This window comes from Brevibacillus sp. LEMMJ03, assembly GCF_007197875.1.
Lineage (GTDB): Bacteria > Bacillota > Bacilli > Brevibacillales > Brevibacillaceae > Brevibacillus > Brevibacillus thermoruber.
The window spans coordinates 53,856-103,808 of sequence record NZ_VKJN01000014.1; the positions used below are offsets into that span (position 1 = coordinate 53,856).

Consider the following 49,953-nt stretch of genomic DNA (forward strand, 5'->3'; position numbering starts at 1 on the left):
ACAGGAAAAACAGGTCGTTGGCCATTTCCTTCCCCCTTACTTCCATACGAGATTGGGCTTGTGGGTGAGATTGTGCAGCGCGCGGATAAAACGGATGGTCTTGGTCTGGGCGCGCATCACGATGGAGTGGGTCTCCACCATGTCGTCGCCGAGGTAGCGGACGCCCTGCAGCAGTTCGCCGTCCGAGACGCCGGTGGCGGCGAAGATCGCGTCGTCTCCTTTGACGAGATCGTTCAGGGTCAGCAGCTGCTCCGGATCGGCCAGCCCCATCCGGATGCAGCGCTGCCGTTCCGCGTCGTTTTGCGGCCGGAGCCGGGCCTGCATGTCGCCGCCGAGGCATTTGATCGCCGCCGCGCTGATCACTCCTTCCGGCGCACCGCCTGTGCCGAGAAACAGGTCAATCCCCGTATGCGGCATGCAGGCGGCGATGGCCGCGCCCACGTCGCCGTCGCCAAACAGCTTGACGCGCGCCCCTTTTTCCCGGACCGCATCGATGATCGCCTGATGGCGCTCCCGTTCCTGGATGATCACGGTGACGTCCTGGATGCGCTTGTTGTTCGCTTCCGCCACCACTTCGATCATCTTTTCCACCGGGTCGTCCAGCCCGATCTTGCCGGCGGCCCGCCTGCCCACCGCCATTTTGCTCATGTACATGTCGGGGGCGTGCAGCAGCGTCCCCTTGTCGCCGATGGCCACCACCGACATGGCGTTGTTGTGTCCTTTGGCGACAATCGTGGTGCCTTCCAACGGATCGACGGCCACGTCCACCTCCGGACCGGTCGCGTCCGGATGGCCCAGCCTTTCGCCGATGTAGAGCATCGGCGCCTCGTCCAGCTCGCCCTCGCCGATCACGACCGTTCCGCGCATGTTGATCGTCTCAAACATGGCGCGCATCGCGCTCGTCGCCGCTTCGTCGGCCTCGTTTTTCCTGCCTCGCCCCAACCAGTGGGAAGAGGCCAGCGCCGCCATTTCCGTTACACGCACCACTTCCAGTGCCAGTTCGCGTTCCACAGTTGCGTATCCTCCCCTTGTGCCGCCAAAAACTCACCCCTCATTGTAACACAAATGAGAGGGGGATTCGTGACAGTCCAGACAATTTTGGTATACTGATGGATGAAAAGAGGTGAAGGCGATGAACGATTCCTACCTGAGGCAAGGGGAATTGGTTCTTCTGGTGCTGGTGCTGACGTTTGTCATTACCGTATTCTACGCAAAATGGGCAGCGAAAAAGCGAAAATGATAAAGGGGATCTCTCGATGTACGACGTAAATACGAAAAAGATCGACGAAGTGTTGACTCACCTGTCCCGGATGCTCGACCTGCTGAACAAGCTGGCGGCCCGGGGAGCGGAAAACGTTCTCGCCGACGACGTGGCCGAGGCGGCGATGGAGAGGGCGCTGCATCTGTCCATCGAGGCGGTGATCGACGTGGGCAACGCGCTGATTGACGGCTTTATCATGCGCGATCCCGGCAGCTATTCCGACATCGTGGAAATTTTGCGGGACGAGCGGGTGATCAGCGACGAGCAGGCGCGGGTGCTGACAGACGTGGTGGAGTTCCGCCGTCATCTGGTCAACCAGTATACCCGCGTACCGGCGGCGGAGATGGTGGCGCTGGTGCAAAACAGCCTGCCGACGCTTCGCCAGTTCGAACCCGCTGTCCGCACGTATCTGCAAAACGAACTGTTTTGACGCGTGAATCGCGGATTTTTTATACAAAACGTTTTCTTTTGTTTACTAAAGAGGCCCGATTCGCTACAATAGAGAGAAAGGGCGGTGATTACGATGGCCAACGAAGGAACTTCCACCCGCGACCAGATCCTCAACATGCTCAAGGTAAAAGGCTCGCTGTCCGTCAGCGACATGGCCGTCGAGCTGGGGATCACGGAGATGGCCGTGCGGCGCCATCTGAATACGCTGGAGCGGGACAATCTGATCAAATCGACGCTGGTACGCCAAGCGATGGGACGCCCGACCAATGTCTACTCGCTGTCGGAGGAGGCAGATGAGCTGTTTCCGCGCAACTACTCTCATCTGACGCTCGACTTTTTGCGCGATTTGGAAGCCATGGACGGAACCGGGAAAGTGGAAATGCTGTTCCGCCGCCGGGAGAACCGGTTGGAAGAAGCATACCGCAAGCAGATACAGCAGGAGGCCCTGGAAGAGCGGGTCGCCAAGCTGGCCGAACTGCAAAACGAGAAGGGCTACATGGTGGAGTGGGAAAAGGACGAACAGAGCGGCTGCTACCGCATCCGCGAGTACAACTGTCCCATCTCCCAGGTGGCGCGCGAATTCAACCAGGCGTGCAACTGCGAGCTCTCCCTGTTCCGCCGCGTGCTGAAAGCCGACGTGGTACAGACCTCCTGCATGGCCAAGGGCGGAGACAAATGCGTGTTTGAAATCAAGGAAGCGCGGCAGGCCTAAACGAATGACAACGTGCGTAAATCCACTCGTCGCCGGGTGGATTTTGTTGTGAACGGGGAAAGGATGACGTAGCATGAAGAAGTACAAGGGGTATTTGCTGGATCTGGACGGAACCATTTATCGCGGCAGGGAGGCAATTCCGGGAGCCGCCCGGTTTGTCCGGCATTTGCGCGAACAGGGCATTCCGTACCTGTATCTGACCAACAATGCGTCCGCTTCGCCGGAGCAGGTGGCGGCGCGCTTGACCGGGCTGGGCATCGACGCGAAGCCGGAAGAGGTCTACACCTCCGCAATGGCGACCGCCCAGTTTCTCAGGGAGCAGGCTCCGGCCGGCACGCCGGTGTACGTCATCGGCGAGGAGGGACTGATCGCGCAGTTGACGGCCAGCGGCTTTGTAATGAGCGAGGAGAGCCCCCGGTACGTGGTGGTGGGGATTGACCGTTCCTTCCATTACGACAAATTGACGGCGGCCGCCCGGGCGATCCGGCAGGGGGCCACACTGGTCGCCACCAACGCCGATGCCGCCCTGCCGACGGAACAGGGACTGTTTCCCGGCAACGGTTCGCTGGTGGCGGCCGTCTCCACGGCGTCCGGGGTCAAGCCGGTGGTCGTCGGCAAGCCGGAGCGCATCATCGTTGACTACGCGCTGGCGCGGCTGGGCACGTCCGCCGGGGAGACGCTGATCGTCGGGGACAACCTGGATACCGACATAGCCGCGGGAAACCGCTCGGGCATGGACAGCCTGCTGGTCCTGACCGGTTACTCCACGAGGGAGGACGTGGACACGCACCCCTGCCGGCCTACGCACATCGCATCCGATCTAGCGGACTGGCTGCGAAGAATCGGAGGGTAGGCAGTCTTCCTCCGCCTGCTTCTGGCGGTGGGCGATGCGGCTGGACGCCGCGGCGGCTATGGCCCCGACCAGATCGTCCAGAAACGTGTGGACGCCAAAGCGCTTGTCGTTTAGCTCCCGCAGCTTGCCGTACTTGACCTTGTCCACGTACCCGTAGTTGGTGAACCCGATGCTGCCGTACAGGTTCACGACGGCCAGCGCCAGCACTTCGTCCACTCCGTAGAGCGGTTCATCCGACGCGATGATGTCCTGAAGCGGGGGGAGCAGCTTCTTTTCTTCGGCCAGCATGTCGAGCTGAATGCCGGTGAAAAGGGCGTTCTGCACTTCCCGCTTCTTCAATACGGCCCGTACGCTTTCGCGGCACGTGTCCATGGAGAGGTCGGAAATGTAGTCTTTTTGCAGAAACATGACAATCTCGGCAATGTGGTCGATGTGGACGCCGCGCTGCTCCATCAGCGTGACGACGGCGTCGTAACACGTGTAGCTGTTGAGCGGATTGTTGTGGTTCACCGCTGTCCTCCTCTCGCCACGGCTTTCCTGGGTACCCGCCTGCGGCGATTGCCGGTCAGGCTGGTAGGTGCTGCTGTATGTGCACGTGGGTAGTATCTGCAGCGAGATAGGCACCTATCCCGCCGGCGCTACATACCATGCTCCATGAGAAGGTGTGTGGGGAGGTTGTTCTCATGGAGTACAAAGCCTTGCTGGAAGAAGCATACGGATTTTCCCTGCACGGCTGCCGAACCGCCGGGGCGGGAACCGTGCTGGAGACGGATCAGGGGCTGTTTTACCTGTATACCGCGCCGGCAGGATCCAAATACAAAAGCAGGTTCATCGAGCGGGTGAAAAAACAACTGGCGCAGCAGCAGGAAGTGAACATGCTGTCGCTGGTCAAGACGAAAGAGGGATACCCGCACGTCGTCAGCGACGACCAGATCTACTACCTGTACCGGGGCGTGCGGGAAGGGGTCCCGGACGATCCGGCGTTTGCCGCAGGGCAGGCGCTGGCCCAGTTTCATCAGGCGACCCGTTCGTTCAAGAGCGACAAGCTGTTTTTGCCTTACTCCACGCTCGGCCGTTGGCCCGGCATGTGGCGGAAAAAACTGCGCGAGTACAACGGCTACCGGGAGGACATGGACGAAGCGGACGGCGAGATATTCCCGTTTGACGAGTATCTCCTGACCAGCTACACCTATGTTCACCAGTTGGGGGAGACGGCGGTGCAGTACCTGTACCATGCCGGTTACGACAGCGTGGTGAAGGAAACGGCCCACTGCGGCAAAGTTGCCTACCAAAATTTTGATCAGGGGTATATCTTATGGAATGAAGAGGCCGTTCGCTACGTCTGCGGCGAATGGAACTGGGTGCTCGACATGCGGGCGCGCGATATCGGCCAGTGGATCAAGGCGGAAGTGCGCCGGAACGGCTGGCAGGAAGACGTGGTGACCTGTTTCCTGGACGGGTACAACAGCGTCTGCCCGCTGTTGGAAAGCGAATACGCCGTGGTTTACGGCCTGATGCTGTACCCCGGGCGCTTTCTCAAGCTGGTGGAGACGTACCGCGCATTGCCGTGGGAAGAGCGGCAGGAAGTGGACGGCGCGGCGTGGAAAGAACACTTGGAGGAAGAACTGATACACATGGAAGAGGCGCTTCGCCGCTATCCGCAGACGATTGCGCAGCGATACGGGGCGCCGGTTCCGCACATTGACTGGTTGTGGAGGCCTGCCGATGACAAAACCGATGGTGTACGTGACGAGGCAAGTGGCGGATGAAGCCATCGCCATGCTGGAGGCGGTGGCGGACGTGGAAGTTTGGGCGGAGGATCGTCCCATCCCCCGAGAGGTATTTCTGCAAAAGGCGGAAGAAGCCAGCGCCCTCTTGACCATGCTGACGGAACGGATTGACGAAGAACTGCTGATGCGGGCGAAACGGCTGCGCATCGTCGCCAACATGGCCGTCGGCTACGACAATATCGACGTGGCGGCGGCCAAACGGCATGGCGTGATCGTGACCAACACGCCGGACGTGCTGACGGAGGCGACCGCCGATTTGGCCTTTGCCCTGCTGATGGCGGCGGGCCGGCGGCTGGTGGAGGCCAACCGCTTTTTGTTGGCCGGCGGGTGGACATCCTGGAACCCTCACCTGATGGTCGGCCAAAACATCTGCGGAGCGACGCTCGGCATCGTCGGCATGGGCCGCATCGGACAGGCGGTAGCCCGGCGGGCAGCGGGCTTCGGCATGCGGATTCTCTATTACAACCGCAGCCGTCGGCCGGAAGCGGAGCGAACGACAGGAGCGCAGTACGCGCCGTTTGACGAACTGCTCCGGGAATCGGACTACGTCGTGCTGCTGACGCCGCTGACGGCGGAGACGCGCCATCTGATGGGCGAGCGGGAGTTTTCCCTGATGAAGCCGACCGCCGTGTTCGTCAACGTGTCGCGCGGCGGCACGGTGGACGAAGCGGCGCTCTACCGGGCGCTGGTCGACAAACGAATCTGGGCCGCCGGTCTGGACGTGTTCCAGCAGGAGCCCGTGCCTCTCGACAACCCGCTCTTGTCGCTGCCCAACGTCGTGGCCCTGCCGCACATCGGCAGCGCGACGCATCAGACGCGACTGGAAATGGCCCGGCTGGCTGCGGCCAACATCGCTGCCGTGCTGAGCGGAAAGGAGCCCGTAACCCCCGTATGAACTGGATGATTGCGACGGTGGCCGGTCTGGTGCTGGCAGCGGCATGCATGGCGGCCGTGGCGCTGCGCGTGGCCTGGAAATTGACGCACCCGCGCCGCAGGCCGGTGGACATGGAGCCGTCCCGCTTCGGCATCGGTCACGTGGAAGCCGTCACCTTTCCCAGCCGGGAGGACGGCATCACCCTGAGCGGCTGGTACATACCGGCGGAAGCCAACGGACACGACGGTAACGGCTGTACGCTGATCTTTGCCCACGGCTACGGGCAAAACCGGCTGGAGCCGCATCTGCCCGCCCTGTCGCTGGCCGCACGGGTGCTGGCCGCCGGCTACGACGTGCTGATGTTTGACTTTCGCAATGCGGGAGAGTCAACCCCCGCGCTGACGACGATCGGTCTTCGGGAGCAGCAGGACCTGCGGGGCGCGATCGATTACGTGGAACAAAGCCGTCCCGGGCAAAAGATCGGTCTGATCGGGTTTTCCATGGGTGCCGCCACCTCGCTTCTGGTCGGCGGGACAGACGAGCGTGTGCAGGCCGTGGTGGCCGACTCGCCGTTTTATTCGCTGCGCGAGTATTTGGAGGAAAACCTGCCGCAGTGGACAGGCCTGCCGCGGGTGCCGTTCAACTGGTTGATTCTGACGCTCAGCCCGGTCATGCTGCGGGCCAATCCGTCGGAGGTCAGGCCGTACATGGCGGTGAAGCGGGCCGACAAGCCGATCCTGTTCATCCACGGCACCGGCGACGAAACCGTGCCGTGCGGCAACAGCGAACAGCTTCGGGCGCTCTCCGCTCACCCGGATTCCGCGCTCTGGCTGGTGCCGCAGGCGGGCCATGTGCGCAGCTACGCCATGATGCCCGACGAGTACGGAGAGAGGGTGGCCGCTTTTTTCCACAAGACGCTGCTGAAAACGGAAAAGCCCTTGCCGGCCAGAAACCGGTAAGGGCTTTCGCTTGCATTAGAATACTTGCTGTACTTCTTTGATCCCCGGCACTTCTTCCAGCAGCGCGCGCTCGATCCCTGCTTTCAGCGTGATCGTGGAAGAAGGGCAGCTTCCGCAGGCGCCCATCAGGCGCAGTTTGACGACGCCGTCCTCTACATCGACGAGCTGCACGTCGCCGCCGTCGCGCTGCAGGTACGGACGCAGTTTATCGAGTACTTCCTGTACTTGATCGAACATGTCCATGGGAATTTCACTCCTTTCCATCCTCCCTCTATTATAATCTCCCGGAGCCGATAAATCCATGACCGATACGCCCGAAGCGGCACTTTGCCGCGGATCGTGTTCCCGGCGGGCGTGCCGCATGGACTTTTTCGCACGGCCTCATGTTATAATAGAGGGGCGAAAAGGAACAACAAGATAAGGGGTCGGTGTCGTGAACGTATACCGTAACGTGAAGGAATTGATCGGCAACACGCCGATTGTCGAGCTGACACAGTTTGATGTGCCGGAAGGCGTTCGACTGTTTGCAAAACTGGAGTTTTTCAACCCGGGCGGCAGCGTCAAGGACCGCTTGGGACTGGAGCTGATCCGCGCCGCCGAAGAGAGCGGGCAGTTGAAGCCGGGCGGAACGATTATCGAGCCGACGGCGGGGAACACGGGAATCGGCCTGGCGCTGGCCGCGATCGGAACCGGCTATCGCGTGATCTTCTGCGTGCCGGCCAAGTTTTCCGAAGAGAAGCAGGAACTGATGCGCGCACTGGGAGCGGAAGTGGTGAACACGCCGACCGAGCTGGGCATGAAAGGGGCGATCGCCAAGGCGCAGGAACTGGCGGCGTCCATTCCCGGCGCGTACGTACCCCAGCAGTTTGCCAATCCGGCCAACCCGGCGGCTCATTACAAAACGACAGGACCGGAAATCTGGAAGCAGATGGAGGGCAACGTGGACGTGTTTGTGGCGGGGGCCGGTTCCGGCGGCACCTTCATGGGGGTAGCCCGCTACCTGAAAGAACAGAAGCCGTCCATTAAAACCGTAATTGTCGAACCGGAGGGCTCCATTCTGAACGGCGGCGAACCCGGTCCGCACAAGACGGAAGGAATCGGGATGGAGTTTTTGCCGCCGTTTATGGACACGAGCTACTTTGACGCCATCCACACCATCCTGGATGTGGACGCCTTTGAGATGGTCAGACAGTTGGCCGCCAAAGAGGGACTGCTGGTGGGCAGTTCGGCGGGCGCGGCGATGGCGGCGGCACTGCGGGAAGCGCGGGCAGCCAAGCCGGGGGCCAACATCGTCACCTTGTTTGCCGACAGCAGCGAGCGTTATTTGAGCAAAAAAATCTACCAAGGAGGAGTATAAGATGCGGATCAAAACACGCCTGATCCACGGAGGGATTGAGGGAGATCCCCATACGGGAGCCGTATCCGTTCCGATTTATCAAGTCAGCACATACAAGCAGGAAGCAGTCGGCAAGCACAAGGGCTATGAATACTCCCGCACGGGCAACCCGACCCGCCACGCGCTGGAAACCTACATTGCCGAGCTGGAGGGAGGAGCGCGCGGCCTGGCGTTCGGCTCCGGCATGGCCGCGCTGTCCACGGTTCTCTCCCTGTTCTCCAAAGGAGACCATCTCGTGGTGGGCGACGACGTGTACGGCGGCACGTACCGGGTGATTACCCGCGTCTTTTCCCGCCTGGGACTGGATGCCACCTACGTGGATACGAGCAATCCGGCTGCGGTGGAAGCGGCCATTCGCCCGGAAACCAAGGCGATCATCATGGAAACACCGACCAACCCGCTGTTAAAAGTAAGCGACATTGCCGCCCTGTCCGCGATCGCCAAAGCGAAAGGGATCATGCTGATGGTGGACAACACGTTCATGACCCCGTACTGGCAAAATCCGCTTGAACTGGGCGCCGACATCGTCTACCACAGCGCGACCAAGTACCTGGGCGGACACAGCGACGTGGTGGCCGGCCTGGTCGTGGCCAAAGACGCCAAGGTGGGCGAAGAGCTGCACTTCCTGCAAAACGCGATCGGCGGCATCCTCGGGCCGCAGGATTCCTGGCTGCTGCTGCGCGGGATGAAGACGCTGGGCGTACGCATGGAAGAGCACGAGCAAAACGCGCGGATACTGGCCAACTGGCTGGCGGAGCGGAACGACATCAAACGCGTCATCTACCCCGGCCTGCCCAGCCACCCCAACCACGAGTTGGCGAAAAAACAGGCGCGCGGCTTCGGCGGCATGATCTCCTTTGACGTCGGCAGCGCCGAACGTGCCGACGAAGTGCTGGCCAAGGTGAAATACTTTACGTTGGCGGAATCGCTGGGTGCGGTGGAGAGCCTGATCAGCGTCCCGGCCCGCATGACCCATGCCTCCATTCCGGCCGAGCGGCGGGCGGAATTGGGCATCACGGACGGATTGATCCGCATCTCGGTAGGGATTGAAGATGTGCAGGATCTGATTGACGACCTGGAACAAGCCCTTTCCTGAGAGACAGGAAAGAGGAGCAGGGGGCGGAGCAGATGAGCGTGGAAATCAAGGTCTACGGCACCGAGCAGTTGTGCGCGAGCTGCGTCAACCTGCCGTCGGCCAGGGAGACGGCCGACTGGCTGCAGGCGGCTGTCTCCCGCAAATTCGGAAACGACAGCGTCCGCATCGTGTACAAGGACTTTCAGCAGCCCGAGACAGAAGATGACAAAAGCTGGGCCAAACGCATTGTAGAAGAAGATTTGTGGTATCCGCTTGTCGTAATTTCCGGGGAAATTGTCGGCGAGGGAAATCCGAAACTGAAAGATATATACGCCAAGCTGGAAGAGCTGGGGGTAACCCCGCTCGACGCGGCGAAATAGGAGCGAGCGGGAGCAATCCCGCTCGTTTTCGTGTGCAGACAACGCTGCAGCCGGAGGGAAAGCATGTTTTTGCATAGGCTCCGGCTTTTTTTCATGGAACAAACCAACGTTTGAGTTCTGCTGGCCTGCAGGGTGATGCCGACTGGCCGATTGGCACCGATTTTCAGGTGATCTCTAAAACATTCCGCTGCATCGTTCAATGTTTAGGGTTTTTCCATATTGTGGAATTTGATCGGCATGCGATAAAATACTGTCAGGTCAAACATCCCATCACATATTCGTATCGGAGAGGGAGGAAACCCGAATGAATGATCGTAAAGAGGATACATGTCCCAAATGTTTCTCCACAGAGATTGGGCAAGGGGTTTTAAAAGGGCCTGCTAGTCTTTTCATAAGGGAAAATCGTTCGGTGGTTCCGCTATTCTTTCTCTGATCTGCACCAAATGCGGGTACATCATCTCCAGTTACGTTCAAAAACCTGAAAAATTCAAGAACTTCTGGAATTCAACCCCTCGGCAGAACGTTGTCTGCACATGGAGGGCTGTGTTTTTCCAAACGCTGCAGTTCTCCCTCTTTCGCTCCGAAAAAGTTCTGCGTATCCCGCCCGATTCATATACATCCAGAGAAAAGCGGAATCGAGGAGGGCGCCCTGCATGGAACAGCAGTTGGCTCGCTATTACGAGCTGAAAGAGGCACAAAAGAAAATCGAGGAAGAGCTGAACGACCTGAGGCAGAAACTGTTGGCGGACTTTGCGGAGACCGGGGAGGCGGAGGCAGGGGCGTACAAGCTGACCATCCACTATCAGGAGCGGCGGGAGTACCACGACGAGCGGGTTTACAACGCCCTGCCCGATCCATCGCTGTGGCGGCTGATGTCCCGGGCGGACGCCGGAAAAATCGCCAGTCTTCTCAAGCTGAACGTGATTCACGACGGCATCCTGGAGGGAACATACGAACTGAAACACATTCCCGTCCTGCGGGTGCAAAAGCGATAGCGGGACTCGGGGAAACCATAAGTCAAAAGCCTTTCGGTGAGGAACCGAAAGGCTTTTTTACGTGTAATCGCTTCACCGGGTGGAATTGACCGGACCTAACATAAACATTACGAAACACATAAAAAAGCTTCCGCTGACAAAGAACCACCTTCTTCGAAAGGTTTCGTCTTTCTTGCTAGAGAAAATACCCATATTTTTCGATTAGAATTAACAGGATAAATTGCTTATTCCGAATATATCACTTTGAAATTAGCCTGATAAATAATCCATAAGAACCAAACAAAGACGACTTGCCCAGTGGCAAAATGGCATATCGCGACGTAACCTTTTATTTTCATTAATTCCGTTTTGCAGTATGGGGAGTTTATATCATTTAGTAAAATGTACCTATTTAAAAAATAGGATATATTGGTAAAATAAGTATTGGAAAATATTGTCAATTGGCTATTTTACGTCGATTACCCAAAATTCTATCGAAAGGAAGGAGAACTATGGTAAAAAAGACTAATAGGAGGGTCATTCCGCTTTCACTTACCTTGGCGACGGCTGTTTTCTTCACAGGAGCAAGTTCTCTATTTGCCGCCAACGATCAAGTAACCCGGATTCCAGACAGGATGAAGGCTGGGACGATCATCGAATTCGACAAAGACAATAAGATGAAAATCATTGTTGAAGGGGAACCACTTGCCAAGAAGAGGGCAATCATAAAAAAAGCGCTTTCACCAGAAGAGCAGAAACAGCTTGAGGAAGAAGAAAAGATGGTTCAAAAAATTCGGGAAGAAGCGAAGGATTTGCCGGTGTACAACATTGAAAACCCTGAACCTCAGCCCGGTATGAGAGTAATTTATGACGGGGAAGGTTATATAAAAGAGATCATGTATCCGCAGGATGTTTCCACTTATGCGTATAATCCGCTTCCCAGAGGAACGAGGAAACCTCCGGGGACATACACATACGGTAACAATAACAATACAATTACAATTACCGGAACCACATCGGGTTCTGTACTTGGAGAAGGTCGCTTTACCAACTTTACAGATACAATCGGGGAGAATGACAATACGCTGAAAAAAGGCGATTGTGCGACAAAAGGCGATATTGACAATCCAAAATTTGGGACAAAACTTGCTTCAAGAAATCTTGAGAACGACGTTTTTGCATATGTATATAAGAGAGACAATGGTGCTCTCCCAGATGCAGTCCTTGACATTTGGAAAACGGGCGTCGAGTTATACGGTTTGACTTGGTCGTCAACGTTGTCATTCAAAGGCAGATATTATTACGAATTTTCATCACAATAACTGGCAGCCAGGATCAGCCATAACGATGATCCTGGCTGCAGTGAAATGAGGCAACAATGATGCGACGATTATACAAAACGGGCACAGGCATTGCAGCCGCACTGCTTTTCTGTGGTGTGCTTCAAGGGTGTGAGCTTGTCCCCGACCGAACTGCTGATGCAAATCGGCCGACAGCAAGTACTCCAACGTCACCCCACCCTGCGTCGACGTCGGGTGATTACCTGACGATTACGAATACCGAGTACGTGAATGGCAAAAGTCCCGAGGGCGGTATGGTGATGCGGGTGTACACCTACGATCTAGCCTCCGGGGAATTGGCGAAGGTCAATGATGTCCCGTATACGTCCCAATACCCACTGACGGTTGTGTCGAAGGCGGATCACAAGCTGTACTACTCTGCAGATGTGGATGATAAGGGCGATCAATTGTTTGCGTATGATTTGCTCGACCGAAAAACCGAACAGCTATCCAACGATCTATTTGCCATCAATCACATCATTCCGACGACTCCTGAAGGGCCGTTGATTGTTGTCGCGGCCAAAAAAGGGAAGCGCGTGCTGCAAACGGCCTTTTACGAGAAACAAACGAAAAGGCTCGAATTTATCGACGAGCAGGACACGGACACGAACACGTGGACCGCAGGCTACAATCCGGATTCGAACAAGACGTATCTTGTGCAGTATTCAGATAAAGAGGATTATGAAAAACTGATGTACGCCAACAAGACACAGACCCCGATGGTGCCGGCCAACCACACCGTGATCGAAATTGACAACGCCACCAGGCAGAAGCGGAAGATCATCGAGCTTGAAAACGAGCAAATTATGGGGATTTCGGCCAGAGGCGGGCAGCTGCTGCTGGTCACTTCGCCAAAGATCAACCAGCCGCCGGTCGAATTCAGTCTGGTGGACATCGATACGGGGACGAGACGGAAACTTGACTTGCCCATCACTACCGGAAGCAATACCTACCTGTCCAAAGACGGGAAGGGTATTTATCTTCTTGGTGGCAGCACCGACCCCACCCGCAACAAGGAAAGGGGAATCTACTATTACAATTTACAGACGGGAGAATTGAAGGAGATTTTCCTCCAGAAGGAGGGCGGGTTTATTAACAATTTCATGTATATTGCGAGTATGGAATCGCTAAGTAAGTGATGCATTTACAAAAAGCGTGAATGGTGGAGGCCGCTCGTCCTGCGGGTGCAGAAGCGATAGCGGCACTCGGGGAAACATAAGTCAAAAGCCTTTCGGCGAGGAACCGAAAGGCTTTGTTCATCTTGATCCGCACTATCCGAGATGCTTCTTGTACATCCACAGCACGCCGCTCTTCATCACGCGGGGCATTTGGCCGACCAGGGAGACTTTGCCCATTACGCCAAAGCCTTCCTTTTTGCCCAGCGAGCCGAGGAATCCCTTGTGCTTGATGTCCGGCAGGGAAGCGGGGTATTCTTCGCCCTTGATGTCCTTCTTCAGCATCAGGGCGATCTGTTCACCCTGCAGTTCCGCCGATTGGGCACTCGGGGCGATGGGCAGGCTGGCACAGTCGCCCACCACGTACACGTTGGGATACTCGGGAATCTGGTGATACTGGTTCAGCTTGGCCCGGCCGATGTTGTCCTTCTCGATCGGCAGAGCGCGCACGATGCGGCTGGCCTGGATTCCGGCCGTCCAGACGGTGACGTCGGTTTCCACCGGCTCGTTGTGGTTGTAGACCACGCCCGGCTCGACGCGGTTGACGCTGGCCATGGAGACCAACTGCACATCGTGTTCGATAAACCACTGGGAGGCGTACTGCTGCAGTTTTTTCGGGAACGGGCTGAGAATGCTCGGGCCGCGGTCCAGAATGCGAATGTTCAGGTCCGGGCGGCTTTCCCGCAGTTCGGAGGCCAGCTCCACGCCGCTCAAACCTCCGCCGACGATCGTCACTGTACCGTACGGGTCCAGGTTGTTGATGGCTGCGTAGGTGTTGCGGGTCGCGTTCATGGTTTGAATCGAGTGGGTATATTGTTCCGCTCCCGGGATGTCATGATAACGGTCTTCACATCCGAGCGCGATAACCAGCCAGTCGTAGGAGAGGGTGTCACCGTTTGCGAACGTGACGATCCGCTCGTCCATATTTACGCCGGTTACCTCCCCGAATTTTGTCGTCAAACGAGGATCGCTTGGAAACGGGACGCGCACGGCTTTTTCCGGTTCCGTTCCCGCCGCGAGGGCGTAATACTCCGTTTTCAAGCCGTGAAACGGCATCCGGTCCACAAGCGTCACAAAGACGTTGTCAGGCAAATCCGGGGACAGGACCCGCTCGATAATCCGCAGACCCCCGTACCCTCCGCCAAGGATCACAAGTCGTTTCATAGAAGGTCTAGTCCTTTCTTCTGTCCGTTATTTTACAGCACCCATTCTATTGTTAGTCTGTTTTGCGCAAATTGCAAGCAGAATCTTTTTCCCGTTCATTCGCGGATCACTGCACCTGCCAGGGGGGAAACCAGTTGCGATCAGGCCTCAGTTTGCTATGATAGGGGGAGGGTCTGGAGGGCTCGCACGAAACCGGGAATGCCGGCGCTGACGACGCATTCCGCGTGCGGGTTCGCCGGAAAAATCCCCTGTGACCGCAGCGTTTGCCATGACGCGGTACACGATGAGGAGAACAGTCCATGTTGACGGCAGGTGAAAATGGATGAAGCCATTAGTTGAATTTTGCGCGAGCAACGTCTCTTCCTATACAAAATCCGTGATGGAGGCGCTGGAAAACGATCCCGAGCTGGATGTGGACGTGCTGGAGTACGGCTGTCTCGGCCATTGCGGCGAATGCTACATGCAGCCGTTTGCGCTGGTGAACGGCGACCTGGTCCAGGCGGCCACTGCGGAGGAGCTTCTGGCGAACATCAAGAAAAAGCTGCGGGAAGACGAGGAGGATGACGGATTCCCGTTTTAAAGACAGGTGGATGAAAAAGGCACGGCCGAATGCTTCGGCGTGCCTTTTTTTGGTGGAACCTAATGCGGACGACGTCTGAATGTCATCCGCTGAACCCTCTGGGGAAGCAGTCCGACACGGGGGCGAAACAAAACAAGCCGACGCCCATAAGAGAGGCGCCAGCTTGCGATGAAGGTATGGCGGCATGTCGTGTCGCGGGTCCGGTTCTCAGTGTTCCTTGATGACGTTGTAGAACGTATCCCGTTCCAGCGCGCGTTTGCCGGCTCCTTTGATCAGCCAGACCAGTTCGTCGACGGTGAGGGCCTGTTGGGTCAGCGCACCGGCGGAGTGGCTGATGCGCTCTTCGATCAGCGTGCCGTGCACGTCGGACATGCCCATGGTCAGGGACACCTGCGTCAACTGCGTGCCGATGTTGATAAAGTACGCCTTGATATGCTGGAAATTGTCCATCATCAGGCGGCTGATGGCCATCGTCTTCAGGTCGTCGATCGCCGAGTTGCGCCGCTTGATGCCGGCCGACGCCTTGATCGGCTGCACCGCCAGCGGGATGAACACCAGAAAGCCGTTGGTCTCGTCCTGCAGTTCGCGCAGGCGGATCATGTGAATCAGGCGCTCCTCCAGCGTCTCGATGGAGCCGTACAGCATCGTGGTGTGGGTCTTCAGGCCGAGCTGATGAGCCGTGCGGTGCACCTGCAGGTACATGTCCGTGCTGGCCTTTTCCGGGCTCATCTTCATGCGGTACCGCTCCGTCAGGATTTCCGCGCCGCCCCCGGTCAGGCTTTCCAGCCCGGCTTTCATCAGCTCCTGCAGCACTTCCTTGATGGACAGGCCGGAGATGCGCGTGAAGAATTCGATCTCCGCGCCGGTGTACGCTTTGATCGTTACGTGCGGATACGCCTTTTTCAGGGTGCGGATCGTGTCCACGTAATAGTCAAACGGCACGTGCGGATTGTGTCCGCCGACGATGTGGAACTCGCGGATGCCTTCGCGATACCGCGAGCCGACGTAGTGCAGCAGTTCGTCCATGCTCATCGTGTAAGCGCCGTCTTCCCCGAGATCTCGACGGAAACCGCAGAACCTGCAGTGCGCCTCACAGACGTTGGTCGGGTTGATGTACATGTTTTGAATAAAATAGACGTTATTCCCGTTTTTTCGCTGGTTGACCAGGTTGGCCAGTTGGCCGATGGTCAACAGATCGTTCGAGTTGAACAGGGTGAGGCCGTCTTCCAGTGTAAGCCGCTCGCCGTGAATGACCTTTTCCGCCACGCCGGCCAGCGATTGGTCTTGGATGGTTAAGGTGTCAAGCGCCATCCGAACACTTCCCTTCTCAGATTTCGTCCGGTCGGTTGCCCTGATGCGGGTGGTCAGGGCTGATCCGTCAATCGTTCACAAAAGCATCTATAATTATAAACCTCTTGGGAAGGTGGAACAATATCAGAAGTTTAGCAGCGTCCCACCTGTAAAAATCTTGCAAATATCGCCAAAAACCCGGTATTTTCATGGTTATATAAGGAAATTTTGATTGCTTTATGGCTGCAGTTCCTGTAAAATGTAAATGAAATGAAGGTACGAACGCCTTATCTATCTTTAGGAGGAGCTTCAGCAATGCGAGATATGGTACTCGAAAAAATCGAACTCCTTCGACAGCGTATGGTGAAAATGGGGTTAGAGTTTGGGTTGGATCATCCGGATGTCCTGGAATACAGTAAGCAGATTGATCAACTTCACAACGAACTGAACCAATTGGATCATAGTCTGTCCAAGGTAGGCAAAAAGTCAAAACCGTATCGCTTTTACATGTTGGAAAACAAGGCGCATTTTGCGTGAGGAGGGCAACCCCTCTTTTTTTGTTTGGGCAGGCGTGTTCAGTGGGGGAAGGGGGCAGGCGCCCGAAGTGCAGGGCAGCCTTGTGAAAACGCGTCTTCCTTTTGTATACTGAAAGCAGAAAGCGGCACCCTGTAAAAAGGAACACGGCGTTTGCGTGGTGCCTCATGGAATGGAAACCGCCGGTGAAGGAGGGAAACGAGATGATCACATTGACGGAACAAGCCAGCCGGAAGGTAAAGGAGATGCTGGCTGCGGAAAACAATCCCAAGCTGTTCCTGCGCGTAGGCGTCCGTCCGGGCGGCTGCAGCGGCTTTACCTATGGGATGGGCTGGGATCAGGAAATGAAGGAAGGCGACCACACCTTCGAACAGGACGGAATCAAGATTGTTGTCGACAAGGACAGCTATCTATACATTGAAGGCACGCGAATCGACTACAAGGAATCGCTGATGGGCGGCGGCTTCTCCATCGACAACCCCAATGCGGTCGCCTCCTGCGGCTGCGGCGCGTCGTTTCGAACGGCGCTGGCCGAGGGCAAGCCGGAGAAGTGCGACGAGTAAGACGCATAACGAGAGGACACAACCTTCGTGGGCATTGCATGACGGTCATGCGATGCCGGCGAGGGTTTCTTTTTTGCCGGCGAAGACGTAGATGATCCTCGCTCGACGGAGGCGAACCTCGCTCCCCGTTGACATGCATAGGGGATATCGCCCCTTTTACGGGCTGGAAGGAGTTGGAGCAGGGGAGGAGGAATAGAGAAGCGGGAGGCGATTCGATGCGAACCGTGGAGGTTGTAGCGTACGACGACCGCTGGCCGGAGATGTTTCGGGAGGAAGCGGCGGCCTACCGTGACCTGAAGCGGCGTTTGGCGGAGCGGTTTCCCGCCGACATTGCTGCGTACGTCGCCGGCAAAGACGCGTTTGTCAAGGCGCTGGAACAGCGAGCGCTGGCATGGTGGAACGCCCGCAGGGACAGCGAGAAGTACGGCATCGATGAGAAGCGCGGGTAGGGAAGCGGCCGCCAGCGGCGTTCACCAATCGTTCGCCGGTTCGTCAAGATTCGTTCACAGGTTGGCAGATTCTGGACCGATTTCTTTCGCTACAATGAAATTGTAGAACGTGAAGACATTGCATGAAAGAAGGGTGTCTTATGAAAAAAATGTGGGGTCTCATGATGTCGGCAGCAGTCTTGTCCGTCATGCTGGCAGGCTGCGGCGGCGACAAACAGGAAGCGGCTCAAGGGAGCAGCCAACCCGCTCCGGCGGCGTCCGGCACGGCGATCAACATTGAGGCGAGCAACTGGAAGTTCAACCAGGATACATTTGAAGTAAAAGCGGGTGAGCCGTTTACGATCAACTTCAAGTCGACCGAAGGCTTCCACGGTATCGGCATTGAAGGGCTGGACGTGGACATCCAGAACGAGGGCAGCAAGACGCTGACCGTCGACAAGCCGGGCGAGTACAAAATCTTCTGCAACGTCGTCTGCGGTCCCGATCACGGCAAAATGGTCGCCACACTCGTGGTGAAATAAAGCAAACGAACAAAGAAGAGCACGACCTCTCAAAACACTTTGGCCTGCAGTGCGGGTCAGGGTGTTTTTTCCATTCTGCCGCAGGACATCCTACAGGGGTATCCTACACGCAGGAGGAGATCCCAGATGGTAAAGCACAACAACAAGGACAAACGGCCGACTGAGGCTGCGGCCGGCTCTCGCAGCACGCCTCCCCATACGGGGGAAAATACAGGGCACAATTTGCGCAAAGAAAACAAGTAGAGGAGCAGCAGCAGGAAAAGCGTGGCGGACAGAACGTGTGAACAGGTTCTTGACCGCCACGCTTTTGTTATGATGAAGCCCGTTTGTTACGTAGTGCAAACACCTGATTTACTCCAGGGTTCTCGACAAACGCGCGATACTATGGTTTCGTCTCCATTCCGTAAAGAGCCAGCTTGCCGGCATAGCGGATATAGGGCCATGCAGGTAATGGGGCGATTAAAATCCGATGGAATATTGCAAAGTGGCTACCGCAACATTGTATTGATACGCAGAATCAATGCTTTCGGCAATGCTGTCCAGCCATTTTTCCTTACGGTCGGCCAGCTCAGATGCGGATGCTTTTCCGTTCAGGTAGTCGATGTAGGTTTGACGGTAACGTTCTTCCGCCGATTTTTGACTTGCGCTGCTTTCCTCCATGGCTTGTTTCGTCTGAATCACTTTCTCGTAATTGGCCGCGATTTCCTGGTCAGCTTTCCGTTGGGCCGTTTGCCACAAAAGCTCGGCTTTTGTCAGCTCAATTTGTGCGATACGCCCAGGGTAGGTACTGAGGGAGGCGTACTGGCTGATGTAGTTTACTTTGGCTTGGTAAAATGCTTTTTCGGCGGAGGCTTTCACCAGATCGGGGCGTCTTTCGTAGGCGGTTTTTTTGTATTCGTCGACCGGGAGCAGTTGGAAGGCGGAATAATTCACGGCTGCCAGGTTCCACTCTTTGTCGCTCTTTTCGTTCATCAGTTGATTCAGTTTGGCAAGCGCCTCACGATACTTGGCTTCGAGTTCGCGGAGTGTTTCTTGAGCGTCGTTGTTGTTGTCCCCGTTCATCATTTCGACGTACTTCTTTTGCAAGTCCGCCTTCTCTTTCGCTGCCAGTACATCAAAATACGCTTTGTGTACATTGAGTCGGACGTTGTTTTCTTGTATTTTCCAGTTGGACTCGGCGACCTTGTAATCCCTGATCGCATCTGCTTCTGTCTCGAATTTCGATTTGGCACTGCTCAAGGTCTTGATGGAATCTACTTTCGTCGCTTTCGTGCCCAATAAAGTCAGGCGTGTTGTGTAATAGGCGGAGTCGCTGTCGAGCTTGAGCAGCCTCAGGTCGATGTTGCTGGTGATTGCCTTTTCAATCGCCTGCTCAAGCGTCAGTTCGGAAATTTCTGCCGGGGCCGCAGCAGCAGCTTCGGATGCACCCGCATCGGCAGGAGCGGCGAGGACAGGTGCTGCACCTGCGAGAATCGCGGCGATCAGGGTCGTGGTGTAAAGCGGTTTGAGCAAATGGAACTTCATGGATGAACCTCCTTGTAAGAATAAAAAATGTATGATAACGATTATCATTATCGTTAACGAGGCCAGTATATGATGACTTCATGTGAGTCGTCAAGGCAAAATATGCTACATGATTACAATTTTTTTAGATTGCGAGATACATATTTTCCCTCTGCCCGGCGCATGATAGAAAGGGAATGCTTGCATGCAACCTTCATACGCTCGGCTTACGGCAGGGCCGAGTTTGAAGCAGAGGAGATGGTGGCCCTGGAAAGAAACCGGTATTACATCACGCTGCAGTCGGGGACGACCGTGGCCGAGATCCGCGACGTCAAGGGCGATTCCACCTACGACTTTGAGATCGAGGCGACCGAGGTGGAAGCGGGAATGCTGCGCGACCTGTTCAACCACTGCGTGCACGGGGATGCACGGGCATACCTTGTGGAGCGACATGCCGGATCGGGACAACGACGAGTACGACGACAACCTGCGCGAGATTTACCGCACGATCTACCGGCTGGGCACGCCGAAAACCCGGAACGATCTCGAACAGATGGGATTGGTGGAGAGGCTGGGGTTGGACAGGGACGGGCTGCGGCCGCTGTAGCCAGGCCATTTCACAATTTTTCACATTCGCTTGACAATCGTGCCACATTGTTTGCTTAGACTGTTACCTGCAGCCGGGAAGCAACCGGCATCATGACCAGATCAGTACGCAAAAAGGAGTGACGGAACATGAAACTTTGGCAAAAAAGCGTTTTGGCGACAGCACTCGTGACGGGTCTGGCGATTCCGGCCGGCGTACACGCGGCGGACACCCAGGCACGGCCGGCGGCGAAGCTCATCCAGGCCGGACAGGTCGGCGCGCAGCACGAGTATCAAGGCGAACACCAAAAAGGCAAATGGCACCGCGGGATGCACCTGAATGCACACCGTCAGATGTACCTGACCCTGCTGGCCGAAAAGTACACGCCGGACAGCGTGGACGAATGGAAAGCCGCTTTTGCCGAACGGGAACGCCTGATGACGGAACTGAAGGCGGTGCGGGAGCAAAACGGCCAGGACGAGCAAAAACAAAAGCTGCGGGAGGAATGGAAAGCGCTGAGCGAAAAACTGCACGAGCAGGTGAAAAATGGCGAGATCACCCGCGAGCAGATGAAGCAGCAGTTGAAAGAATGGCGCGTCAAGAACTTCGGCGAGCGCAATCCAAAAGACGCGGAAGCGATGCGCGCCGTGATGGAACAGTTTAAACAGACCCACGAGGCGTTCGACGCCGCGATCCAATCCGGTGACGCCGAGAAGATCAAGGACGTGCTGCCGAAGCTCCTGGACGAGGTAAAAACGGTCAACCAGCACCTCGCCAAAAAGCTGGAACAGAAGAAAAACTAGCGGGCAGCCGCCGGTTTTCGGTACAATAGGAACCAAAAAGGACGTGTCCCCGTACGCGTCCTTTTTTCATGGAATGGGCCGGCCGGACGGGATGCCGGCATTCGCAGGGGGAAGACGGAGGAGGCATGAACGTGAGCTATCTCATTTATCTGGTGGAAGATGACCGGGTACTCACCTCCTATTTGCAAAACGAAGGGTGGCAGGTGCGTTCGGCGGAGGGAGAGATCGAGCTGACGATGAAGGAATTCGATCTGCCCCTGCTGTTTGCCAAGCATGCGGGCCAGGCGTTCGAACGGGAAAGCATCCTGCGCCGCATCTGGGGCGATGATTACGACGGGACCGACCGCGTCGTCGACGATCTGGTGCGCCGCCTGCGCAAGAAAATGCCGGAGCTGCGGCTGGAAACCCTGTACGGATTTGGCTACAGGATGATCGGCTCATGAAAAACTACCCGTTGGCTGTCCAGATCTGGCTGGTCTTCGCCGGCATCACGCTGGGCGTCGCGATCCTCCTGGCGCTTTTGTTTCCGTGGACGCTGCGCAGCTTTTTTACCCGGGAAGTCTTCGCCACCATCGAGACGGCCCAGGATACGCTGCTGGATTACATCCGGCCTCCCCTGGAGGAAAACAGGCTGTTCAGGCGGGAACTGGAGAGGAATAACATACGCACGGTGAACCACGTCTTCTTTCGCGAAAACGGCAGGCCGATTGTCGGACGGATGCTGCCGCGCTCGTTTGTCGAGATGGTCGGGGAGGATATTCGCACGCAGCTGCCCGACGTCCAGCGGTATATCCGCAGCGTGGACGACGACACCATTTTCTACGTCATTCGCCGGGAACAGGCGAGCGGCAGGACGGTGTACCTGGTGTCGTACGTGTGGGAGACCTACTTGAACGACCTGGTGCGCACGCTGGTTCGCCGGCTGTTCCTGATCCTGGGGATCGTGCTGGTGGCCAGCCTGCTGCCCTGCATCTGGCTGGCCCGCTACCTCACCCGTCCGCTGGTGCAGATGGAAAAGCGGGTGAAACGGATCGCCGACCGGGATTGGCACGAGCCGTTCGTGACGGACCGCAGCGACGAAATCGGCCGGCTGGCCCGTTCGATCGAGCGGATGAGGGAGCGGCTGGTTCGGCAGGATGAAGCCCAGCAGGCCTTTTTGCAGGACGTCTCCCACGAGCTGAAAACGCCGGTGATGGTGATTCGCAGCTACGCCCAGTCGATCCTGGACGGGATTTATCCGCGCGGAGACCTGCAGGGGTCGGTGCAGGTGATCGACAGCGAGGCGGAGCGGTTGGAAAAACGGATTCGCGGCCTGCTCTACATGACCAAGCTGGATTATCTGGAGACGCGCCGGCCGGAGCACCGGCCGTTTCGCCTGGACGAGCTGGCCTGCGATGTATGGGAGCGGCTGCGCTGGCGTCGGACCGACGTCCGCTGGGAGGAGTCACTGGAGCCGGTGACCGTCACGGGCGACAGGGAGCAGTGGGGCGTCCTGCTGGAAAACCTGCTGGACAACCAGACGCGCTATGCCCGGGAGCGGATTTTCCTCTCGCTGCGGCAGGAAGCCGGAAAGGCGGTGCTGCGCATCGGCAACGACGGGCCGCCCATTCCGGAGGAGGAAGCGCTGTTCAAGCAGTTTGTGAAAGGGGAGAAGGGGGAGTTCGGCCTGGGCTTGGCGATTGTGCAGCGGATTGCCCGGCTGCACCGTGCCCATTTGCGGGCGGCCAACACGGACGATGGCGTCTGCTTTACCGTGGAGATTCCCCTGCATCCGGAGTAAAGGGCGGCGACTGGTCCTGCAGCGCCTGGCTGCTCCACTCCTCGATCACCGACAGATGCTCCTGCCTGCAGGCGGGACACCAGCCCACGTGCAGGCAGTGGTGGTGGAGCCGGTCGGGAAAGCCGTTGTTCAGCTTGGAGTCGTCGATCTCCAGGTACGGGCTGTAATCGCCGTAGTAGTCATACAGCCGTCCGGCGTCGTCCAACGGGCGGCCGCAGCGGGGGCATGCTTCCTGGTAGGGCATGAGGCCGTTGCAGACGGGACAGAGATGGTCCATGGCCGGATGGATCCCTCCTTATCTTGTGGCGTCGTTCTCTCCCTACTGTGCGCCGGGGCGGCATCCCCTATGCAGAGCGGCTGGCGCAGGCAAACGGGCCGTCCCACGCGGAAGGACGGGTGGGACGCTTGTTCGGGCTTGCCCGACAAAAAAAGCCCTGTCCAGCCGAAGATAACGGCTGGCAGGGCGCTGCTGCGAACGGTTACGACTTGAAATTGTCCATGCTGGAGGAGTGGCCGGGCTGCAGTTTCGCATCCGGATTGATGTAGGCGACCGCGTTGTTGACAGCGGTAGGCGCTTCGCCGAAGCCGACGGCGATCAGTTTGACCTTGCCCGGATAGGTGGCGATGTCGCCGGCCGCGTAGATCCCCGGAATGTTGGTCTCCATGCGGGAGTTGACGAGGATGCCCCCTTTTTCCAGTTCCAGTCCCCAGTTCTTGATCGGTCCCAAAGACGAGATGAAGCCAAAGTTGACGATGACGGCGTCCACTTCCAGGTCGCGCTCTTCTTTGGTGACGTTGTTGACGATCGTGAGCCGTTCGATGCGTTCGTCGCCGTGCAGGGCGGCGATTTCATACGGCGTGGTGACGTTGACGCTGGAGGACATCAGCATTTCGACACTGTGTTCGTGAGCGCGGAACTTGTCGCGGCGGTGGATGAGAGTGACTTCCTTGGCAATCGGTTCGAGCATCAGCGCCCAGTCCACGGCGGAGTCGCCGCCGCCGATGACGGCTACGCGCTGTCCCTTGAAGGAGTTCAGATCGGTGACGAAATAGTGCAGGTTGGCTTTTTCGTACTTGGCGGCGTCAGGATGTTCCAGTTTGCGGGGCTCAAACGCGCCCACGCCGGCGGTGATGATGACGGCGCGCGAGTAGTGAATGCCTTTGTCGGTGGTGATTTCAAAAATGTCGTTCGGTTTCTTCTCGACGTTTTCCACCTTTTCCTCCAGGCAGACGGTTGGTTGAAACCGGGAGACCTGCTCTTTCAAATTGTTGATCAGGTCCTGGGCCAGCACTTTCGGAAACCCGGCCACATCGTATATGTATTTTTCCGGGTACAGGGCAGAAAGCTGACCGCCAAGCTGCGGCATGCTTTCGATAATCTTTACGCTAACCTGGCGCATCCCGCCGTAAAACGCGGTGAACAAGCCGGCAGGGCCGCCTCCGATAATGGTAATGTCATACACCTGCTCGTCCTTTTGCAGAAGGTTCAATCTCAAGCACCTCCGAAATATTCTGAAAGCATCCTTTCCTATTATACCCATACCTGTAAACGAAAAAAAGAAGAGAAAAAAAGGGGAGATGGGCAAAAATGACTTGAAAATCTTGTCGACTCCTTTTAATATGAGTGTGAATGTAACGAATTTGACAAAATTTTTTGTTTCCTGGATTGTGCTTTTTTTCACAGATTGGAGCACCGGATCTGGCAGGGCAATTATTCCGTTTATACAGGAGCGGTCGTTCAGGGCATCTTAAGCGTATCCAATCACGTGAAATTTCGCACAAACTTCCAGGGAATGCCTATCATAACACGAATGGAAGGGATACCATGAGCACACCCAAAATTCTCATCCTCGGCGCCGGATACGGAGGCCTGCTGACCACGCTGAAGCTGCAGAAAAAGCTGAACTACAACGAAGCGGAAATCACGCTGGTCAACAAGCACAACTACCACTACATCACCACCTGGCTGCACGAGCCGGCTGCCGGCACCGCTTCCGCCGACCACGCCCGCGTCAGCCTGGATCAGATCATCGACATGAACAAGGTGAACTTTGTAAAAGGCACCGTTCAGTCCATCCAGCCGGACGAACAAACCGTCACGCTGGAAAACGGCGAAGTGCTCAGCTATGACTACCTGGTGATCGGTCTGGGCAGCGAGCCGGAAACGTTCGGCATCCAAGGCTTGAAAGAATACGCGTTCAGCATCCGCAGCATCAACGCCGTGCGCCAGATCCGCGAGCACATCGAGTACATGTTCGCCAAGTACAAAAACGAGCCGGAGCGCACCGATTACCTCACCTTCGTGGTGGGCGGAGCCGGCTTCACCGGCATCGAGTTCTGCGGCGAGCTGGCCGACCGCGTTCCGGAGCTGTGCCGGGAGTTTGACGTCGATCCGGAACTGGTGAAAATCTACTGCATCGAAGCGGCGCCGACCGCTCTGCCGGGCTTTGATCCGGAGCTGGTCAGCTACGCGATGGACGTCCTGGGCCGCAAAGGCGTCGAGTTCAAGATCGGCACGCCGATCAAGGAGTGCACCGCAGATGGCGTCCTGCTGGCTACCGGCGAAGAGATCAAGTCGAAAACCGTCGTTTGGGCGGCGGGTGTGCGCGGCAACAGCATCGTGGAGAAATCCGGCTTCGAAGTCATGCGCGGCCGCGTGAAGGTAGACGAGTACCTGCGCGCGCCGGGCTACGAAAACGTGTTTGTCGTCGGCGACTGCGCCCTGATCTTTAACGCCGAGGGCCGTCCGTATCCGCCGACCGCCCAGATCGCCGTACAGGAAGGGGAAAACCTGGGCGACAACCTGGTGGCCCTGATTCGCGGCGAAGTGATGCAGCCGTTCGTTCCGGCGCTGCAGGGCACCCTGGCATCGCTCGGCAAAGGCGAAGGCATCGGCATGGTCGGCTCGAAAAAGCTGTTCGGCAGCACCGCCGCCCTGATGAAGAAGGCGAGCGACCTCCGCTACCTGTGGAAGATCGGCGGGGTCGGCCTGGCCATGAAAAAAGTGCGGTTGTAAGAGGCAGCCATGCGTCACGCCAGTATTCAGGTCAGAGGATTGCTGACAAGGGATGAACTGGAGCGCTACAACGCGCTGATGGAGGTAGGCGCCTACCTGGAGGAACAGGGCCGCTACGACCTGGCCCAGCACGTGCAGCGCGAAGTCGACATCCTGATCCTGCCCGCGATCGAACGCCTGAAAGAAAAAGGGCGGGAGCGGGACCGGGAAAATCTCCGCTACATGATCGACAACGGCCTGCTCGACGCAGACGACGAGTAGCGCGAAGAAAAGGGCCGGCGAAACGCAGGCGGTTTGGGAAAGCAGGACAGACATGCACGAATGCCCCCGGCGAAATGCCGGGGGTTTTTGTGGTGGTCTTCTGGATGGACTATGTCAGCGGGGAGCTACGGCCGCAGGAGGGAGAGATCGATGAGGCCGCGTTCCTGCCGATTCGCCGGCTGCTGGATGATCCGCTCGCGGCCACCTAGCTGAAGATCATACTGCCCCGTTTCACCGCCAGGGAGCAGGGACTCGCCGGGAGGGAGTACGGTATCGAGCCCGTCTTTCAGTACACCCGCTATAAAATCTTCTCGCATTCGTGAGAAATAGACAGAAAAACCGGGATGCAGCCGCTTACATCCCGGTTTTTTTCCGTTTTCCGAGTGATTTTCCCGTTGTCGTGCCTGCGGATTCTCTGTTATAGTAAGACACATCTAAAAAATCAGAAAATACAATTTATTTCCCAGGTGGATGGGAAAGGAGAGGTCACCATGAGAACCGAACAAGAACAATGCCCGTACTGCAAGGGGCAGGGGTATTTCCAACTGCTGCTGGGCGGCACCGAGAACTGTCCGGGCTGTGACGGCACCGGGACTCATTCCGAACCGATGACGGCCGCTTCCGCCGTCAAAGCTTAGCCGAAAGCCGACGAACGTCGGCTCTTTTGTTTGGGCCTGCACAGGGCGGCGCCGCTTTTCCGATTGACCTCCCCCGGGGATTGGGCTACACTAAAAAGCGGAAACGGACGTGGTTTGGACGCGAATGCCGATACGTCCAGAAGGCTGGAGGATTGAACGGGCGATGAGTTTGCTGCAATTTGTGGTGTCCATTGTGCTGTTTGCCGTGCTCGGTTTTGGCATCGGTTTTATCATAAACATGATTTTGCGGACGACCTGGCTGCCGGTGGTGCTCGTCATCGGCGTGGTGGTCGGGGCGCTGCTGTACAAAAAAATCGTTCCCGGCCCCTGGGACGCGATCATCCTGGGATGCGGCATGGCGGGCACGGTGGTCAGCGGCTGGACGATCCAAACGCTGCGGAAAAAAGGGTATCGGATGTTTTAACGACGGTTCGGGCGGGCCTTTTGCGGGGTCTGCCTTTTTCTGTTCAGGCTGCACAACCTTCTCGGCGACAGGAGCTTCCGCCTCCCGGCACGGGGCGGCTTTTTTGTGCCGCAAGATCCAGAATATTTTTGTAATGAGGTCATTTTGTGTATAGTTTCCTTCTCTTCGGGACAAGACTAGAACCGAGAGGAGGTTTTTTACAGAATGAATGGTAAGCGATTGGTGAGTATGATCGTCTTGGGCGTTACCGTACTGACCGGCTTCGCGACCGACGGATTGGGCTACAATGTGATGGGGGATCGCTCCGTCCAGACCGCATTCGGCGTCACGGAGACGAGGGATGGCAGGCAGGTCGTCAAGAAACGGACCGTTTCCACCAGCTCCTTCCTCCCGATGACCGACAAGAACGAACGGATGCTGGAGCAGTATCCCAAGGTTCGCGTCGTGGCGACGGGGTATTACGCCGGGTATGAATCGACGGGCAAACATCCGTCCCATCCGTCTTACGGCATTACATACTCGGGCGTGAGGGTTCGCCGGGATGAATACTCCACCATTGCCGCCGACCTGCGCGTGTTTCCGCTGGGAACGGTCCTGTACATACCCGGTTACGGCTACGGCGTGGTGGCGGACAAAGGAGGGGCCATTCGCGGCCACAAGATCGACCTCTATTTTGAAACCAAGCAGGATGTGTTCAAGCAGTGGGGCAAAAAAGCCCTGGACGTGTACGTCATCCGCCGCGGCGACGGCAAGGTGACGGAAGCGATGATGACCCGACTGAACGAAAAAGGAATCGCGGCGATGGCCGACCCCATCCACTGACTTTAGCGGGATGGGAACACACAAAAGGATTTGCCCCGGTGTTGATGCCGGCGGCAAATCCTTTGCTTGTGTACAGGGGAAACACGCTCTCAGGTGACGTCGTCCGGGTGCAGCAGCTTGACCAGGTGCTCCAACCCGTCCAGAATGCGGGGCGACGGGCGGCAGTAGAGTCCTTCTTCCAGCAGATGGACGCGCCCGCGGCGGATGGCGTCCATCTCCCGCCACTCGGGCCGGTCGGTGATCATCGCCGGTTTGATCCGGCGCAGCTCGATGCCGCACCAGACGACACAGATGTGATCGGGATTCCGCTCCCGCACCATGTCGCGGGTCGCTTTGACATTGGCGCAGGGAAAGTCGGCGAACACGTTGACGCCCCCGGCAATTTCGCTTACGTCCGTAAGCCAGTTGTCTCGTCCGGGGGTGTAGATCGGATTGGGCCACCATTCCCAGTACAGCTTCGGCCGGGTGCCCCGCCGCGCTGCCGCCTGACGGATGGTTTCCACTCTTTCGGCAAATTGCTGGGCCAGCCGTTCGGCGGCCTGTTCCGTACCGGTGGCCTCGCCCACCAGCCGGATGTCCTGGGGGATGTCGGCGATCCGCGACGGATTCAGCACGAGATGGGGAATCCGCCGGGCGGCGAGTTCCTCCACGTTTTTTTCCATGCCCGGAACGCTGAGCGAGGCGACGACCAGATCGGGCCGCAGCGCCTCCACTTTCTCCATGTCGATGGACAGATCGGGTCCGACGCGCGGCAGGTGCTGCCATTCGCCCGGCCAGTCGGAGTGGTCGTCCAGACCGACCACCTGATCGCTCAGTCCCAGATAATAGAGGATTTCCGTATTGCTCGGACAAATGGAAACGATGCGCATGCTCTCCCTCCCCGAAACGGCGCTGCCCGGCTCCGTTTCCGGTGCGGGACAACTCCGGCGGTCTCCTGCCGCCCTACATCAACCTATGTGTGATCAGCGCGATCATGACACCCAGCCATCCGCCGATGAATACCTCGATCGGCTGGTGGCCGAGCAGTTCTTTCAGCTTTTGGGCCTTTTCCTGGTTGGGACGCACCTTGAAGGTCTTCATCCCCTCCAGCAGGTGGTTGAATTCGTCCACCAGCTTGTTCAGCACGACTGCCTGCATGCCGGCGTGGCGGCGGACACCGGCCGCGTCGAACATGACGATGACCCCGATAATGGCGGAGATGGCGAACATGCTGCTGCTGAACCCTTCCCGGATGCCCACGGCCGTCGAGAGGGCGGTCACCGCGGATGAATGGGAGCTGGGCATGCCGCCTGTGCTGAACATCAGCGACCACTGCCAGGTCCGGGTGGCGATGTAGTGAAGCGGGATTTTGATCAACTGGGCAATTCCTATGGCAATCAGAGCCGCCCATAACGGAAAGTTGTCGAGTATTGCTGCCATAGAAAGATCCATTCCTTTCTGCTGCGTCTGCGTTTATTGTAACAGAACGGCGTTTCGCTCATCCGTAAAGTTTTCGTCAGGATTTCGAGACCGGGCAATCTGTGTTACGATGGAAAGCGGAAGGACGGTGGCGGTTGACCATGCGATACCCCGAGCAGTACATACGGTTTATCGAAAAGTTCAACGCCGGCGAGTACTACGAGTGCCACGACCTGCTTGAGGAAATCTGGATGGAAGACAAATCGAACAAGTTTCTCCAGGGACTGCTGCAGATGGCGGTCGGGCTGTATCACTTCTCCGGCGGCAACGTCAAGGGTGCGCGCCTGATGTTTGCCAACGCCCGCAAATATCTGGCCAGATACGGTCCGCGCCACTGGGATCTCGATGTCGACGTGATTCTCCGTTTTCTCGACGACTGCACGGCCGCGCTGCCACAGGCGGACGCCATTCCGTACACGGAAGCGAAAGCCATCCCGTTTCCTTCCCTGCATCTGAGTCTGGGCACACGCTGAGGCATGCATGTGCCCGTAGTTTTATCCTATCACAGAGAAAGAAGGAAGGGTATATGAACGTCACGGTAGAAAAACGGAGCGAATGGTGGACCGTTCCGTGCGATGAGCTGGTGATCCCGCTGTGGAAAGAGGAGGAGCTGGCGCAGGTGTATCCGGAGCTGGATCAACGGTTTGCAGGCGGGCTGGCCGCGCTGCAGCGGGACAAGGAAATCAGCGGGGAGGCCAAGGCGGTGGCCGTCGTCCACACAATGGGCCGGCTTGTGGCCAAAAAGCTGATCGTCATCGGCATGGGTGACCGGGAGAAGGCCGACTTCGTCTCCATCCGCGCCGCCTGGGGGCGGGCCGCCAAGACGGTGGGAGGCAAAGGCAGCGGCAAAACCGTGGCCGTGGATCTGCGCGGCGGGCGGAAGCTGTCGACCGGCCGCTTCGCGCAGGCGGTGACGGAGGCGTTTTGCCTGGCGGCGTATCACTACGAAGGCTATCGGCAAAAGCCGAAGCGGGAGACGGAGCCGCTGGGGACGGTGCAGCTTCTCGTCGGCAGCGACGAGGAAGCGGCCAGCGCCATGCTGGGCGTGATGCGCGGCGAAGCGCTGGCGCAGGGAACCAACCTGGCGCGGACGCTGGTCAACGAACCGGGCAATTACCTGACGCCGCGCGCCCTGAAAGACGCGGCGGTGGCCGTGGCCGAACGCTACGGTATGGCGTACGAGGTGCTGACAAAAGATAAACTGGAGGAAATGGGCATGGGCGGCGTGCTGGCCGTCGCCAGGGGCAGCGCGGAAGAGCCGTACGTCGTCGCGGTGAAATACCAGGGAACAGAGACCTGGGAGGACGTGATCGGCCTGATCGGCAAAGGCGTCACCTTTGATACCGGCGGCATTTCCATCAAGTCGGTTGCCGGCATGGAAGACATGAAGTCCGACATGGGCGGAGCGGCGGCCGTGATCGGGGCGTTGGAAGCGCTGGGCCAGCTCAAGCCCCGGGCGAACGTGCTCGCGGTCATCGGCTGCGTGGAAAACATGCCGTCGGGAACGGCCTACAAGCCGGGGGACGTGATTACCACGATGAGCGGCAAGACGGTGGAAATCATCACGACCGACGCCGAGGGACGGATGGTCCTGGCCGACTGCATCACCTACGCCAAGGAACAGGGCGTCTCCTGCCTGGTGGACGCCGCCACCCTGACCGGCGGGATCGTCGTCGCCCTGGGCCACTACTGCTCCGGCGCGATGACCAACGACGAGGCGCTCGTCGGCGAACTGCTGTCCGCGGCCGAGCAGGCCGGGGAACGCCTCTGGCAGCTGCCGATGTTTGAGGAGTATCGCGAGTTGAACAAAAGCCGCTATGCCGATCTGAAAAACTCGGGCGGCCGTTACGGCCACTGCATCATCGGCGGAGCCTTTTTGCGGGAGTTCGCGGGTGATACCCCGTGGGTCCACCTGGACATTGCCGGCACGGCGTACACCGGCAGCGCGGGCGACATGCAGCCGGCGGGCGGAACCGGCGTCATGGTCCGCACGCTCGCCCAGTTTGTGATGAACCGCAGCCAATCCAATGCGTAAAGGAGTTGTCAAGCCATGTTCCACAATCCGAGTGACGAACGCCGCCGCCAACTGCTGGAGGAGGCGAAAACCATCGCGGTGGTCGGCCTTTCCAACAAGCCGGAGCGCACCAGCCACATGGTCGCCGCCGCCATGCAAAACGCGGGCTACCGCATCATTCCGGTCAACCCGACGATTGCCGGCGAGACAGTGCTGGGCGAAAAAGCGGTCGCTTCCCTGAGCGAGATCGACGAGCCCGTTGACATTGTCAACGTGTTTCGCCGCAGCGAGGACGTGCCGCCGGTCGCCGAGGAAGCCGTCAAACTGAAACCCAAGGCCCTCTGGCTGCAGCAGGGGATCGTCAGCGAAGAGGCGGCCGCGCTGGCGAAACAGCACGGCATCGAGGTCATCATGGACCTGTGCATCAAGGTGGATCACGCCCTCCTGCGCGTAGGGAAAAAATAGACCGGCGGACGCCGCCGTCCGGCAGCGGACTGCGTGCGGGTTGTTGTCCCGCATTCGCGAGGGACGTCCCCCCCGCACATTGGCGGGGGTGTTTTTCTTGCAGCGACCTGCGGGATATGGTAAGAAGGTGGTATACCTCACAACGAGTCGTTCCCGTATGGCTGGCCGCTCTCCGCACATACTACGCGGGACGGCGTTTGCGCCCGGGAATCGATCACGCCTGTCGGACAAAGGAGTGAAGCCCCATGTTTACCAACAAAACCCTGGAAACCAGGCATGACCGCGTGCCTCCCAATCAGAAAGTGACGACTGGCTTTCCCGTCCTGCACTACGGCGATGTGCCGGAGTACACCGATTTGGCGACCCAGTGGAGCTTTCGCATTTTCGGCCTGGTGGAGCAGGAAGTGACGCTTACCTACGAGCAGATCATGGCCCTGCCCAAAGCGCAGGTGACCAACGACATTCACTGCGTCACCGGCTGGAGCAAGCTGGACAACGTCTGGGAAGGCATTCCCGTGGAAGAAATCGTGAAGCTGGTCAAGGTGAAGCCGGAGGCCAAATACGTGATGCTGCACGCCGAATTCGGCTGGACGGCCAACATGCCGCTGGACGACTTCCTCAAGCCGGGCAACCTGTTTGCCTTCAAGCACAACGGACAGGATCTCACCCCGGAACACGGCTGGCCGCTCCGCTTCGTCATCCCGCACCTGTACTTCTGGAAGAGCGCCAAGTGGGTGCGCGGCGTCGAGTTTTTGGAAAAAGACAAGCAGGGGTTCTGGGAGAAGAACGGGTATCACATGTACGGCGACCCGTGGCGCGAACAACGTTTCGCTTGGGATTAACTGGAATGAAGAAGAGGCGGAAATCCGCCTCTTCAGTTCGTTTTCAGTGAAATAATCTCAGCTGGGGCTCTTCGACCTGGACCTCCAACTGCCTCTCCAGTGACGTCTATGGTAATCTCCGAGAAGAGGGTTTGCATGATCATTTTTTTGTGATCCGGCTCAAGAAAGGACCAGTTCTCTTTCAGACTTTTGGCTACTTCTATGACCTCATTGGGGGAGAGTTTTGGTTGCTGTTTCTCAAATAAGGTCTCAACCTGCAGTTGTTGACGAATGGTCTCTTCTCGTTCGTTTTCTTCTTGCATACGTTGTTTGAGATCGTCAGGCCGTAAAGTACGTGCAGGACGACCTTCCCTTGGTGGTGTCGTCAGATACCCGCTTTCTGATCGTGTATGGGGCGTATCTTCGTCTACTCGGCAAAGCAGCGTTCACCAAGGAGAGAGAAGCCGCCAAGGAGCTGCGGCGCGCCGGCATCACCATAATGGGCCAGAAGAGCGACCGTAGCGAGCACTTCGTCATGTGGCGGCAGGTGGTCAGACCAATTTCCATAATTTATGCATGAATGCATAATCCTCTCCATCCGATAAACAGGGTGAAGAGGTAAGTCCTCTACGAAATGTTCTTGGGGTAATGAATTGAGGCAGTCAAATTTTGCAGGAGACTGTCTCCTTTTTTTCATTCAAGCACCAATTGAGGATATTCTTTACTCACTTACCATCAATAATCTAAGGAAATTCCTATTGTCAGTAATTATAATAACATCATTCACGTACTACTTCTCCGATCAACTTTAGATGGTCGGAGTTTTTTCTATGAGTCAACCCCCTCTCCAGGTGTCTTTATTATTTACATGTTCGCCTCGTGTTCGTATTGCAGAGGGGAACGAATATGCTCGGGAACTTAAAACGCTAAATGAGCAGCGGTCAGCTTGTCGAGATCATCTATTTGGATCGCCACGGCCGAACGTCGAAGCGAACAGTCCGGATACATGAGATCAGCAGCGGCCGGGTGAAAGCCTACTGCTTTGCACGTAGGGCGTTCCGGGTATTCTCCGTTGACAACATCCTTGCCGTAGCCCCAGTGGTGAAACGTCATGCTGCAGGATATTGAACGGAAAGTTCTGCGCATCATTGCCAATTTCTCAGTTGGGCGCCGGCGCACGCCGACAGTGGATGAGTTGTGAGTGAAAACCGGCCGCAGTCGCAGCGGCGTGTTGGAGGTTCTGGCCGCATTGGCCCGGGAAGAGTACATCGAATGGGATCGATCACACCCGGACGACATCAAGTTGCTGGAAGCATGGGAAAAGAAAATAACATAACTTGCTTATTTCAAAGATAAGAAAAAGGGGGATCATCCCCCCCGTAGTCTTATATAACCAAAGTTGAAATAGCAGCAATTATTACGGCTACCGCTAAGTTAATACTTATTAACTTCCAGTCAAAGAAGGCACGTAATCCCTCTTTTTTAATTATAGAGAAATATAGGGAAAAGAGAATATATACAATAAAGACTCCTTGTAACCCTAAATAAAAATTGTGTACAAAGTTGTCCATGGAAAATTTCTCCTCAAGTATTCAATCATGTAAAAAACATAAGATTACCACTTAAAGAAATCCTTGATTTTTTCAATACTTTCTTTTATCCCTTTTTTAACTCGGTCCTTAATGCTCTCCTTTGAATCTCCCTTAGACTTTCTAATCTCTTCAGGGGTTGGCATCGAAGCATAGGGTTCAAACGGAGCAATTACACGATTCTCTACTGCCTTTGCAACTGCTTCATTGATTCCTTTTGTCTTTGCAATGTTATCATAATGATTATATACTGACTTAGCGATTTCAGTTCCAATACCAGCAAGTGCTGCTGCACCGGCTCCGGTTATAGCTCCTTTAACATAATCAGGTGGACTAACTCGTGGAGCACCAGTTGGTCCGTTTATTTTTTTTGCTGCTTCAGCAACTTTCATTCTATTCTGATAATCTTTGTGTTGAGCGTAAGCTCCAGTAATTGCACCCCCTGCTGAAGAAGCGATTACTCTTATCACACTGCCAGTAATTTTGTCCTTACTATTATTATCTTCCTTAGTTTTATTACCAGAAACTGTTTGTTGAGATGTTTGAGAGGTTTTTGACGATGAAACGCTTCCTCCACCAGCACCCGGACCTTCTATTACAGCTCGTATTTGAACAGAAGGTGTCGCGGATGTAGATTTTTTGTATGCTTCTTGAGCTTCCTTACTAATTTGTACAGTGTCTTGTCCGGTTTTACCTACTGTTTCTTGTTTCGCGTTCTTCGTAGAAGTAGTATTGATTTGAGGTAAGTTTTGTACCCGTTCTAATCGTTCTCGTTCTAACCGTTGTTGGTATCTTTTCTCAATATGATCTTCTCTGCTAACTCTACTCATTTTATCCACTTCAATCAAAAAAAGTAGAATTTGGTATTTGGTATTATAGCAGAATTTTTTGTTTTTTTACAGTATTAAAGGTTGGTGACCAATATGCACAAAAAGATATTTTGTATCCAAAGAGTCGAATGACCAAATTGGTATATCATAGTCTATAGGTGCTGATAAGAATTACCATGCGGAACGGAGAACCGTTTGCCTTTGCCGGCCTGTTTGACACCTGGACGGCGCCCGACGGCCAGAAACTTCACACCTGCACGATCATTACCACCCGGCCCAATGAAGTCGTCGCTGACATCCACGACCGGATGCCGGTGATACTGCAACCGGAGGATGAAGACCTTTGGCTTGATCGCGAGAGGTTTGATTCTGAACTGTTACGGTCGCTGCTGGCGCCCTATGATTCCGGCCAGATGCGAGCTTACCCGGTGCCCGCAACAGTTGGGAGCCCCAAAAACGACGGTCCCGAATGTATTGAGGAGGTTTCATGGCAGTAGCCAAAACCTCCTGTTTTTCGCCGACAAGCCCCCTGCTGGCAGGGGGGATGTCATGCTCAGCCATAACGGGCTTAGGAGATCGCCACACTCAAAAATCTGTCCCTGTTGGCCAGCATGACCGGCGACGTTGAGTGGCAGCATGAGTTGTGCGCAAGGCTGGAGAAATTGACACGATAATGGTTATACAATAACAGCCACCGTGACCCGTGGAAAGAGCAGCGGTTCGCGTGGGATTAAAAAGACTATTTTAACGCTGTCCGTTTACTTTTCCGGAGCTTACGCGTATAATATCTCTAGAGATGATCGCTACCGTTCTTTTATGGATGGTAGGTCAAGAGTAGTCAGCGGGAAAGGGCAACCTTTCCCGCTATTTCGTTATGAGGGGAGCGACTTGCAAAAAAGGGCGGCAGTTTTCATTGATGGCGGGTACCTGGATAATGTATTGCTTCATTATGGCAGGGCGAAACGAAAAGATGGTTCAAGACTTGACAGGCGAAAATCCCTTGCTACGCGCATATTATTATCACTGTTTACCTTACCAATCCGCCGAGCCGACACCTGAGGAAAAACAAAAGTTTTCATCTGCGGAGAGATTTCTCAGAAGATTGAGTAGATTGAATAGTTTTACCGTTCGGAAGGGTAAATTACAATACAAAGGAAAAACGGATGACGGAAAGCCTTTGTTTGAACAAAAATGAGTCGATGTTGCTTTAGCTGCTGATTTAGTGATGCATGGTACGAAAAGATTAATTACTCACGCAATATTGATAACAGGGGATAGTGATTTTATCCCCGCAGTAGAGATAGCTCAATCAGAAGGAGTACATATCACGTTATTTTATGGAAACGGAGAAAATTCAATGCCCCATGATGAACTAATGGACGCTGTAGATTCCAGACACATGATTACACAGGAAATGATTGATAAATGGAAAAGAGAGGAAAGGGCAGAAACGATATAATCACAAGGTGGGTTATTGATTGAAGTGTTATCCATCTGAAAGGTCAAAATGAGCGAATCGTTACTTTTGGACAAACACGCCGCCACGTGGAAAGCGCAGCGGTTCGCGTGGGTTTAGACTGGAACGAAGATGAGGCGGAAATCCGCCTCAGTGTGCAGACAAAGTAACTGCTGGGTGGAGAAGCACGTTTCCGGCATCCGCTCCGTGCTCGCCCAGCAAGGGAGCACGGGCTGCACGCTCCGCACCGATTTGCGGGGGATCGCCAAAGCCGCATCGCTTCGCAGCCCATTCAAAGGTGGCGCTCCTTTTTCCCGCAAATCGCTGCTCCGCTCGGTAGGGCTCACAAGTCGCTCTGCCTGGAAACATGCTTCTCCTTCGATGCAATCGTTTTGTCTACAGTCTGAGGCGGAAATCCGCCTCTTTTTATTCGTTTTCAGTGAAATCATTTCGGTCGGGGATCCGACGACCTGGCCTGCTGACTGCCTCTCCAGTGTCGTTTATGGTATAAATGTAAGCCTAAAAGGTGCGGCAGAAATATTAAAACTTGTCGATGGTCCGGGAGATGTAGAACTTCCGGAAGTAATAATTCACATTCAACAATAGGGTGTACAAAAACATGATGATATGGGGTTGTTTATGAGAATCGTACGTTTTTTTGCTTCATCAACTGTCGTTTATCTCATCAGTGCCATTGTATATATCGTTAGTATTGTACCTGTTGAATCTTTTCGTGAAGAGGGAGTCCATAAGTTTATTGCGTTTATGCTGTCATTTTATTTACTTCCGGTTTGTTACGCTGGGTGCTTAATCGGAGAATTAGTATATACATTTGCATCCAAAATAAATAGCCGCATTATTGGAACCATTATCTTTGCGTTAACAGGTGCAATGTATTCTTATTTGATTCATAAATTTGTGTTGCATAGAAACCCAATCGACATGTTTTTTTACACAGCTGTTTTGGGATCAATATCCTTTTACTGGGCCCATTTCATTAACAGTAAAAAACTCAGTATACAACTTTCGATGTTTCCGGGGTATGTTCTAGTCTTGTTTTTAATTTTTATTGCGTTTTAACAACTCGTGTTGTTCGTTTCACTGAGAAGCGTTCACCTTTGCCGGCCGGTTTTACACCTGGACGGGGCCCGACGTTAGGACACATCACACCCGTACGATCATTATCACCCGGCCTAACGACGGCCTTGATTAGCTTCATTTAGGGATTGTCAAAAACATCCCCATCTCAATAAACCCCTTCTATGTAGACAGTAAAGGACAAGCCCTTCCTGTTACCTTGGAGGGGATTTTCCATGAGGACAACCTGAGCCCGGTTCAACCCCGAGCCCAGAGTCTGTCAACTTGAAAGGGGGGAGACCATGGGACATGAATTGTTTTGAAACATAGGACAGAAGCAGCAGTTAGGAACGCTTCACAGAAACAGCAACCTTCCAATCCCCTTCAATTTTTAAAGGCGAGTCAGCTTTTTTCTGTCCGAAGAATGAACGGATCTTCAACGTAAAACGCTCATTGTTATTGAAGAAGCCAGCATCAAGGAGAAGGTTTGCCTGAAACACTCTTTCATTCGCTTTCGGACTTTTTACTTCGGAAAGAAGTTTGTCACGATCTTTTATATCAAATTCATAACGGTTGTCTGATGCGGCCTGGACGGTAATTTGGTTGTTGGTCAAAGACTCTCCTGAACTTCTCACAACCTCGAAATCGCCGAAAGTAAGAACCTCTATCGTACTGTAAGGCGGTTTCGTAATGTCTTGTAGGGTAACCGTTACTGGCACAATAATCGTTTCAGATTGTACAGTGGCTGAATTCGCCTCGACCTTAATTTCATCCGTAGCTTGGGAATATTGTGTGTCTACCACCTCGTTCTTCCAGTTGACGATATCCCTGAAATATCCACGTACAGATGAAGCCAGACTGGAATCGTTCAAAGCAATAATGGCTGACACCAAAACGGCAGCCGAAACGATTCCGCCCCATACGCGTTTCTTCCCAATGATCCTCTCGCTATGTCGCTCTTCTAATTTCGCTTGTTGGATACCCATTTTACTTCTTTGATGAAGATCTGGCGGAATCTCGATTTTTTCCATTTCCTCTTTCAAGGTGCTTCTTTTCATGAACTCTCCTCCTCCCTTAAAATTCCACGAAGTTTTTCCAAGGCTCTATACAAAATGGTTTTGGTTGTACCCAAGGGGAGTTCTAACATCTGAGCGATATCCTTCAACGTGTAGTCTTGATAAAACCTCAGCAAGACCACACTTTTTTCATTCACATCTAATTTTTCAAGCACATCTTTTAATGTGATGGAAAGAGGAAGATCCTCATCCATTGAATGAAAAAAATTCAATTGTTCCGGTTTCAATGGAACGACTTTCTTTCGTTTCTGAAGCAAGTTGATCGAACAGCTCATGGTAATTTTCGTTACCCATGTTTTAAAGTATCGGGGTTCCCGTAATGTCTTGATTGACTTGAAGGAGCGATAAGCCGCCTCTTGAACAATATCAAGGGCATCTTCTTGATTTTTCACATAGACAAAAGCGATCCTGTACATCATTTCTTCGTATTGTTGAAACAATGCAAGGTAAGCCGTTTCATCGCCCTGCTGCGCTTTTTTTACTAAGGTAACAGCATCCATTCCGTTTCCCTCCTTTCATGCGCTTTTTTACTAAGGAAACAACATCTATTCCGTTTCCACTCCCTGACACTTATTAGACCAATCATCCTTATGTTTGGCTTTGGTTGTAAAGGGGGAAAAATTGTCTGATTGCTTATGGGTTCTGGTGCTGCAGGCCGCAGACTGCCTCCCTTTTCTGTGGCCTTTCCATTCCGCCTCAACTGCAAACGGCCGGTGTAGTGATGTTGGCATACGCAGGTTGATCTTGCCGCTGTCCTCCGCCTGCGGTTCCGGGCTCCGAAATAGGGTGCTGGAAGTCAATCCCTTACGTCTGCGCGGCCCGCGGAAAAAGCAGCCCTTCGCGTAGGATGGAGGCATGGAAAAAGGGCTGTCTGCGACGGGACAGCCCTTCTTCTTTGATAAACAATGGGGGAAGCCAGAGACTTTTTCTGCTCACCTGTTACCTGCCTGTATCTGTGGTTCTCCCGGTAGCGGAGACACGCGCAGGCGCAGAAATCGCCTCATAGGTGAAGGCGGCCAGGACGGCGCCGAGCAGGGGACCGATCACATAGACGGGAAAATGGCTCCAGTCCACGGTTCCGCCCGCCAGACTGTCCACCACGTAGGGGCCGAAGGTTCGGGCCGGATTGAAGGAGGAACCCGTCGGTCCGGCCGTCATCATGATGATGCCGCCAACCGTCAGGCCGATGACCAGTCCCGCGAATCCGTGGGGCGCCCGCGAATCGACGGCCACTCCCATAATGACAAGCATCAGAATAAAGGTTTCCAGCGCTTCGATGGCAATGCCCTGCACGTATCCGGTGGTCAGCGAAAGGACGGTGGCGCCGAGATTTCCGATGACGGCTCCGTCCGTGCCCAGCACGACCAGGATCAATAGGGCGCCCGCGATTCCTCCCGCACACTGTGCCGTCACGTAGGCGGGGACGTCCCTCCAGGAAAAGCGTCCCGCCGCCGCCAATCCGATGGTCACCGCCGGATTGATGTGGCACCCGGATACGTTTCCAAAGGTGTAGATCATCGCGGTGACGATGATGGCAAAAGCCAGGCTGATGACGCCGATATCGGCCAACGTGGTGGGGTGATTCGCCTTTGCCGACAGGATTCCGTGAAAGGCGGCACTGCCCGGGCCGATGAGCACCAGCAGGGCCGTACCGACAAACTCAGCGAGACTCCGCCTCCATAAAGCAGGTGGATGCTCCATGGTCACACCACCTTTCCTTCGCACCATTCCTGCAACCGATGGAATCCCCGCCGGGGACAGCCTCACGCAGGCGGAGGGCGTTACTTGACCAAGCCATGGGGATCAATCACGTATTTTCTCGCCGCCCCTTTATCAAAGTCGCTGTAGGCTTTCGGTGCTTCGTCCAGCGAAATTTTGGTGGCATTGACCGCTTTGGCGATCTGCGCCTTGCCATGGAGGATGGCCATCATCAACTCGCGGTGGTATCTCATGACCGGCGTCTGTCCGGTGACAAAGGTATGGGCTTTTGCCCAGCCCAGGCCGATGCGAATTTTCAATGTCCCCACCTTGGCCTCCTCGTCCACGGCGCCAGGATCACCCGTTACGTACAGCCCCGGGATGCCGAGTCGGCCTGCGGCTCTGGTAATTTCCATAATGGAGTTGAGCACGGTGGCGGGTGCCTCGGAATGGTCGCGACCGTGACCGTGGGCTTCAAACCCCACGCAGTCGATCGCGCAATCCACTTCGGGAACGCCCAGAATGTGTTCAATTTGTTCTCCCAGGTTGTCGTGTTCACTCAGGTTGATGGTTTCGCATCCAAAGCTTCTCGCCTGTTCCAGCCGGGCGGGATTCAAGTCGCCGACAATGACGACGGATGCGCCCAACAGTTGGGCGGAATGGGCAGCGGCAAGCCCAACCGGCCCTGCTCCGGCGACGTAGACGGTAGAGCCGGGACGCACGCCGGCACTGACGGCACCGTGGTACCCTGTCGGGAAAATATCCGACAGCATGGTCAGATCGAGGATTTTTTCCATCGCCTGATCCTTGTCGGGGAATGCCAGCAGTTGAAAGTCTGCATAGGGAACCATGACGTATTCCGATTGACCGCCTACCCAGCCGCCCATGTCGACATACCCGTAGGCAGATCCGGGACGATCCGGGTTCACGTTCAGGCAGACATGGGTGTTTTGTTCCTTGCAGTTCCGGCAACGTCCGCAGGCAATGTTGAACGGCACGGAAACGAGGTCGCCTTTTTTGATGAATTCCACATCGCGTCCGACCTCGATCACCTCTCCCGTAATTTCGTGGCCCAGGACGAGTCCGGGGGGCGCCGTGGTGCGGCCGCGCACCATGTGTTGGTCGCTTCCGCAAATGTTTGTCGTCACCACCTTCAGGATCACGCCGTGGTCACATTTGCGGCCGACGTTCAGCGGATTCACCCCCGGCCCGTCCCGCAGTACCAAATCCGGAAACGAAATGTCCTGCACCTCTACCTTGCCTGGTCCCATGTAGACGACTCCCCGGTTGCTTGCCATGCCAATTCCTCCTTTTATCATGAATGGGATTGCGCAGGACATGTAAAGCAAAAGGCATGCCAGACCCAGATCGCCGATCGTGACAGCGCTTTCGCAGAGGGGGATGGTGAACTGCTCCACTTTGAAACAACAAACTGCGCAAATATTGAGCAAATATTCAAATATTTTGTGATATACTGGGTGTGCACCATTCCATTGCTTGTTTGGAGGTGATCCTGTTGTCATCTCTTACGCCTCTGGAAGAGCAGCAAATGATACAGCGTTCGTGGAATCGATGCTATTCGTTTGGATTCACACCGATGGATGCCGTCGAGGATGAGCTGCTTCCCGACCGGCAGGTACACGAATTGCTGCGGGAGAATCACGCTTTGCTTTGCCACGTGGCCGCCGTGTTCGAGAAGTTGACCCCCTCTCTCAGGAAAAGCGGCCAAATCGCGCTGCTGGTCGATCGCCAGGGAGTCGTGCTCCATACACGAAGCGATCCCGACTTTGACAGCCAGGCCAAAAATCTGCACCTGCGCGTAGGGGCGAATTGGCATGAGAAAAAGAAGGGGACAAACGCGATGGGAGTCGCCCTGGAGGAGAAAATGTCCGTGCGTATTCACGGCGAACAGCACTTCTTTGTTCAGAACCGGTTTCTCACGTGCGCCGCGTCCCCCCTGTTTACGCCCGCCGGTGAGCTGGCAGGGGCGATCAACATCAGTGCGACGAGGGACCAATTCCATCCCTTTCTTTCCTCCCTTGTGCAGTTCATTGCGGAATCCGTGCAAAACCGCCTTCTGCTGGAAGAGGTCAAGCACGAACACCTCATTACCCTGAAGGAACTGGAACACACGTCCAATCGGCTTCATACCCCGCTTCTGACCCTCGACGGCGACAACCGCATCATTCGTGCGAATCAAGCGGCACGGCGCATACTGGGAAAGGATTGCGTGGGCAAGGAATTTCGAGAGAAAAAGGGGTTCGTGATCGAATCCATCGTGGACCATACACGCAAGATCTGGCGGTCTGTGGCGGTGCTCACGAAGGACACGGCCAGACAGCCGCTGCACACATTCGACCGGATAGCGGGCTCTTGTCCCAGTCTGCAGAGCGCCAAGGCGTTGGCACAAAAAGTGGCGGAAACGGATCTGTCCGTTCTTCTCTTGGGCGAAACGGGAACGGGCAAAGAACTGTTTGCCCAATCCATTCATTCCGCCAGTTTGCGAGCGCGGCATCCGTTTATTGCCGTCAACTGCAGCGCCATTCCGGAAACGATCATCGAAAGCGAACTGTTCGGATACGAGGGAGGTGCCTTCACGGGAGCAAAAGCCGAGGGGAATATCGGGAAAATCGAAGCGGCGCATCAGGGAACGCTGTTTTTGGACGAGATCGGCGACATGTCCCTCCGTGCCCAGGCGGCGCTGCTCCGCGTCCTGCAGGAGAAAGTGGTTACCCCGGTGGGCAGTGTGAAAAGCAAACCGGTCGATGTCCGCATCATCGCGGCAACAAACAAGGACCTGCGGGAAGAGATCAAGGCGAATCGATTCCGGGCCGACCTCTACTACCGATTGAAAGGAATTCAGATAACCCTGCCGCCTCTTCGCAAGCGGAGCGATGTGATTGAGCTGGCGGAACATCTTCTCCGGACGATGAGCGGCTCTGCTGCGATCACACTTTCCGCGGAAGCACAGACAAAGCTGCGTGCCTATTCGTGGCCGGGAAACGTACGGGAGCTGTACAGCGTGTTAAACCAGGCGGTCTTCTTGGCGGAAGGGAATTCGATCGGTCCCGAACATCTTCAGTTTGAAACGGAAGAACGGGAGGAGGAACATCAACAAAAGGTTCCTTCCTTACCGGTTTTGGAAAAAGAGGCGATCGAGCAGTCGCTTCGATTGGCCCGCTGGAATATCAGCAAGGCAGCCCGAATGCTTCAGATCAGCCGCAATACGCTCTATCGCAAAATGCAGGAGTACAAGATCTTTCAACCGTAACGATTCGGCCAAGGACTGTTCGTGGATTGCTGCGGCGACTCGCTCGGGAGACCAAGGAGAGGCGGCTTTCCGCCTCTTTCGTTCGTTTTGCGACCCGATTCGATCCGTTTTGACAATTTTCAATACATAGCGACAATAAACGATAAAGTCATTGACAGACACCTGCGGACACGTTATAATCCAACTAATCAAATCGGAATTGCACTTACAACTGGATAGGATGATCTCTTATGAAGAGAGGTGGAGGGACTGGCCCTGTGAAGCCTCGGCAACCTAAACGAACATTTGTGGTGCCAAATCCAACGGATCGATTCCGCTAGGTTCGATTCCGAAAGATAAGAGAGGTATTTACGCAGCAGGCGGCTTGCTGCCCTTACCTCTTCTTTGTAAGAGGTTTTTTTATTGAAAGGAGAGGATGCGTTCACATCGATGCCGTTGTTTTCCCAATCATGCATTCATACATCGTTTCATCGGAGAAAAGGAGAGAAGACCATCATGAAAAAAACGCGTTTCTTGTTGATCATGCTGCTTGTGATCGCCACGCTGCTTTCCGCCTGCGGAGGAAACAAGTCGGACAATTCGGCCGCACCGGCTGGGGAAAAAACAACGATCAAAGTGGGCGTCACCGCCGGCCCGCACGAACAAATCCTCAACAAGGTAAAGGAAGTGGCCAAAAAAGAAGGATTGGACATCGAAGTCGTCGTGTTCAACGACTACGTTCTTCCCAATCAGGCGCTGGATAAAGGAAACATTGACGTAAACAGCTTTCAAACCATTCCGTTTTTAGAGAAATTTAACGAAGATCACAAAACTCATATTGTCGAAATTGGCAAAACCGTCACCTTCCCGATGGGGATTTACTCCACCAAGTACAAGAAGGTGGAGGACATCCCGGAAGGCGGCACGGTCGGCATCCAAAACGACCCGACCAACCGGGCGCGCGCCCTGCAGCTCTATCAGGCCGCGGGATTGATCAAGCTGAAAGACGGTGTCGGCAACAAAGCAACGCCGCAGGACATCATCGAAAACCCGAAAAAGCTGGTCTTTAAAGAACTGGAGGCGGCACTGCTCGCCCGGACGCTGAAAAGCCTGGACGCGGCAAGCATCAACACCAACTTTGCGATGGAAGCGGGGTACAACCCGAAAAAAGACGCGATTTTTGCCGAAGGGCCGGACTCCCCGTACGTCAACATTCTCGCCGTAAACGAGAAGGACAAGGACAACCCTGTCTATCAAAAACTGGTCAAGATCTACCGCTCGGAGGAAGTCAAGAAGTTCATCGAGGAAGAGTTTTCCGGATCGGTGCTCCCTTCTTGGTAAGGAGGGAAACGTCCCAACAGGGAGGAGCTTGGGCAGATGATACAGCTAACGAATATTCACAAGACGTACAAGGTTGGCAGCAAACAGGTGGAAGCACTGAAAGGCGTAACGCTCCACGTCAACAAAGGCGAAATTTTCGGCGTGATCGGGTTCAGCGGAGCAGGGAAAAGCACCCTGCTCCGAACGATCAACCTGCTGGAAAAGCCGACAAGCGGATCGGTCGTGGTCAACGGGCAGGACATGCTGAAGCTGTCCGAGAAGGAACTGCGTCACGCCCGCAAAAAGATCGGCGTCATTTTTCAGCACTTTAACCTGCTGTCGTCGTACAACGTTTTTGACAACGTCGCCGAAATCCTCAGGATGAATCGGGTGCCGAAAGAGCAGATTCGAAAAAAAGTGGAGGAACTGCTGCGCCTGGTAGGGTTGGAAGACAAGGCGAGCGCCTACCCCTCCCAATTGTCGGGCGGGCAGAAACAGCGGGTGGGGATAGCCCGGGCGCTTGCCATGGATCCGGAAATCCTGCTGTGCGACGAGGCGACCTCGGCGCTTGACCCGCAAACCACGGAGTCGATTCTTGACCTGCTTTTGGACATCAACCAAAAGTTTAACCTGACGATTGTGCTGATCACCCACGAGATGCAGGTGATCAAAAAAATCTGCGACCGCGTGGCCATTATGGAAAACGGGGTCATCATCGAGCAGGGAACGGTATTGGATGTCTTCAGCAATCCGCAGCAGCCGACGACGCGCAATTTTATCAAGACGGTCTTTGATGACCAGGTCCCGAAAGAGATGCTGGCCAAAATCAAGAACGCCGGTCCCAGCGCGTACATCCTGCGCGTCGCGTTCCGCGGGGATGCGGCCCTCGATCCCGTTCTGGGAACGCTTGCCTCCCGCTATCCGGTCAGGACAAACCTGCTGTACGGGTCGATCAGCTCGATAAAAGGAACCGCGCTCGGCATCCTGCTGCTGCATATTTCCGGTGAAGAAAAAGCGGTGCAGGAGGGAATCGCTTATCTGCGCGAGTCCGTGTACCGGGTGGATGTCGTATCGCAAGAGGAGGTGGGGAGATAATGGATCGACTGGTGGAACTGCTGCCGCTGTTTTATCAATCTTTTGAAGAAACGGTGATCATGGTCGGGATCTCCTTGTTCATCTCCACGCTGCTGGGCATTCCGCTGGGGGTGCTGCTGGTCATTACCCGTCCGGATCACCTTGCCCCCAACAAGTGGGTCTATCACAGTCTCAACGTCATCATCAACGTGATTCGCTCGCTTCCCTTCATCATTTTGATGGTGGCGATCATCCCGTTCACAGAGTTTGTCGTCGGCACCTCCATCGGGGTCGAGGGCGCGATCGTGCCGCTTATCGTGTATACCACGCCGTATATCGCCCGCCTGATGGAAACGGCGCTGCTCGAAGTGGACCGGGGCGTGATTGAGGCGTATCAGGCAATGGGCGCTTCCCGCTCGCAAATCATTTTCCGCATCATGATTCGCGAAGCCAGACCGGGCATTGTCTTGTGTCTGACCATCGCGACCATCGGCCTGATCGGGGCGACGGCGATGGCGGGAGCGGTTGGCGCGGGCGGTCTGGGTGATTTGGCGCTGCGCTACGGCTATCAGCAGTGGGATATCGAAGTGATGATCATGACGGTCATCATTCTGATCTGCCTGGTGCAGGCAATCCAATCGCTCGGCAACTGGGCGGCCAAAAAACTGAAGAAAACCGCGTAAGCCAATTGGCTTCCGGCACACATCTCCACCCGCGTCGATGACTGGCGCGGGTCATTCCGTTTCGGTATCCCGGTATCCGTGCCGGCTGTCTGTTGTACGGCGCGTGAAAAGGTCACAACAAGGGAAAACGGCTATCGCTGCTTGGTCCAGAGAGCAGACCGGGCAGCGATAGCCGTTTTCAAATCTGAATCAAAATTTGTTAGTTTATACTAAAACCGTTTTCCAAAAGCAGAGGGCTCGGGCAGCTTGGGACACGACCGGCAATCCCTATACAAAGGAGCGTGGAGATGGGAAGAGAGTCGCGATTGTTCAAATCGCTTTTCCTTACGCAGTTGTTGTCGTCCTTTCTCGTGTTTTCGGGGCATTACACGGCTTTGGTGCTTCAGTACGACAGTGCTTTCTGGGTCACGGCCCTGAATCAGTTGAGTCGGTACGGCACCGTTCTGCTGGCCATGATCAGCGGGTTTTTTACGGCCCATACCTTTGAGACCAAACAGCCCACAGCGCGGCAGTACTTTTCCGGGAAGCTGCTGTATATCGTCGTGCCCTTCCTGTGCGCCGGAGTGGTTTACCACTATTTGCTCTTTGCCGAATGGCCGCATACGAAAGAAGCGTTTGTCCATATTCTGCTGGGAAAGACGGGCGACCAGCTCTACTTTCTGTTCATGCTGTGCCAGTACTACGTCTTTGCCTACCTGTTTCGCAGCGTCATCACCAAACAAAACATCACGGTCCTGATCTGGCTGTTCATGGCGCTCCAATTCGTGTACATCCACTACCTTCATCACGGATGGCTGGGGTTGACGACGCGCCATTTCTTTCCCGCCTGGATCTTCACCTTTTACCTGGGCCATCTGCTGTATTGGTACCGGCATGAGACGATGCAATTCCTGCGAAAGCATCGGGGGCTGCTGCTCGCCTGTACGCTGCTGTCCGTCGTGAGCACGGTCCTGTTTGTCCTGTCCGACACCATCTATGTGGCGGTTCACCTGCGATTCGTGTTGGTTGCGTTTGTTTCCCTGATCGTGCTGCTGATGGTCCTGGAGCGCTGGGCCGATTCCATTCCCGTCCGGTTCCGGAAAGGGCTCACGCTGTTCATCTATTTGTCCCATTCGGCCGTCATGATCTGCTGCAACCTCGCGCTGATCAAGCTGACGGGGGACCTGTCGTGGATTTTCGCCAACATCGGGTTTACGCTGCTCTACCTGCTGGTGATCTACGCGGGCACCGTGTTCCTGTCGTGGGGACTGGCCCGGATCATGCACACCGTGGAAAGCATGACGCGAAAAATGCGCCAGTTGAGCGGGTGATGGTCTGCGCAAAGAATGTCCGATTTCAAAGAGAATTCAAAAAAAGAAACGGTACACTGGGCTTGTACCGGAACGGTACCAAAATCAGGAATGGCTGAAGGGGTGAGACATGGTGTTGAAAAAAACCAAGGGGGAGGGAGCGGGCATGTGGAAAAAAACGTCGGCTGTTGTCCTGTCCTCCGTACTGCTGGCTGGCGTCCTGGCGTCCAGTTCCGATGCCGCGGTCGCGACCAAGAACGTGCAGGTCAAATACAACAATGTGAAAGTGACGTATAACGGCCAGCTTGTTCCCACCGACATCGAACCGTTTTTGATCAACGGCACGACCTACATTCCTCTGCGGATGATGGCCGGTGTGTTTAACAAGAACGTGGCGTGGGACGGGAAAACGTATACCGTGAGCGTCACGGACAAGGAGGACCCGCGGATTGCCTCCCTGCAGGCGGAAATTGCGCAAAAGGATGCCCGGATTGCCGAGCTGGAGAAGAAATTGCAGGATGCGGAGGACGAACTGGCGAGCGCCGATGACGATGACGTCGATGACCGGATCGACGAGCTCGAGGATAACTTGAACGACGACTACGGGGATTATGAGGATCTGGAATGGTCGATTTACCTGAGCGGTGACGAGGACGACATTGACGTGGAGATCGAAGTCGACCTCGACGAGTACCAGGATGAATACGACGATCTCTCTACCAGCGACATCGAGGATCTGGTGGAAAATATCTGCAGCGATATCTGGGATGAATTCGAGGATGCGGACATCGATGGGGTCATTATTGACATCTCCGACGACGATTATGAACTGCACGACTTCTTCGGCGATGCCGACAGCGGCGACATTGAATTGGACGGAGAAGAGATCTGAATGAATACCCCGGGGGGAAACCCCGGAGGACACTTACGACAGGGAACCCGCTGAAAAGCAGCGGGTTCTCTTTTTGCATGCGTTCCCCCGACACACAACTCTTCCACGATCATTCCTACAGTTTTCCACAGTTCTCAAAGGCGAATCAAAAATTGAGACTCTACACTAAAGCTGTACCTAGGTACAAGTCCAAAATGATGGAAAGGGTGAAGCAGCATGTTCAGCAAAGCAAAAATCGGAATGCTTTTGGGAGCAATGGCTACGGCGTTGAGCGTCGGCAGTATCGGAAGCGTCTACGCCGCGGCCGACAATCAGCCGTCTGCGGAACAAAGCGTCAAGGTCGAACGGCAGGGTTGGTTCAAAGTGGGGAAACCCGGAGAAGAAAAAGTGATTGTGAAAGGGCCGTCCCTCTGGGAAAACGCCGATCTGCTGGCGCTGCTGAAGCTGGATGAAGAGAAACTGCAAAGCGAACTGAAAGCCGGCAAGTCCCTGGCCGACGTGGCCGAGGAGCAGGGCGTTTCCACGGATGAGCTGGTCAGCCTCTTGACCAAGCAGGAAGAAGAACACCTGGCGGCGGCGGTGAAAGAAGGCAAGCTGACGCAGGAGCAGGCTGACAAGCTGAAGGAGACCATCTCCGAGCGGGTGCAGCACATTGTGGAAGACACCCATCCGGGAAAAGGCTTCGGGAAGTTCTTTGTAAAGTTCCCGGGGTTCGGCAGCAATGAAGAACTGCTGGCGCTGCTGAAGCTGGATGAAGAGAAACTGCAAAGCGAGCTGAAAGCCGGCAA

63 protein-coding genes, 2 pseudogenes and 1 riboswitch (1 of these 66 cut by a window edge) are annotated in these 49,953 nt (G+C 55.5%); of the genes and pseudogenes, 46 read left to right on the forward strand and 19 right to left on the reverse strand.

What is annotated here, in order from left to right:
* Together FOI68_RS17220 and glpX are read right to left on the reverse strand one after the other, a co-directional pair.
* Window positions 1-25 carry the 5' portion of a DUF3055 domain-containing protein gene (locus FOI68_RS17220; protein ID WP_029098379.1) on the reverse strand. It extends 248 nt beyond the left edge of the window, so only the first 25 of its 273 coding nucleotides appear in the window; the start codon lies at window positions 23-25; the stop codon falls past the left edge of the window.
* A gap of 11 nt (window positions 26-36) precedes the next feature.
* On the reverse strand, window positions 37-1,011 hold the full coding sequence (gene glpX, locus FOI68_RS17225; RefSeq protein ID WP_029098380.1) for a class II fructose-bisphosphatase: 975 nt from the start codon (window positions 1,009-1,011) through the stop codon (window positions 37-39).
* A 121-nt stretch (window positions 1,012-1,132) separates the two neighbouring features.
* Between glpX and FOI68_RS17230 the strand changes: the two genes are divergently transcribed.
* The 4 genes from FOI68_RS17230 (at window position 1,133) to FOI68_RS17245 (ending at window position 3,276) form a co-directional block, all read left to right on the forward strand.
* Window positions 1,133-1,240: a hypothetical protein gene (locus FOI68_RS17230; protein ID WP_029098381.1), complete on the forward strand. Its 108-nt coding sequence runs from the start codon at window positions 1,133-1,135 to the stop codon at window positions 1,238-1,240.
* 16 nt (window positions 1,241-1,256) lie between these two features.
* Window positions 1,257-1,691 (forward strand): type VII toxin-antitoxin system HepT family RNase toxin, encoded by a 435-nt coding sequence (gene hepT / locus FOI68_RS17235; protein ID WP_143863872.1) that lies wholly within the window; start codon window positions 1,257-1,259, stop codon window positions 1,689-1,691.
* A 93-nt stretch (window positions 1,692-1,784) separates the two neighbouring features.
* The gene (locus tag FOI68_RS17240; RefSeq protein ID WP_044900442.1) at window positions 1,785-2,423 is read left to right on the forward strand and encodes a helix-turn-helix transcriptional regulator; all 639 of its coding nucleotides are present in this window, start codon (window positions 1,785-1,787) and stop codon (window positions 2,421-2,423) included.
* Window positions 2,424-2,496: 73 nt separating this feature from the next.
* Window positions 2,497-3,276 carry a TIGR01457 family HAD-type hydrolase gene (locus FOI68_RS17245; protein ID WP_029098384.1) on the forward strand — a complete coding sequence of 260 codons (780 nt, stop codon included), beginning with the start codon at window positions 2,497-2,499 and terminating at the stop codon, window positions 3,274-3,276.
* Here FOI68_RS17245 and FOI68_RS17250 read toward each other — a convergent pair.
* Complete coding sequence (locus FOI68_RS17250) at window positions 3,244-3,729, reverse strand: phosphatidylglycerophosphatase A family protein (protein WP_044900443.1); 486 nt, start codon at window positions 3,727-3,729, stop codon at window positions 3,244-3,246. The genes FOI68_RS17245 and FOI68_RS17250 overlap by 33 nt on opposite strands.
* A gap of 230 nt (window positions 3,730-3,959) precedes the next feature.
* Between FOI68_RS17250 and FOI68_RS17255 the strand changes: the two genes are divergently transcribed.
* From FOI68_RS17255 to FOI68_RS17265, 3 genes are read left to right on the forward strand one after another with little or no spacing between them, the layout of a single operon-like run.
* On the forward strand, window positions 3,960-5,045 hold the full coding sequence (locus FOI68_RS17255) for a hypothetical protein (RefSeq protein WP_143863873.1): 1,086 nt from the start codon (window positions 3,960-3,962) through the stop codon (window positions 5,043-5,045).
* Window positions 5,002-5,961: a 2-hydroxyacid dehydrogenase gene (locus FOI68_RS17260; protein ID WP_143863874.1), complete on the forward strand. Its 960-nt coding sequence runs from the start codon at window positions 5,002-5,004 to the stop codon at window positions 5,959-5,961. Before FOI68_RS17255 ends, FOI68_RS17260 begins: the two co-directional genes overlap by 44 nt.
* Entirely contained in the window at window positions 5,958-6,899 is a 942-nt protein-coding gene (locus tag FOI68_RS17265; RefSeq protein ID WP_143863875.1) for an alpha/beta hydrolase, read from the forward strand. Before FOI68_RS17260 ends, FOI68_RS17265 begins: the two co-directional genes overlap by 4 nt.
* 15 nt (window positions 6,900-6,914) lie before the next feature.
* On the opposite strand, the gene FOI68_RS17270 is transcribed toward FOI68_RS17265, so the two are convergent.
* The gene (locus FOI68_RS17270) at window positions 6,915-7,142 is read right to left on the reverse strand and encodes a NifU family protein (RefSeq protein WP_029098389.1); all 228 of its coding nucleotides are present in this window, start codon (window positions 7,140-7,142) and stop codon (window positions 6,915-6,917) included.
* A 190-nt stretch (window positions 7,143-7,332) separates the two neighbouring features.
* Here FOI68_RS17270 and cysK point away from each other — a divergent pair, with 190 nt between their 5' ends.
* The 6 genes from cysK (at window position 7,333) to FOI68_RS24030 (ending at window position 13,203) form a co-directional block, all read left to right on the forward strand.
* Entirely contained in the window at window positions 7,333-8,256 is a 924-nt protein-coding gene (gene cysK, locus FOI68_RS17275) for a cysteine synthase A (protein ID WP_143863876.1), read from the forward strand.
* Window position 8,257: 1 nt separating this feature from the next.
* Complete coding sequence (locus tag FOI68_RS17280; RefSeq protein WP_029098391.1) at window positions 8,258-9,391, forward strand: bifunctional cystathionine gamma-lyase/homocysteine desulfhydrase; 1,134 nt, start codon at window positions 8,258-8,260, stop codon at window positions 9,389-9,391.
* A 32-nt stretch (window positions 9,392-9,423) separates the two neighbouring features.
* Complete coding sequence (locus tag FOI68_RS17285) at window positions 9,424-9,750, forward strand: YuzD family protein (RefSeq protein WP_029098392.1); 327 nt, start codon at window positions 9,424-9,426, stop codon at window positions 9,748-9,750.
* Between the two features lie 653 nt (window positions 9,751-10,403).
* Window positions 10,404-10,745, forward strand: coding sequence for a hypothetical protein (locus FOI68_RS17295; protein WP_143863877.1), 342 nt, complete (start codon window positions 10,404-10,406; stop codon window positions 10,743-10,745).
* Between the two features lie 491 nt (window positions 10,746-11,236).
* Window positions 11,237-12,046: a hypothetical protein gene (locus FOI68_RS17300; RefSeq protein WP_143863878.1), complete on the forward strand. Its 810-nt coding sequence runs from the start codon at window positions 11,237-11,239 to the stop codon at window positions 12,044-12,046.
* Window positions 12,047-12,102: 56 nt separating this feature from the next.
* The gene (locus FOI68_RS24030) at window positions 12,103-13,203 is read left to right on the forward strand and encodes a hypothetical protein (RefSeq protein WP_255433660.1); all 1,101 of its coding nucleotides are present in this window, start codon (window positions 12,103-12,105) and stop codon (window positions 13,201-13,203) included.
* Between the two features lie 132 nt (window positions 13,204-13,335).
* Here the strand turns inward: FOI68_RS24030 and FOI68_RS17310 are convergent, their stop codons facing one another.
* Window positions 13,336-14,403 carry an NAD(P)/FAD-dependent oxidoreductase gene (locus tag FOI68_RS17310; protein WP_029098396.1) on the reverse strand — a complete coding sequence of 356 codons (1,068 nt, stop codon included), beginning with the start codon at window positions 14,401-14,403 and terminating at the stop codon, window positions 13,336-13,338.
* Window positions 14,404-14,725: 322 nt separating this feature from the next.
* Here FOI68_RS17310 and FOI68_RS17315 point away from each other — a divergent pair, with 322 nt between their 5' ends.
* Window positions 14,726-14,983 (forward strand): DUF1450 domain-containing protein, encoded by a 258-nt coding sequence (locus tag FOI68_RS17315; protein ID WP_029098397.1) that lies wholly within the window; start codon window positions 14,726-14,728, stop codon window positions 14,981-14,983.
* Window positions 14,984-15,190: 207 nt separating this feature from the next.
* Here the strand turns inward: FOI68_RS17315 and mqnE are convergent, their stop codons facing one another.
* Window positions 15,191-16,294 carry an aminofutalosine synthase MqnE gene (gene mqnE, locus FOI68_RS17320; protein WP_029098398.1) on the reverse strand — a complete coding sequence of 368 codons (1,104 nt, stop codon included), beginning with the start codon at window positions 16,292-16,294 and terminating at the stop codon, window positions 15,191-15,193.
* Between the two features lie 294 nt (window positions 16,295-16,588).
* On the opposite strand from mqnE, the gene FOI68_RS17325 reads away from it, so the two are divergent.
* The 4 genes from FOI68_RS17325 (at window position 16,589) to FOI68_RS17340 (ending at window position 18,340) form a co-directional block, all read left to right on the forward strand.
* Complete coding sequence (locus FOI68_RS17325; protein ID WP_029098400.1) at window positions 16,589-16,810, forward strand: aspartyl-phosphate phosphatase Spo0E family protein; 222 nt, start codon at window positions 16,589-16,591, stop codon at window positions 16,808-16,810.
* Between the two features lie 200 nt (window positions 16,811-17,010).
* Window positions 17,011-17,370, forward strand: coding sequence for an iron-sulfur cluster insertion protein ErpA (erpA, locus tag FOI68_RS17330; protein WP_044900428.1), 360 nt, complete (start codon window positions 17,011-17,013; stop codon window positions 17,368-17,370).
* Window positions 17,371-17,585: 215 nt separating this feature from the next.
* Window positions 17,586-17,819, forward strand: a complete 234-nt coding sequence (locus tag FOI68_RS17335; RefSeq protein WP_143863879.1) for a GrpB family protein — start codon at window positions 17,586-17,588, stop codon at window positions 17,817-17,819.
* Window positions 17,820-17,959: 140 nt separating this feature from the next.
* Window positions 17,960-18,340, forward strand: coding sequence for a cupredoxin domain-containing protein (locus tag FOI68_RS17340; RefSeq protein ID WP_029098402.1), 381 nt, complete (start codon window positions 17,960-17,962; stop codon window positions 18,338-18,340).
* Window positions 18,341-18,799: 459 nt separating this feature from the next.
* Here the strand turns inward: FOI68_RS17340 and FOI68_RS17345 are convergent, their stop codons facing one another.
* Window positions 18,800-19,864 carry a TolC family protein gene (locus FOI68_RS17345; protein ID WP_143863880.1) on the reverse strand — a complete coding sequence of 355 codons (1,065 nt, stop codon included), beginning with the start codon at window positions 19,862-19,864 and terminating at the stop codon, window positions 18,800-18,802.
* Window positions 19,865-20,282: 418 nt separating this feature from the next.
* Between FOI68_RS17345 and FOI68_RS24035 the strand changes: the two genes are divergently transcribed.
* From FOI68_RS24035 to FOI68_RS17365, 4 genes and pseudogenes are all read left to right on the forward strand, one after another.
* Complete coding sequence (locus FOI68_RS24035; RefSeq protein ID WP_255433661.1) at window positions 20,283-20,450, forward strand: hypothetical protein; 168 nt, start codon at window positions 20,283-20,285, stop codon at window positions 20,448-20,450.
* 128 nt (window positions 20,451-20,578) lie between these two features.
* Window positions 20,579-21,232 (forward strand): hypothetical protein, encoded by a 654-nt coding sequence (locus FOI68_RS17355; RefSeq protein WP_044900430.1) that lies wholly within the window; start codon window positions 20,579-20,581, stop codon window positions 21,230-21,232.
* A gap of 224 nt (window positions 21,233-21,456) precedes the next feature.
* Window positions 21,457-21,675 (forward strand): annotated as a pseudogene (locus FOI68_RS24040) (winged helix-turn-helix domain-containing protein); the annotation flags it as partial.
* On the forward strand, window positions 21,672-23,012 hold the full coding sequence (locus FOI68_RS17365; RefSeq protein ID WP_143863882.1) for a sensor histidine kinase: 1,341 nt from the start codon (window positions 21,672-21,674) through the stop codon (window positions 23,010-23,012). The pseudogene FOI68_RS24040 and the gene FOI68_RS17365, both read left to right, overlap by 4 nt.
* On the opposite strand, the gene FOI68_RS17370 is transcribed toward FOI68_RS17365, so the two are convergent.
* Together FOI68_RS17370 and FOI68_RS17375 are read right to left on the reverse strand one after the other, a co-directional pair.
* Complete coding sequence (locus tag FOI68_RS17370; protein WP_255433662.1) at window positions 22,981-23,289, reverse strand: hypothetical protein; 309 nt, start codon at window positions 23,287-23,289, stop codon at window positions 22,981-22,983. The two genes, FOI68_RS17365 and FOI68_RS17370, sit on opposite strands and share 32 nt — an antisense overlap.
* Before the next feature lie 202 nt (window positions 23,290-23,491).
* Window positions 23,492-24,502, reverse strand: coding sequence for an NAD(P)/FAD-dependent oxidoreductase (locus FOI68_RS17375; protein WP_143863883.1), 1,011 nt, complete (start codon window positions 24,500-24,502; stop codon window positions 23,492-23,494).
* A gap of 335 nt (window positions 24,503-24,837) precedes the next feature.
* On the opposite strand from FOI68_RS17375, the gene FOI68_RS17380 reads away from it, so the two are divergent.
* The 6 genes from FOI68_RS17380 to FOI68_RS17400 all read left to right on the forward strand — a co-directional run bounded on the left by FOI68_RS17380 (window position 24,838) and on the right by FOI68_RS17400 (window position 28,173).
* Complete coding sequence (locus FOI68_RS17380; protein WP_029098409.1) at window positions 24,838-26,028, forward strand: NAD(P)/FAD-dependent oxidoreductase; 1,191 nt, start codon at window positions 24,838-24,840, stop codon at window positions 26,026-26,028.
* Between the two features lie 9 nt (window positions 26,029-26,037).
* On the forward strand, window positions 26,038-26,289 hold the full coding sequence (locus FOI68_RS17385) for a hypothetical protein (RefSeq protein WP_029098410.1): 252 nt from the start codon (window positions 26,038-26,040) through the stop codon (window positions 26,287-26,289).
* A gap of 74 nt (window positions 26,290-26,363) precedes the next feature.
* Window positions 26,364-26,498 (forward strand): NUDIX hydrolase, encoded by a 135-nt coding sequence (locus tag FOI68_RS24045; RefSeq protein WP_255433663.1) that lies wholly within the window; start codon window positions 26,364-26,366, stop codon window positions 26,496-26,498.
* A gap of 282 nt (window positions 26,499-26,780) precedes the next feature.
* Window positions 26,781-26,927, forward strand: coding sequence for a YuiA family protein (locus FOI68_RS23575; protein WP_185973975.1), 147 nt, complete (start codon window positions 26,781-26,783; stop codon window positions 26,925-26,927).
* Between the two features lie 163 nt (window positions 26,928-27,090).
* Window positions 27,091-27,351: a YuiB family protein gene (locus FOI68_RS17395; protein WP_029098412.1), complete on the forward strand. Its 261-nt coding sequence runs from the start codon at window positions 27,091-27,093 to the stop codon at window positions 27,349-27,351.
* A 204-nt stretch (window positions 27,352-27,555) separates the two neighbouring features.
* Window positions 27,556-28,173, forward strand: a complete 618-nt coding sequence (locus tag FOI68_RS17400) for a 3D domain-containing protein (RefSeq protein WP_029098413.1) — start codon at window positions 27,556-27,558, stop codon at window positions 28,171-28,173.
* An 89-nt stretch (window positions 28,174-28,262) separates the two neighbouring features.
* On the opposite strand, the gene FOI68_RS17405 is transcribed toward FOI68_RS17400, so the two are convergent.
* Together FOI68_RS17405 and FOI68_RS17410 are read right to left on the reverse strand one after the other, a co-directional pair.
* Complete coding sequence (locus tag FOI68_RS17405; protein WP_143863884.1) at window positions 28,263-29,042, reverse strand: cobalamin-binding protein; 780 nt, start codon at window positions 29,040-29,042, stop codon at window positions 28,263-28,265.
* Window positions 29,043-29,115: 73 nt separating this feature from the next.
* Entirely contained in the window at window positions 29,116-29,592 is a 477-nt protein-coding gene (locus FOI68_RS17410) for a divergent PAP2 family protein (protein ID WP_029098415.1), read from the reverse strand.
* 140 nt (window positions 29,593-29,732) lie between these two features.
* Here FOI68_RS17410 and FOI68_RS17415 point away from each other — a divergent pair, with 140 nt between their 5' ends.
* The 4 genes from FOI68_RS17415 to FOI68_RS17430 all read left to right on the forward strand — a co-directional run bounded on the left by FOI68_RS17415 (window position 29,733) and on the right by FOI68_RS17430 (window position 32,952).
* Window positions 29,733-30,104, forward strand: a complete 372-nt coding sequence (locus FOI68_RS17415; protein WP_029098416.1) for a DUF309 domain-containing protein — start codon at window positions 29,733-29,735, stop codon at window positions 30,102-30,104.
* Between the two features lie 53 nt (window positions 30,105-30,157).
* Window positions 30,158-31,666 (forward strand): leucyl aminopeptidase, encoded by a 1,509-nt coding sequence (locus FOI68_RS17420; RefSeq protein ID WP_044900435.1) that lies wholly within the window; start codon window positions 30,158-30,160, stop codon window positions 31,664-31,666.
* 15 nt (window positions 31,667-31,681) lie between these two features.
* On the forward strand, window positions 31,682-32,110 hold the full coding sequence (locus FOI68_RS17425; RefSeq protein ID WP_143863885.1) for a CoA-binding protein: 429 nt from the start codon (window positions 31,682-31,684) through the stop codon (window positions 32,108-32,110).
* A gap of 245 nt (window positions 32,111-32,355) precedes the next feature.
* Window positions 32,356-32,952, forward strand: coding sequence for a sulfite oxidase-like oxidoreductase (locus tag FOI68_RS17430; RefSeq protein ID WP_029098419.1), 597 nt, complete (start codon window positions 32,356-32,358; stop codon window positions 32,950-32,952).
* Window positions 32,953-32,984: 32 nt separating this feature from the next.
* Here the strand turns inward: FOI68_RS17430 and FOI68_RS17435 are convergent, their stop codons facing one another.
* On the reverse strand, window positions 32,985-33,254 hold the full coding sequence (locus FOI68_RS17435; protein ID WP_044900436.1) for a hypothetical protein: 270 nt from the start codon (window positions 33,252-33,254) through the stop codon (window positions 32,985-32,987).
* A 50-nt stretch (window positions 33,255-33,304) separates the two neighbouring features.
* On the opposite strand from FOI68_RS17435, the gene FOI68_RS17440 reads away from it, so the two are divergent.
* The 3 genes from FOI68_RS17440 to FOI68_RS24055 all read left to right on the forward strand — a co-directional run bounded on the left by FOI68_RS17440 (window position 33,305) and on the right by FOI68_RS24055 (window position 34,267).
* Complete coding sequence (locus FOI68_RS17440) at window positions 33,305-33,511, forward strand: hypothetical protein (RefSeq protein WP_143863886.1); 207 nt, start codon at window positions 33,305-33,307, stop codon at window positions 33,509-33,511.
* 350 nt (window positions 33,512-33,861) lie between these two features.
* Entirely contained in the window at window positions 33,862-34,059 is a 198-nt protein-coding gene (locus tag FOI68_RS24375; RefSeq protein ID WP_143863887.1) for a WYL domain-containing protein, read from the forward strand.
* A gap of 73 nt (window positions 34,060-34,132) precedes the next feature.
* Window positions 34,133-34,267: a helix-turn-helix domain-containing protein gene (locus tag FOI68_RS24055; RefSeq protein WP_255433664.1), complete on the forward strand. Its 135-nt coding sequence runs from the start codon at window positions 34,133-34,135 to the stop codon at window positions 34,265-34,267.
* Between the two features lie 49 nt (window positions 34,268-34,316).
* Here the strand turns inward: FOI68_RS24055 and FOI68_RS17455 are convergent, their stop codons facing one another.
* A complete protein-coding gene (locus FOI68_RS17455; protein ID WP_029098421.1) occupies window positions 34,317-34,502 on the reverse strand; it encodes a hypothetical protein in 186 nt (61 codons plus the stop codon).
* A gap of 44 nt (window positions 34,503-34,546) precedes the next feature.
* Window positions 34,547-35,350, reverse strand: coding sequence for a hypothetical protein (locus tag FOI68_RS17460; RefSeq protein WP_143863888.1), 804 nt, complete (start codon window positions 35,348-35,350; stop codon window positions 34,547-34,549).
* Window positions 35,351-35,526: 176 nt separating this feature from the next.
* On the opposite strand from FOI68_RS17460, the gene FOI68_RS17465 reads away from it, so the two are divergent.
* From FOI68_RS17465 to FOI68_RS17475, 4 genes are all read left to right on the forward strand, one after another.
* Complete coding sequence (locus FOI68_RS17465; protein WP_143863889.1) at window positions 35,527-35,847, forward strand: SOS response-associated peptidase; 321 nt, start codon at window positions 35,527-35,529, stop codon at window positions 35,845-35,847.
* A 78-nt stretch (window positions 35,848-35,925) separates the two neighbouring features.
* The gene (locus tag FOI68_RS24380; RefSeq protein WP_462475946.1) at window positions 35,926-36,024 is read left to right on the forward strand and encodes a DUF7667 family protein; all 99 of its coding nucleotides are present in this window, start codon (window positions 35,926-35,928) and stop codon (window positions 36,022-36,024) included.
* 551 nt (window positions 36,025-36,575) lie between these two features.
* Window positions 36,576-36,809: an NYN domain-containing protein gene (locus tag FOI68_RS24060; RefSeq protein WP_255433665.1), complete on the forward strand. Its 234-nt coding sequence runs from the start codon at window positions 36,576-36,578 to the stop codon at window positions 36,807-36,809.
* 174 nt (window positions 36,810-36,983) lie between these two features.
* Window positions 36,984-37,412: a hypothetical protein gene (locus tag FOI68_RS17475; RefSeq protein ID WP_143863890.1), complete on the forward strand. Its 429-nt coding sequence runs from the start codon at window positions 36,984-36,986 to the stop codon at window positions 37,410-37,412.
* 815 nt (window positions 37,413-38,227) lie between these two features.
* Here FOI68_RS17475 and FOI68_RS17480 read toward each other — a convergent pair.
* The 5 genes from FOI68_RS17480 to fdhA all read right to left on the reverse strand — a co-directional run bounded on the left by FOI68_RS17480 (window position 38,228) and on the right by fdhA (window position 41,955).
* A complete protein-coding gene (locus FOI68_RS17480; RefSeq protein WP_143863891.1) occupies window positions 38,228-38,941 on the reverse strand; it encodes a hypothetical protein in 714 nt (237 codons plus the stop codon).
* Window positions 38,938-39,459, reverse strand: coding sequence for a sigma-70 family RNA polymerase sigma factor (locus tag FOI68_RS17485; protein ID WP_143863892.1), 522 nt, complete (start codon window positions 39,457-39,459; stop codon window positions 38,938-38,940). The genes FOI68_RS17480 and FOI68_RS17485 overlap by 4 nt, the downstream gene beginning before the upstream one ends.
* Window positions 39,460-39,504: 45 nt before the next feature.
* Window positions 39,505-39,816: a toxin-antitoxin system HicB family antitoxin gene (locus FOI68_RS17490; protein ID WP_143863893.1), complete on the reverse strand. Its 312-nt coding sequence runs from the start codon at window positions 39,814-39,816 to the stop codon at window positions 39,505-39,507.
* An 82-nt stretch (window positions 39,817-39,898) separates the two neighbouring features.
* Window positions 39,899-40,660, reverse strand: a complete 762-nt coding sequence (locus FOI68_RS17495) for an MIP/aquaporin family protein (RefSeq protein ID WP_143863894.1) — start codon at window positions 40,658-40,660, stop codon at window positions 39,899-39,901.
* 80 nt (window positions 40,661-40,740) lie between these two features.
* Window positions 40,741-41,955: a formaldehyde dehydrogenase, glutathione-independent gene (gene fdhA, locus FOI68_RS17500; RefSeq protein WP_029098425.1), complete on the reverse strand. Its 1,215-nt coding sequence runs from the start codon at window positions 41,953-41,955 to the stop codon at window positions 40,741-40,743.
* A 251-nt stretch (window positions 41,956-42,206) separates the two neighbouring features.
* Here fdhA and FOI68_RS17505 point away from each other — a divergent pair, with 251 nt between their 5' ends.
* The 7 genes and pseudogenes from FOI68_RS17505 to FOI68_RS17535 all read left to right on the forward strand — a co-directional run.
* Window positions 42,207-43,928, forward strand: a complete 1,722-nt coding sequence (locus FOI68_RS17505; RefSeq protein ID WP_143863895.1) for a sigma-54-dependent Fis family transcriptional regulator — start codon at window positions 42,207-42,209, stop codon at window positions 43,926-43,928.
* Window positions 43,929-44,153: 225 nt separating this feature from the next.
* A riboswitch (SAM riboswitch) is annotated at window positions 44,154-44,270 on the forward strand.
* A 153-nt stretch (window positions 44,271-44,423) separates the two neighbouring features.
* Window positions 44,424-45,248 (forward strand): MetQ/NlpA family ABC transporter substrate-binding protein, encoded by an 825-nt coding sequence (locus FOI68_RS17510; RefSeq protein WP_029098427.1) that lies wholly within the window; start codon window positions 44,424-44,426, stop codon window positions 45,246-45,248.
* Between the two features lie 36 nt (window positions 45,249-45,284).
* Window positions 45,285-46,322: a methionine ABC transporter ATP-binding protein gene (locus FOI68_RS17515; RefSeq protein WP_035299586.1), complete on the forward strand. Its 1,038-nt coding sequence runs from the start codon at window positions 45,285-45,287 to the stop codon at window positions 46,320-46,322.
* Window positions 46,322-46,984, forward strand: a complete 663-nt coding sequence (locus FOI68_RS17520; RefSeq protein ID WP_029098429.1) for a methionine ABC transporter permease — start codon at window positions 46,322-46,324, stop codon at window positions 46,982-46,984. The genes FOI68_RS17515 and FOI68_RS17520 overlap by 1 nt, the downstream gene beginning before the upstream one ends.
* Before the next feature lie 287 nt (window positions 46,985-47,271).
* Entirely contained in the window at window positions 47,272-48,294 is a 1,023-nt protein-coding gene (locus FOI68_RS17525) for an acyltransferase family protein (RefSeq protein ID WP_044900328.1), read from the forward strand.
* Window positions 48,295-48,439: 145 nt separating this feature from the next.
* Window positions 48,440-49,165: a stalk domain-containing protein gene (locus tag FOI68_RS17530; protein WP_029098431.1), complete on the forward strand. Its 726-nt coding sequence runs from the start codon at window positions 48,440-48,442 to the stop codon at window positions 49,163-49,165.
* Window positions 49,166-49,381: 216 nt separating this feature from the next.
* Window positions 49,382-49,953, forward strand: a pseudogene (locus FOI68_RS17535) (hypothetical protein); the annotation flags it as partial.

What these genes read in the sequence shown, in the direction of transcription:
- FOI68_RS17230 (WP_029098381.1), top strand. Translation starts at nt 1,133, where the DNA reads ATGAACGATTCCTACCTGAGGCAAGGGGAATTGGTTCTTCTGGTGCTG.
- hepT (WP_143863872.1), top strand. Translation starts at nt 1,257, where the DNA reads ATGTACGACGTAAATACGAAAAAGATCGACGAAGTGTTGACTCACCTG.
- FOI68_RS17240 (WP_044900442.1), top strand. Translation starts at nt 1,785, where the DNA reads ATGGCCAACGAAGGAACTTCCACCCGCGACCAGATCCTCAACATGCTC.
- FOI68_RS17245 (WP_029098384.1), top strand. Translation starts at nt 2,497, where the DNA reads ATGAAGAAGTACAAGGGGTATTTGCTGGATCTGGACGGAACCATTTAT.
- FOI68_RS17250 (WP_044900443.1), bottom strand. Translation starts at nt 3,729, where the DNA reads ATGGAGCAGCGCGGCGTCCACATCGACCACATTGCCGAGATTGTCATG.
- FOI68_RS17255 (WP_143863873.1), top strand. Translation starts at nt 3,960, where the DNA reads ATGGAGTACAAAGCCTTGCTGGAAGAAGCATACGGATTTTCCCTGCAC.
- FOI68_RS17260 (WP_143863874.1), top strand. Translation starts at nt 5,002, where the DNA reads ATGACAAAACCGATGGTGTACGTGACGAGGCAAGTGGCGGATGAAGCC.
- FOI68_RS17265 (WP_143863875.1), top strand. Translation starts at nt 5,958, where the DNA reads ATGAACTGGATGATTGCGACGGTGGCCGGTCTGGTGCTGGCAGCGGCA.
- FOI68_RS17270 (WP_029098389.1), bottom strand. Translation starts at nt 7,142, where the DNA reads ATGGACATGTTCGATCAAGTACAGGAAGTACTCGATAAACTGCGTCCG.
- FOI68_RS17280 (WP_029098391.1), top strand. Translation starts at nt 8,258, where the DNA reads ATGCGGATCAAAACACGCCTGATCCACGGAGGGATTGAGGGAGATCCC.
- FOI68_RS17285 (WP_029098392.1), top strand. Translation starts at nt 9,424, where the DNA reads ATGAGCGTGGAAATCAAGGTCTACGGCACCGAGCAGTTGTGCGCGAGC.
- FOI68_RS17295 (WP_143863877.1), top strand. Translation starts at nt 10,404, where the DNA reads ATGGAACAGCAGTTGGCTCGCTATTACGAGCTGAAAGAGGCACAAAAG.
- FOI68_RS17300 (WP_143863878.1), top strand. Translation starts at nt 11,237, where the DNA reads ATGGTAAAAAAGACTAATAGGAGGGTCATTCCGCTTTCACTTACCTTG.
- FOI68_RS24030 (WP_255433660.1), top strand. Translation starts at nt 12,103, where the DNA reads ATGATGCGACGATTATACAAAACGGGCACAGGCATTGCAGCCGCACTG.
- FOI68_RS17310 (WP_029098396.1), bottom strand. Translation starts at nt 14,403, where the DNA reads ATGAAACGACTTGTGATCCTTGGCGGAGGGTACGGGGGTCTGCGGATT.
- FOI68_RS17315 (WP_029098397.1), top strand. Translation starts at nt 14,726, where the DNA reads ATGAAGCCATTAGTTGAATTTTGCGCGAGCAACGTCTCTTCCTATACA.
- mqnE (WP_029098398.1), bottom strand. Translation starts at nt 16,294, where the DNA reads ATGGCGCTTGACACCTTAACCATCCAAGACCAATCGCTGGCCGGCGTG.
- FOI68_RS17325 (WP_029098400.1), top strand. Translation starts at nt 16,589, where the DNA reads ATGCGAGATATGGTACTCGAAAAAATCGAACTCCTTCGACAGCGTATG.
- erpA (WP_044900428.1), top strand. Translation starts at nt 17,011, where the DNA reads ATGATCACATTGACGGAACAAGCCAGCCGGAAGGTAAAGGAGATGCTG.
- FOI68_RS17335 (WP_143863879.1), top strand. Translation starts at nt 17,586, where the DNA reads ATGCGAACCGTGGAGGTTGTAGCGTACGACGACCGCTGGCCGGAGATG.
- FOI68_RS17340 (WP_029098402.1), top strand. Translation starts at nt 17,960, where the DNA reads ATGAAAAAAATGTGGGGTCTCATGATGTCGGCAGCAGTCTTGTCCGTC.
- FOI68_RS17345 (WP_143863880.1), bottom strand. Translation starts at nt 19,864, where the DNA reads ATGAAGTTCCATTTGCTCAAACCGCTTTACACCACGACCCTGATCGCC.
- FOI68_RS17355 (WP_044900430.1), top strand. Translation starts at nt 20,579, where the DNA reads ATGAAACTTTGGCAAAAAAGCGTTTTGGCGACAGCACTCGTGACGGGT.
- FOI68_RS17365 (WP_143863882.1), top strand. Translation starts at nt 21,672, where the DNA reads ATGAAAAACTACCCGTTGGCTGTCCAGATCTGGCTGGTCTTCGCCGGC.
- FOI68_RS17370 (WP_255433662.1), bottom strand. Translation starts at nt 23,289, where the DNA reads ATGGACCATCTCTGTCCCGTCTGCAACGGCCTCATGCCCTACCAGGAA.
- FOI68_RS17380 (WP_029098409.1), top strand. Translation starts at nt 24,838, where the DNA reads ATGAGCACACCCAAAATTCTCATCCTCGGCGCCGGATACGGAGGCCTG.
- FOI68_RS17385 (WP_029098410.1), top strand. Translation starts at nt 26,038, where the DNA reads ATGCGTCACGCCAGTATTCAGGTCAGAGGATTGCTGACAAGGGATGAA.
- FOI68_RS24045 (WP_255433663.1), top strand. Translation starts at nt 26,364, where the DNA reads ATGCCGGGGGTTTTTGTGGTGGTCTTCTGGATGGACTATGTCAGCGGG.
- FOI68_RS23575 (WP_185973975.1), top strand. Translation starts at nt 26,781, where the DNA reads ATGAGAACCGAACAAGAACAATGCCCGTACTGCAAGGGGCAGGGGTAT.
- FOI68_RS17395 (WP_029098412.1), top strand. Translation starts at nt 27,091, where the DNA reads ATGAGTTTGCTGCAATTTGTGGTGTCCATTGTGCTGTTTGCCGTGCTC.
- FOI68_RS17400 (WP_029098413.1), top strand. Translation starts at nt 27,556, where the DNA reads ATGAATGGTAAGCGATTGGTGAGTATGATCGTCTTGGGCGTTACCGTA.
- FOI68_RS17405 (WP_143863884.1), bottom strand. Translation starts at nt 29,042, where the DNA reads ATGCGCATCGTTTCCATTTGTCCGAGCAATACGGAAATCCTCTATTAT.
- FOI68_RS17410 (WP_029098415.1), bottom strand. Translation starts at nt 29,592, where the DNA reads ATGGCAGCAATACTCGACAACTTTCCGTTATGGGCGGCTCTGATTGCC.
- FOI68_RS17415 (WP_029098416.1), top strand. Translation starts at nt 29,733, where the DNA reads ATGCGATACCCCGAGCAGTACATACGGTTTATCGAAAAGTTCAACGCC.
- FOI68_RS17420 (WP_044900435.1), top strand. Translation starts at nt 30,158, where the DNA reads ATGAACGTCACGGTAGAAAAACGGAGCGAATGGTGGACCGTTCCGTGC.
- FOI68_RS17425 (WP_143863885.1), top strand. Translation starts at nt 31,682, where the DNA reads ATGTTCCACAATCCGAGTGACGAACGCCGCCGCCAACTGCTGGAGGAG.
- FOI68_RS17430 (WP_029098419.1), top strand. Translation starts at nt 32,356, where the DNA reads ATGTTTACCAACAAAACCCTGGAAACCAGGCATGACCGCGTGCCTCCC.
- FOI68_RS17435 (WP_044900436.1), bottom strand. Translation starts at nt 33,254, where the DNA reads ATGCAAGAAGAAAACGAACGAGAAGAGACCATTCGTCAACAACTGCAG.
- FOI68_RS24375 (WP_143863887.1), top strand. Translation starts at nt 33,862, where the DNA reads ATGAGCAGCGGTCAGCTTGTCGAGATCATCTATTTGGATCGCCACGGC.
- FOI68_RS17455 (WP_029098421.1), bottom strand. Translation starts at nt 34,502, where the DNA reads ATGGACAACTTTGTACACAATTTTTATTTAGGGTTACAAGGAGTCTTT.
- FOI68_RS17460 (WP_143863888.1), bottom strand. Translation starts at nt 35,350, where the DNA reads ATGAGTAGAGTTAGCAGAGAAGATCATATTGAGAAAAGATACCAACAA.
- FOI68_RS17465 (WP_143863889.1), top strand. Translation starts at nt 35,527, where the DNA reads ATGCGGAACGGAGAACCGTTTGCCTTTGCCGGCCTGTTTGACACCTGG.
- FOI68_RS24060 (WP_255433665.1), top strand. Translation starts at nt 36,576, where the DNA reads ATGCATGGTACGAAAAGATTAATTACTCACGCAATATTGATAACAGGG.
- FOI68_RS17480 (WP_143863891.1), bottom strand. Translation starts at nt 38,941, where the DNA reads ATGAAAAGAAGCACCTTGAAAGAGGAAATGGAAAAAATCGAGATTCCG.
- FOI68_RS17485 (WP_143863892.1), bottom strand. Translation starts at nt 39,459, where the DNA reads ATGGATGCTGTTACCTTAGTAAAAAAAGCGCAGCAGGGCGATGAAACG.
- FOI68_RS17490 (WP_143863893.1), bottom strand. Translation starts at nt 39,816, where the DNA reads ATGCCTCCATCCTACGCGAAGGGCTGCTTTTTCCGCGGGCCGCGCAGA.
- FOI68_RS17495 (WP_143863894.1), bottom strand. Translation starts at nt 40,660, where the DNA reads ATGGAGCATCCACCTGCTTTATGGAGGCGGAGTCTCGCTGAGTTTGTC.
- fdhA (WP_029098425.1), bottom strand. Translation starts at nt 41,955, where the DNA reads ATGGCAAGCAACCGGGGAGTCGTCTACATGGGACCAGGCAAGGTAGAG.
- FOI68_RS17505 (WP_143863895.1), top strand. Translation starts at nt 42,207, where the DNA reads ATGATACAGCGTTCGTGGAATCGATGCTATTCGTTTGGATTCACACCG.
- FOI68_RS17510 (WP_029098427.1), top strand. Translation starts at nt 44,424, where the DNA reads ATGAAAAAAACGCGTTTCTTGTTGATCATGCTGCTTGTGATCGCCACG.
- FOI68_RS17515 (WP_035299586.1), top strand. Translation starts at nt 45,285, where the DNA reads ATGATACAGCTAACGAATATTCACAAGACGTACAAGGTTGGCAGCAAA.
- FOI68_RS17520 (WP_029098429.1), top strand. Translation starts at nt 46,322, where the DNA reads ATGGATCGACTGGTGGAACTGCTGCCGCTGTTTTATCAATCTTTTGAA.
- FOI68_RS17525 (WP_044900328.1), top strand. Translation starts at nt 47,272, where the DNA reads ATGGGAAGAGAGTCGCGATTGTTCAAATCGCTTTTCCTTACGCAGTTG.
- FOI68_RS17530 (WP_029098431.1), top strand. Translation starts at nt 48,440, where the DNA reads ATGTGGAAAAAAACGTCGGCTGTTGTCCTGTCCTCCGTACTGCTGGCT.